Source organism: Bordetella bronchialis, from assembly GCF_001676705.1.
GTDB lineage: Bacteria > Pseudomonadota > Gammaproteobacteria > Burkholderiales > Burkholderiaceae_B > Bordetella_C > Bordetella_C bronchialis.
The window spans coordinates 1990684-2046996 of sequence record NZ_CP016170.1 but is presented as its reverse complement, the minus strand read 5'-3'; the positions used below and the strand labels follow the sequence as shown (position 1 = coordinate 2046996).

The following is a 56313-nucleotide window of genomic DNA, read 5'->3' as shown; positions in this document are numbered from 1 at the left end:
CGGGCGCCGGGGCTTCCGCGGCATCCGAGAGAAAACCGCTTTCCGGGTCGACGCGGGACGGATCCGCGTGCATGTCGGCGGCAGGCAAGGCCTCGTCGGCGGCAAGCACGGGCAAGGCGATACCGGCCGCCGTGGCCAACCGCCAGTGCCGCACGGCATCGTCCTGGCGGTCCAGGCGGTCGTAGAGGCTGCCCAGCAGCGCATGCGTGCGGGCGTCGGCGCGGCGGTCGACAGCACGCCGCAGATAGCGTTCCGCCTGGCCCCACAATTGCCCCGTCAGGCACAACATGCCCAGGGCACACAGCACATCCGGATCGGTAGGCCGCTGCTGCAGCCATTTTTCCGCGCGTTCCAGGCGCCGCGGCACCTGGGCTGCGTCGCAGCGCGAATAGGCATTGAGCAGCCGCGGATCGAAGCCCTGCGCGATGGCGGCTTCGAGCACGCGCGCCGCCTCGTCGGATTCCCCCGAGGCTTCGAACGCCGCGGCGCCGGCCAGCGCGATATCGGGCAATAGCCGCTCTTCGGCCTTGAGGTCCTTCCAGATATTGCGCCACTGGCCCTCGTCCAGCGCACCGCGCAAGCGCGCCGCGCCGGACACCCCGATGATGCGCACGGCCTCTTCGCGAGGCATCGCGCCACGCCGCAACAGCCCGCGCGCCAGCACGAAGACGCGCTCGTGGTGTCCCAGGGCGCGCTCCGCGCGCAGCAGCAGCCGCAAGGTATGCAGATGCCGCGCGCCGCCATCCTGCAGGGGCGCCAGCACTTCCAGCGCCCGGGTGGGTTGACCCTGTTCCAGCAGCAGGTCGGCGGTAACGGTGGCGACGGCCTCGATCAGGCCCGGCTCGCTGCCGGCGGCTTCCCGGGCGCGGTCCAGCATGAGGTCGCGGCGCACGAATTCGCCCAGGCCCTGGGCCGCGCGGGCGGCCGACAAGGCGGCCAGCACACGGCGGTTACGCGCCTTGGTTTGATCCAGCAATTTGGCGAGGTCTTTCTCGGCATGGGCGTAACGGCCTTCGAGCAGGCCGATCCAGCCGCGTTCCAGCAGTTCGTGATCGCGCGCCTGCGCGCGGCGCCCGCGCCACGCCCGCATGCGATCCGGAATGGCCAGCAGCCATGCCAGCACGCGCAGTCCGACATAGATCGCCACGAACAGCGCGATCAGCAACAGTACCGCCAGGGTCAGCGAAAGCTCCACGCGGAACGGCGAGACCAGCAGCACGACATTGCCGGGATGGGCCCGCAGCAGGACGGCCACGGCCACCGCGACCACCGCGAGCAAAAGCGTCCAGAACCAGGTGCGCATCGTTCAGTCCCGTCCTTTGACGGTACTCGCGCGATCGGCGCGCAGCGCCGCGACGGCGCTCAGGCTGTCGGACAGGTCCGGCACCGGCGTCGCCACCTGGACCTGCGATAGTTCGCGCGCCAGCGCGAGCGCCGCCAGGGTATCGGGAGAACGCCGGTCGTAATACGTGTCGAGGGTGCGCATGACGGTGTCCAGCTCGCTCTTCCAGATGGCAGGCTGTCGCATCAGCAGCGCGAGCTGTACGGTCAACAAACGCTGCCGCAAGGTGGAGCGCAACTGCTCGGCCTGCTCGGTGGAAAGCAACAGTGCCGCGGGTTCATCCACGCGCTGGATCCGCACGAGGTCGCCCAGTTCGTGCGACAGGGCATCGCCGGCACGGCCGGGCCAGGAGGCGATTTCGGCGCGCCAGCGCTGCCACCATGCGGCATCGGCCGGCACGTTGGCCGGACCGGGCGCCGTCGCGCCGGGCGCCGTCGCGCCGGGGGCCGCTGCGCCGCCGGTATGGTCCGGCGCCTTGGCGGCCGCCGCCGGATCGGTGCCAGACTGGCCGGCTGCCGGCGGATTGGCGCCCGGCTGGCCGGCGGCGGACTGCTCGGCGCGACCGGCGGCGCCATCGGCCTGGGCGACCCGGGCATCGGGCACCAGCAAGGGTGCCTTGCCGACCAGGCCGACCAGGCGCTCGATACGGCCGGCCTGGACCGGAATATCGATGGTGCGGACCGCGCGCAAGCGGTCCAGGTCGCCATTGATCGTCTGCTGCAGGCTGGCATAACGCGGCCGGCCCGCGCGCGCCAGGCGGGACTGCGCCGTTTCCATGGCGACGATGGCGTTGCTGACGTTGCCGCCCAGGCGCAGTTGTTGATCGGCGATGGTCAACAGGCGTTCAACGTCGTTGATCAGCACGTCGTCACTGACGTTGTCATTGAAGTCCTGCCAGGCCTGTTCCAGCGCGGTGTACTGGCTTTGTGTTTCCTGCAGGGTGGACTCCAGCGCCGCGACCTTGTCGCTCTGCACCTGGGCCAGCGCCAGTGCCTGGCGTGCCTCGGTGCGGGCCTGCCCCAAGGCGCTGTTGAGCGTGTCCAGCCGGGTGGCGACCTCGCGGCCCGCGGCCAGGAATTGCTGGCGCTGCATCCACAGCGCGGCGACCAGGACCAGCGCCAGCAGGACGACGACCACCAGCGTGGCCACCAGGGGAGAGGCGCCGCCCTTGCGGCCCGCGCCCGGCGAAAACTGACCCGGCGCGGCGCTCTTGGCGCCGGATGACTTGATCTCGGCCGATGCCGGACTGCTGGAGGCGACCGGCGCCGAGGCCGGATCGGAGGCTGGAATCTTTTCTGTCATGGGGCGATTGTATTCGGTACGAATGCGAAACGATGACTCAACCGGAAACAAAAGCATCAAAGATGGCATCGTCGGCGGGCGCGCATAGCCGCACCGCTTCCGCCTCCCGGCCAGCCGGCAATTCCAGCGGCTGCACCAGGCGCGGATGGGTCACGACGAAGCCGCAGGCCCCCCACCACTGCACCGATGCCGCCCGTTCCACGTTCGCGCGCACGGCATGGATGCTGGCGGCGCTGGTGAGCAGCCATGTGGGATGGTGGCCCTCCCGCGTCCAGGCTTGCAGCTGCGCCAGAACCGCGGCGTCCCAGTCCGCCGCCACGCGATGGTAGACCGCGTGCAGGTGAACCTGGGCGCCATGGTCGCGCAGCCGTTCGGCGAGCCAGTCGCGCCCTTCGGTACCCCGTACCAGCAGCACCCGGCGCGGAATCGGTCCGCGCATGGCGAGCAGCTCCCACAAGGCCTCGGAATCATGCCTGGGCGCGTCCGCGCCGGGATGCAGGACCAGACCGGGCGCCTCCAGGCCGCCGCGGTCGCGCAGGCGGGCCGCCGTACCGGGCCCTACCGCCGCCGCGACGCAGGAAGACGGCCACTGCGACTGCCCTATCGCCCGCAACTGGTCGAGGTACTGGGCCGCGGCATTGCCGCTGACGAATACCGCCAGATCGAAATTCCCCGGCAGGGGAATTTCGGCTGCCACGCACGACAAGGGTTCGATGCACAAGGCCGGCCAGGCGTGCACGCGCCAGCCGGCCTCCTGCAGGCGGGCCGCCAGGCCGTCATTGCGCCCGGCGGGACGGGTCAGGATGGCGGTCGGCGTCTCGCGGGATGTCACGCGCGCTCCGGAGACGGCTCAAGGGGATGCCAGGTCGGCCAGGATGGCATCGGCGCCCTTGTCCAGGAGTTCCCTGGCGGCGGCGGCACCTATGCGCTCGGCCTGCGCCGCCGGGCCGGAAGCCTCGGCGTGCACGACCTGCCGTCCATCCACGGACGCCACCAGCGCGCGCAATCGCAGCACATCGCCGTCGATCGTGGCATACGCCGCCAGCGGAACCTGGCAGGAACCGCCCAGCACCCGCGACACCGTCCGTTCGGCGGTCACGCAGGCAGTGGTGCGCGCCGAAGCGAGCGGCGCGAGCCATTCGCGCACATCGTGGCGGTCGGCGCGGATTTCTATGCCCAATGCACCCTGGCCTGCCGCGGGCAGGCTGGACTCGGGCTGCAGGATGGACCGGATGCGGCCGCCAAGACCCAGGCGCTCCAGCCCCACGACGGCCAGCACGATGGCGTCGTAGCCGCCGGCGTCCAGCTTGGCCAGCCGCGTATCCAGATTGCCGCGCAGGGGCTGCACGACCAACTTCGGATAGCGCGCGCGTATCTGCGACTCGCGCCGCAGGCTGGACGTCCCCACCACCGCCCCATCCGGCAGGTCTTGCAAACCGGCATAGCGATTGGAGACGAATGCGTCGCGTGGATCCGCGCGCTCCAGCATGGCGCACAATTCGAACGGCGCCTGCAGGTCGATGGGCACATCCTTCAGGGAGTGCACGGCCAGATCGGCGCGGCCATCCAGCAGCGCGTTCTCCAGCTCTTTCACGAACAGCCCTTTACCGCCCACTTTGGAAAGCGTGCGATCCAGGATCTGATCGCCACGCGTGGTGAGCGTCAGGAGCTCGACGGTACAGGAGGGATAAAGCGCCTGCAGCCGGCCGCGCACATGCTCGGCCTGCCACAGCGCCAACCGGCTTGCCCGGGTGGCGATCGTCAAACGACCAGGTTGGGACACAGCGGCGCGCTCAGCTGAAGTGGGCGGCCGCCACGGTCACGATGACACCCAGCACGGCAAGGATGAACAGGCCTTGGAGCAGGCTCAGGCCTGTTTCGGATTGCTGGGTTTTACCGGTTTTACGCAGACTCATGCAGTGATTCCTTGGAGACGACTTTGCGGCTTGCCAGCCACCGTCCCAAGAGAACGACCAGCAGCGCGCCGACGATTTCAGCGCCCAATTTAACCATAGCCGGCTGCGGCCCGAATTGACTTTCGACAACTACGTCCGTGACGATCATGCCGCCCGCGATCCAGCCCAGCAGTCCCGCGCCGAAGGTGACCACCAGCGGATAGCGGTCGATCAGCTTGAGCACCAGCGTGGAGCCCCAGATGATGATGGGCACGCTGACCAGCAGGCCGAACACGACCAGGCCGATCTGGTGATTGGGATCGGCGTTCTGCGCGGCGCCGGCGATGGCGATGACGTTGTCCAGGCTCATGACGAAATCGGCCACGATGATGGTCTTGACGGCCGAGGCGATGGACGCCCCGCCCTGGATCTTGTCGTGGCCATCGTGTTCGGGGAGCAGCAGCTTGACGCCGATCCACAGCAGCAACAGCCCGCCGACGACCTTCAGGAACGGGATGTTCAGCAGCGTCAGGGCAAAGGCGATCAGCACGACGCGCAGCAGGATGGCGCCAGCCGTACCCCACAGGATGCCCTGCATGCGTTGCTTGGGCGCAAGATTGCGGCAAGCCAGCGCAATGACCACCGCGTTATCGCCACCCAGCAGGATGTCGATCAGGATGATTTGGAAAACGGCCGCCCAACTGAGCGTCTGGAAGAATTCAAGCACGTCACAACCCCCACAACATGGTTTTGAATGCAGCCGATTTGAGCAAATGCCCTGCCCGCACGCCAGCGACTTGCGTGGCGGCGGGCCCTCGGCCTTGAGGGGGGATTGTAATTCAGCTTTACGTCAGATTTGCTGGGAGCGATTAAGATTTTTGTCAGGATTCTTGCGCGCAATCATCACCTTACCCAGGATGAGGACCAGCACGGCCCCGCACGCCCCTGCCATCAAGGCAAGATTATGCTCGGTCGTCCCCAGCGCCGTGTCGATGCGGACCACGGAATCGTGCAGGGCGGGATCGCCCACCATCAATTCCCCGGCGATGAAGCCCAGCAAGGCGGCGCCCACCCAGACGATAAGGGGGAAGCGCTCGATGACCTTCAACAGCAGGGTGCTGCCGAAGATGACCAGCGGGATGCTGATGGCCAGGCCCACGACCAGTAGCGTCGTATCGCCCATGGCGGCCGCGGCCACCGCCACCACGTTGTCCAGGCTCATGACCAGGTCGGCGATCATGATGGTGCGGATGGCCGACAGCAGGTTTCCGTGCGATTTGGCGTCGCCGTCGTCCTCGTCCTCGGGCATCAGCAGCGAGACGCCGATGTACACCAGCAGGATGGCGCCGATCAGCTTGAGCCAGGGCAGCAACAGGAGTTTGGCGGCTACCAGTGTCAGCACGATCCGCATGATGATCGCGGCGGCCGAGCCGATGACGATGGCTTTCTTCTGCTGGGCGGGCGGCAGCGCCCGGGCCGCCAGCGCGATGACCACGGCGTTATCCCCGGACAGCAGGATATTGACCCAGATGATTTGCAGAAGCGCCAGCCAGAAAGCAGCTTGTGTTAATTCCATACCCCTCGTTCCTCGATCCCTCAATGGTTTGAAATGCCGAACCCCATCCCCGCGCGGCGATGAAGGCATCGTTGGGCGCGCTGGGTTTATTTAGCGTGGGGAACGCTGGACATTATATCGACCGAAAACCAAAACGTTCAGCTGTTTGTTGGATTATCGAGGGAAAACCGCAGGTTTTTTGGCAGTTATATGACATTCGCCTGACGGCCTGGAATATCTCTTTCAATCACCTGTCTATTCGCTGACTAAATACTGAACGACACGGTCGCGCGAACAAATCGGCGGGCTTGGCGGCGCCCTGAGCGACGTCCCGCACGTCCTGGGCCTCAGCAGTGCGATCGCGCGCCAGGCCGTGCCAGCGCGCGCTAATCCGGGTTTGCCGGCCGCCTTGTCGCGCCGCCGCGATACACCCGTCCCGCTACAATTCTGAATTCAACCTGAATAATAACTGAGCATTAACTGAATTACTGCTTTCATTCATCCGCACCTGCGGGACTACCTTTGGATCGCATAATCTGAATAGAACCTGAATAGAATCCCATCTGGATAAGAATCGACCGTTTACTGAACGAAAATTGAATTTAAACTGAATATGGACTGAACATATTCTGAATAAAATCTGAACGCATGGAACGCATGCGCGCCTGATCGGGAAGCATCAAACTCCCGACTTTGCTCTCAGCCGAGAGATTTAGTTCAGCGACAGTACCGCAAGGCTTCACTTTCGGCCTGCCTGCCGTTCGGCACGGGCCGCCGTCGCGGTCCCGGCCGGCGTCACCTCGCCATCGCCAACTGCATCCGGCCGCGCTCACCACATGAGATGCGCGAGGGCGATGTGCCCAGACCTTGGCCACACTCGGGAGCCCGCCCACCTGCCAGGCGGCGCACCCTCCCGGCGCGCCAATGAAAAACCCGCCGGAATCGGCGGGTTTTCCATGGCATGGACGGGGCTGGCCTTGTCAGGCGCCCATTCCCGTTGGCTTGCTTACAGCACGGACTTCAGCAGCTTGCCCATTTCCGACGGGTTGCGCGTGGTGCGGATGCCGCAGGCTTCCATGACTTCCAGCTTGGCGTCCGCCGTATCGGCACCGCCGGAGATCAGCGCGCCGGCGTGGCCCATGCGCTTTCCGGGGGGCGCCGTCACGCCGGCGATGAAACCGACCACCGGCTTCTTCATGTTGTCCTTGGCCCACTGCGCGGCAGTGACTTCATCCGGACCGCCGATTTCGCCGATCATGATCACGGCATCGGTGTCGGGATCGTCGTTGAACAGCTTCAGCACGTCGATATGCTTCAGGCCGTTGATCGGGTCCCCGCCGATACCGACGGCGCTGGACTGGCCCAGACCCAGTTCGGTCACCTGGGCCACGGCTTCATAGGTAAGCGTGCCGGAACGGCTGACAATACCGACGCGGCCCTTGCGGTGGATGTGGCCGGGCATGATGCCGATTTTGATTTCGTCGGGCGTGATCAGGCCGGGGCAGTTGGGGCCCAGCAGCAGGGTCTTGCTCCCCTTCTGCTTCATGCGGTTGCGCACTTCCAGCATGTCGCGGACGGGGATGCCTTCCGTGATGCAGATGGCCAGGTCCAGTTCGGCTTCCACGGCTTCCCAGATGGCGGCGGCAGCGCCGGCCGGCGGCACGTAGATCACCGACACGGTGGCGCCGGTGGCCGCCTTGGCGTCCTTGACCGATGCGTAGATGGGGATGCCCTCGAAGTCCTCACCCGCCTTCTTCGGGTTCACGCCGGCCACGAAGGCGGCCTTGCCGTTGGCGTAGTCGCGGCACATGCGGGTATGGAATTGCCCCGTCTTGCCCGTGATGCCTTGGGTGATGACTTTAGTGTCCTTGTTGATCAAGATCGACATTTGTGAATCCTTGGCAATAACTTCTTATTTGACGGCGGCAACGACCTTGGTGGCCGCTTCGGCCATGGTGTCGGCGCTGATAATGGGCAGTCCGGACTCGGCCAGCATCTTCTTGCCGAGTTCTTCGTTGGTGCCCTTCATGCGGACGACCAGCGGGACGTTCAGGTTGACGGCCTTGCACGCGGTAATCACGCCTTCGGCGATGACGTCGCAGCGCATGATGCCGCCGAAGATGTTGACCAGGATGGCCTTCACGCTCTTGTTCTTGAGCATGATCTTGAAGGCTTCGGTCACTTTCTCGGCGGTCGCGCCGCCGCCGACGTCCAGGAAGTTGGCCGGCTCGCCGCCGAACAGCTTGATGGTGTCCATGGTGGCCATGGCCAGGCCGGCGCCGTTCACCAGGCAACCGATGTTGCCGTCCAGCTGGATGTAGGCCAGGTCGAACTTGCTGGCCTCGATTTCCGCGGGATCTTCCTCGTCCAGGTCGCGGTAGGCGACGATTTCCGGATGGCGGAACAAGGCATTCGAGTCGAAATTGAACTTGGCGTCCAGGGCGATGATGTTGCCCTTGCTATCGCGGTTCAAAGGATTGATCTCGACCAGGGAAGCGTCCGTTTCCATATAGCACTTGTAGAGCTTCTGGAACAGGTCCACCGTCTGCGCGGTCGAGTCCGCGGGCATGCCGATGGCGTCGGCCACTTTCTTGGCCTGCTCGGCGGTCAGGCCGGCCAGCGGATCGATGTATTCCGTGACGATCTTTTCCGGCGAGGAGTGGGCCACTTCCTCGATGTCCATGCCGCCTTCGCTCGATGCGATCAGGGCGACCTTCTGCGTGGCACGGTCGGTGACCAGCGACACGTAGTATTCCTTCTGGATGTCCGCGCCTTCTTCGATGTACAGGCGGTTGACCTTCTGGCCTTCCGGGCCGGTCTGGTGCGTGATCAGCTGCATGCCGAGGATTTCACCGGCCAGCTTGCGCACTTCCTCGAGGGAACGCGCCAGCTTCACGCCGCCGCCCTTGCCCCGGCCGCCGGCGTGGATCTGCGCCTTCACGACCCAGACAGGCCCTACCAGTTTTTCGGCCGCGCTCACGGCTTCGTCAACGGTGAAGGCGGGAATACCGCGCGGCACGGTCACGCCAAATTTCTTCAGCAGTTCCTTGCCTTGATACTCGTGGATTTTCATGTGTTACCTGTCAGGTCGTATGAGAAAAAAGAGAAGAATCAGAAGCGGCATCCTCGGCGGAAACTTCACCGGTATACCACTTGGGGTAGTACTGGAGGACCACGGGTCCGTCCGTACTGAGCGCATGGCAGCCATCCAGCTGGAATGGCCGCTTGCTGGGATCGGGGTTTTCGCGGCGCCGCCCGGCCATGGTCTGGACCGCGGCGGTCGGCAGCACCAGCGCCAGCTCGCTCATATGCGTACAGCCGGCGACGCGGCCGAACCGCGTCTTGACCTGCTGGCGAAAGCCCCGGACCAGGTTCATGCCCACCAGGTCCTGGTAGGCGGGCTCGATGCCGGTGCAGTGCTCGCCATAGGGCGCCGCATCGTAAACCGCCTGCGCGGCAACGATCGTATAGGCATCGTCGATCGTGATACGCAGGTGCATATGGTGCACCGGCTGCCCCGCGCGCAGGATATCGCCTTCGCTTCTGGCGAAATCGTAGGCCTTCACATCGATAAGCTCGGCCTCGATGTCCCACAGCCCGTCATCGCGCGCATAGCCCTGCACGCGGATCGAGCGCGTGTGCAGGGGTTTGCGGGGGACTTCCGAGGGCGGCAAAGGCATGCGTGTCAACCAAGGTTGCTGCAAGGCAACAAAACCTTCAAAGTATAGCGCACGGCCATTGTTCAAAAAACCAGGGCCGGTTCCCGGGAGACGGGAACCGGCCCTGCGGGCGACGGTTCAGGCGATCAGGACTGCGCGCGCAGCTGGCGCGCGGCGTCCACCATGCCGACCAACGCGGCTTCGGTCTCGGGCCAGGCGCGGGTCTTCAGGCCGCAGTCCGGATTGACCCACAGGCGTTCCTTGGGCAGGCGGCCGGCGGCCTTCCGCATGAGCTGGACCATCCAGCCCACATCCGGGACATTGGGCGAATGGATGTCGTACACGCCCGGCCCGATGTCGTTCGGATAGCGGAATTCCTCGAACGCCTCGAGCAGCTCCATATTGGAGCGCGACGTCTCGATCGTAATGACATCGGCGTCCATGGCGGCGATGGATTCGATGATGTCGTTGAACTCCGCGTAGCACATGTGGGTATGGATCTGCGTGTCCTCCCGGACTCCCGCGGTGGACAGGCGGAAGCAATCCACCGCCCAATCCAGGTAGGCCTGCCAGTCGGCCCGGCGCAGCGGCAAGCCTTCGCGTATGGCGGGTTCGTCGATCTGGATGACCCGGATGCCGGCCTTTTCCAGGTCGACCACTTCGTCGCGCAGGGCCAGGGCCAGCTGGCGGCAGGTCTGTTCACGCGGCTGGTCGTCCCGCACGAAGGACCATTGCAGGATGGTCACCGGCCCGGTCAGCATGCCCTTGACCGGCTTGTCCGTCAGGGACTGCGCGTACGAAGACCAGCCCACCGTCATGGGCGCGGGACGGGCGACGTCGCCGAAAATCACCGGCGGCTTGACGCAGCGCGAACCATAGCTCTGGACCCACCCGTTGCGGGTAAAGGCAAAGCCGGCCAGCAGCTCGCCGAAGTACTCCACCATATCGTTGCGTTCCGGCTCGCCGTGCACGAGCACGTCCAGGCCGACTTTCTCCTGGAACCGGATGACCGATTCGATCTCCTTGCGGATGGCGGCCTCATAGGCGGAATCGCTGATCGCGCCGGCCTTCCAGTCACGCCGCAAGGCGCGGATTTCCGCCGTCTGCGGGAAGGAGCCGATGGTGGTGGTGGGAAACGCGGGCAGGCGCAGCTTTTCCTGCTGCTGGCCGATACGCTGGGGGAATGGTGCGCGGTCGCGCCGCACTTCGGCGGCCGCCGCCATGCGTCGCGCCACGGCCGGGTTGTGGATGCGCGGCGATTGCGCGCGGTTGGCCAGCGCGGCCCGCTGCGCGGCCAGGGTTTCCCGCAGGGCGGGTTCCTGGCTGCCGTCCAGGGCGCGCGCCAGGGTGCGGACCTCGTCCAGCTTCTGCACGGCGAACGAAAGCCAGCTCTTGAGTTCGTCGTCCAGATCCGTCTCATGCGCCAGGTCCACCGGCACGTGTAGCAGGGAGCACGAAGGGGCGATCCACAGGCGGTCGCCCAGCGCCGCCCGCGCGGGAGCCAGGGCGCGCAGCGCGGCGTCCAGATCGGTGCGCCAGATATTGCGGCCGTTGACGATACCGGCCGACAGCACCTTGGTGCCGATGGCCCGCAGCGTGGGAGCCAGCTGTTCCGGCGCCCGCACCAGGTCGACGTGCAGACCGGCTACCGGCAAGGCGGCGGCCGTCGCCAGATTGTCCTGCAAGCCGTCGAAATACGTCGCCAGCAGCACCTTCACCGGCGCGGCGGACAGGGCCGCGTAGGTGCTCGCGTAGGCGTCGCGCCACGCGGCGGGCAGGTCCAGCGCCAGGATGGGCTCGTCGATCTGCACCCATTCGACGCCCAGCGCGGCGATGCGGCGCAGCACTTCCGCATAGACCGGGATCAAGCCGGCCAGCAGTTCCAGTTTGGCGGCATCGCCGGGCCCGGCGTAGGCATCGCCCTTGCCCAGCCACAGCCAGGTCAAGGGACCCGGGATCACGGGCTTCACCCGGTAGCCGGCTTCAGAGGCCTCGCGGATCTGCTCGAACAGCGATTCCCGCGCGATGCGGAACGTCTGCGCAGGCGTCAGCTCGGGGACGATGTAGTGGTAATTGGTATCGAACCACTTGGTCATCTCGCAAGCGGCGGCCGGCGTGCCCGTGGGCGCACGCCCGCGCCCCATCCGGAAGAGAGTATCCAGGCTGACGGGTCCGTCGGCAGGCTGCCCGAAGCGGGCCGGCACGGCGCCCAGCAGCGTCGTCCATTCCAGGACATGGTCGTACCAGGCGAAATCGCCCACGGGCATCAGGTCCACGCCGGCATCGGCCTGGATCTGCCAGTGCCGGGCGCGCAGTTCCCGTCCCGTTTCTTCCAGTTCGGCCAGGGACGTCTTGCCGGCCCAATAAGACTCCACCGCACGCTTCAACTCGCGCTGCGCGCCGATGCGGGGGAAACCAAGATTATGAATTGTTGTCATGGAAATCCGGAATCCAACAAAGTTTGTTCAAGTTCACGCATTGTGCGCGCGTTTAACCTTGAGTCAAAATCAATGTGTGCAACGATTCCATGAATAGGTCTCATATAATCGGGCAAACCTGTGCGGCATCCGGCCGCGCGCCGTCCGCATCGCCGGTCCCCGAAGGCGTCCCATGCTCGAAATCCGTCACTTGGAAACCCTTGCCGCCATCCGCGATGGCGGCAGCCTGCAGGAAGCCGCAGAGCGGCTGCACCTAACCCAGTCCGCGCTGTCCCATCAGTTGCGCGACCTCGAATCGCGCCTGGGCACTCCATTGCTGAACCGGCGCACCCGCCCCGCCCGCCTGACCACGGCCGGGCTGCGCGTCCTGGCCCTGGCGGACGACATCCTGCCGCGATTGCGCGCGACGGAACGGGAACTGCAGCGTCTGGCCGCCGGCCGCACCGGACGGCTGCACCTGGCCATCGAATGCCATTCGTGCTTTCAGTGGTTGATGCCGGCGCTGGATGCATTCCGCGCGCAGTGGCCCGAAGTGGCGCTGGACCTGTCGGCGGCCTTTTCTTTCGCCCCCTTTCCCGCGCTGCTGCGGGGAGACCTGGACTTGGTCATCACGTCCGACCCGCAGGCGCTGGAAGCCATCGAGTACGTGCCCTTGTTCGGCTATGAGCTGGTGCTGGCCGTATCCGAGGCCAACCCCCTGGCCGCGCAGCGCTATATCCAGCCCGAGCAGCTGGCGGACCAGACGCTGATCACCTATCCGGTCGACCGCCAGCGCCTGGATGTTTTCACGGCCTTCCTGGACCCGGCGGATGTCGAGCCCGCCGTCGTGCGCAAGGCTGAACTGACACCCATCATTGCGCAGTTGATCGCCAGCAACCGTGGCGTGGCCGCCCTGCCCAATTGGGCGTTGACGGAATACCTGGGACAAGGATGGCTGAAGGTCTGCCACCTTGGCCCGCAAGGCGTATGGCGCACGCTCTACGCGGCCATTCGCCACGAAGATGCCGACGCACCCTTCATCAAGGATTTCCTGACCATTGCCAGGGACGTGAGCTTCAGGACGCTGACCGGCATCAAGGCCGCCGGCGCATGGCCGGGCACACCGCCAGGCGGTTGAACGGCTCAGTCTTCACCGTCATCGCCCAGGACGCGCCGGATCACGTCATGGGCAAAACCGCGCGACGCCAGGAATCGCGCCTGCTTGGCATAGGCGGCGCGGTCCGTCGGACGTTCACCGTAGCGCTTGTTCCAGACCGCCACGGCGCGATCGTATTCCGTCGCGCGCAGCGTATCGCGCAATTCGCCTATCTGGCTTTCGTCCACACCATGCTGGCGCAATTCCTGCACGATGCGGGCCGCGCCCTGGCGTTCCGCGCGCCGGTGCACCAGGCTTTCCGCGAAACGCCGCGTGGAGAGCCAGCCTTCTCGTTCCAGGTCGTCCAGCAAGGCATCCAGAACGGCGGGATCGTCGGCGTGAGGCGCGAGCTTGCGCGCCAGTTCGCTGCGCGCGTATTCACGCCGGGACAGGTAGCCGACGGCACGGGCCTTCAGACTGGGGCCGCGCTTTTCCCCGCCCCGCTCGCCATGGCCGAAGGCGTCGTCTTGTGCATCCTTGGCGGGACGCGTTGCCGGTCCCGTGCCACGGCGGCCGGAGATCATGGCCTGTCAGCCTCCTGGCGATCCTGGACTTTGGTCAGTCTTCTTCTGCCTCGCTTGCGGCGAAGGTATTGGCGCGGCTCACGATGCCCTGGTTTTCGCGTATGCGGTTCTCGATTTCCAGGGCCATGTCGCGGTGTTCCTTCAGGTACTCCCGCACATTGTCCTTGCCCTGCCCGATGCGGTCGCCCTTGTAGCTGTACCAGGCGCCGGATTTGTCGACGATGCCCGCCTGCACGCCCAGATCGATGATTTCGCCTTCGCGCGAAATACCGCTGCCGTACATGATGTCGAATTCGGCCTGTTTGAAAGGCGGCGACACCTTGTTCTTGACCACCTTGACGCGCGTTTCGTTGCCGATGACTTCTTCGCCCTTCTTGATGGAGCCGATGCGGCGGATATCCAGGCGCACCGACGAATAGAACTTGAGCGCATTGCCGCCGGTGGTGGTTTCCGGATTGCCGAACATGACGCCGATCTTCATCCGGATCTGGTTGATGAAGATGACCATGCAATTGGTGCGCTTGATCGTGGCGGTGAGCTTGCGCAGCGCCTGGCTCATCAGGCGGGCCTGCAGGCCGGGCAGCGAGTCGCCCATTTCGCCTTCGATTTCGGCCTTGGGCACCAGTGCGGCCACGGAGTCGATGACGATCAGGTCCACCGAACCGGAACGCACCAGCGCGTCCGTGATTTCCAGCGCCTGTTCGCCCGTGTCCGGTTGGGAGATAAGCAGATCGGTCAGGTTCACGCCCAGCTTGGCGGCATATTGCACGTCCAGCGCGTGCTCGGCGTCGACGAAGGCGCAGGTGCCGCCCAGTTTCTGCATTTCGGCGATGACCTGCAGCGTGAGCGTGGTCTTGCCCGAGGATTCCGGACCGTAGATTTCAACGACGCGGCCACGCGGCAGCCCGCCGACGCCCAGTGCGATATCCAGGCCCAGCGAGCCGGTGGAGACCACCTGGATGTCATGCTCGACCTCGTTATCGCCATACCGCATGATCGAACCCTTGCCGAACTGCTTTTCGATCTGCGATAGGGCCGCGGCGAGCGCCTTGGCTTTTTCCGAGGCGGCTGCCTTGCTGGTTTTGTCGTCCATGAAGTGTCCTGTCTGGCGTTTTCTAGCGATGGGTATGGCGATCGATACGGGGGCGGGATCGGATCGGCGACCCGCTTGGGAACCGCATTGGGAACCCGGGTCGCCCCCTGCAATCTCGGCGGGATTATGGCACTGGATTATACTGTACAAAAAAACAGTATGACAAATTTTTCCGTGTTATCCCGTGTGGGCAAGCCGCAAGCGGCGTGACAGAATCGGCCCAGGAGAGCGAGACAGTCCGGAGACAATCCGGTCCCATACCAAGAAATCCCACGGCCGGATCCGGCACGTGCGGAAGACCCGCTCAGCTCCGTAAACCATAACGATCCACGAGAGCCTGGTCACATGCGCATACTTATCGCTGAAGACGACAGCATCCTTGCCGACGGCCTGTCCCGTTCGCTGCGACACAACGGCTATGCCGTCGACGCCGTGCGCGACGGCATGGCGGCCGACCTGGCACTGACCGCGCAGGCCTTCGACCTGTTGATCCTGGACCTGGGGCTGCCCCAGTTGGCGGGACTGGAAGTCCTGCGGCGCCTGCGAGCCCGCAACCCGCAATTGCCGGTTCTCATTTTAACCGCGGCCGACAGCATAGAGCAGCGCGTGAAGGGCCTGGACCTGGGCGCGGACGACTATATGGCCAAGCCGTTCGCGCTGTCCGAACTCGAAGCGCGCGTGCGCGCGCTGACGCGCCGCGGCGCGGGCGGGGGCGCGAGCCTGATCCGCCACGGCCGGCTGGTATTCGACCAGGCCGGACGCGTGGCATCGGTGGATGACCAGCCCCTGGACCTGTCGGCCCGCGAAGTCGGCCTGCTTGAAATCCTGCTCATGCGCAGCGGCCGCATGGTCAGCAAGAACCAGCTGGTGGACCACCTGTGCGAATGGGGCGACGAAGTCAGCACCAACGCCATCGAAGTCTATGTGCACCGCCTGCGCAAGAAGCTGGAACCGACAGGCGTCCGGATCATGACCGTGCGAGGCCTGGGCTACTGCCTGGAACGGGATCATGGCACGGGCGAACTCGCACACTGAAAACCCGCGGGTCGCGCCGCTCAACCAGGAAGCCCTGGACATCCTGCGCAACGGCACGCGCGGCCCCTCGTTCGCGCTGCCGCGCCGATCCCTGCTGGGCGAGATCCTGGACTGGATGCTGGCCCCCCTGTTCCTGCTATGGCCCATGAGCGTGGCCATCACCTATGTCGTCGCGCAGAACATCGCCGACGTGCCCTACGACCGCGCGCTGGCCAACCATCTGCGCGTCCTGGCGCGCCAGGTCCAGACCGTGGACGGCCGCGCGGCCCTGCAGATGAGCGAGCCCGTGCGCAGCCTGTTGCGCGCCAACGAAACCGATAGTGTGTTCTGGCTGGTGCTGGGCGGCCGCGGCCAGTACCTGGGCGGCGACCGCGAACTGCCGCTACCGAAGGGCGCCGACCTGGCGGTTCCCGGTACCGTGCGCTATGAAGACAGTACGCTGCGCGGCTTCGCCATCCGCCTGGCCTACACCCGCGTGCCGCCCGGCGCCGCGGGCGAAATGCCAGCCGTGGTCATCGTCGCCGAAACGACCGAACGCCGCGCGCAACTGGCCAACGACATCATCAAGGGCGTCATCATCCCGCAGTTCGTGGTCCTTCCCATCGCGGTCCTGCTGGTGTGGTTCGGCCTGTCGCGCGGCGTCGCCCCCTTGAACGCCCTGCAGCAGCGGCTGCGCGCCCGCCGACCCGACGATCTGTCGCCCATAGACGAACGGGCGACGCCCAGCGAAATCGCGCCGCTGGTGGCCGCCATCAATGACCTGCTGGAACGCCTGTCCGCCACCGTCCAGACGCAGCGGCGCTTCGTCGCGGACGCCGCGCATCAATTGAAGACGCCCCTGGCCGGCCTGCGCACCCAGGCCGAACTGGCGCTGCGCGACGCCAGCGCGGACGAGATGCAGGCCAGCCTGCGACAGCTGGTCGCGGGATCCGAACGCGCCACCCGGCTGGTGAATCAATTGCTGTTGCTCGCCCGCGCAGAAAACCCGGCCACCGTGGGCATGGCGTCGCTGGACCTGAATGGCCTGGCTTGCGAACAAACCACGCTATGGGCGCCCCAGGCACTGGCGATAGGCATCGACCTGGGTTTCGAGGAAGCGGGGCGGCCGGCCACCATCGTCGGCAATGCCATCCTGCTGGCTGAGCTGCTGAACAACCTCGTGGATAACGCGCTGCGCTACACCCCTCGCGGGGGCCGGGTAACCGTGCGCGTGCGCGCCCTGCCGGACGCCGCCTTGCTCGAGGTGGAGGACTCGGGGCCCGGCATCCCGCCGCACGAGCGCGAACGCGTGTTCGACCGCTTCTATCGCGTATTGGGTACATCGGCGGAGGGCAGCGGCCTGGGCCTGGCCATCGTGCGCGAGATCGCCCAGAAGCACGACGCCCTCGTCGAACTGGGGGATAACCCCGCACCGGGCGCGACGCAGGCCGGCCTGAAGGTATCCGTTCGGTTTCCGCTTTCTTACAATTAGAAACACAAAATCGGGCCGGTTCAGGGAATCGTCAGACCCCCGTCAGCCTTCTTGCCTACCGTGGCGGTCAGCCTCCCCGCATCCGCGGGGCGTCTGCACATACCGAGCATGGCGGAGCAACCGCCAGCCATCCCGTGAGGAGACATCATGAGCACAGCTTCCATGCCGCGCCCGGGCGCCATCTCGGCCCCCGCTCCCATGACCCGCAATGAACGCAAAGTCATTTTTGCGTCGTCGCTGGGCACTGTTTTCGAGTGGTATGACTTCTATCTGTACGGGTCGCTGGCGCCGATCATCGCCCTGCACTTCTTTTCCGGCGTCAACCCGACCGCGGGCTTCATTTTCGCCCTGCTCGCCTTCGCCGCGGGCTTCGCGGTGCGGCCATTCGGCGCCCTGGTCTTCGGCCGCCTGGGCGACCTGGTAGGCCGCAAGTACACCTTCCTGGTCACCATCGTGATCATGGGCCTGTCCACCTTCCTGGTCGGCATCCTGCCCACATACAGCTCCATCGGCATCGCCGCGCCGGCCCTGCTCATCATCCTGCGCCTGTTGCAAGGCCTGGCGCTGGGCGGCGAGTACGGCGGCGCGGCCACCTATGTGGCGGAACACGCGCCCATGGGACGCCGCGGGTTCTACACCAGCTGGATCCAGACCACGGCAACGCTGGGCCTGTTCCTGTCGCTGCTCGTCATCCTGGGCGTGCGTTCCTATTCGGGCGAAGAGGCCTTCCGCGATTCGTGGGGCTGGTGGCGCGCACCCTTCCTGCTGTCCTTCGTGCTGCTGGCCATCTCCGTCTGGATCCGGCTGCAGCTCAGCGAATCGCCGACCTTCCAGCGCATGAAGGAAGAAGGCAAGGGATCCAAGGCGCCGATCAGCGAATCCTTCGGCCAATGGAAGAACCTGAAGATCGTGATCCTGGCCCTGCTCGGCCTGACGGCCGGACAAGCGGTGGTGTGGTACACGGGGCAGTTCTATGCGCTGTTCTTCCTGACGCAGACGCTGAAGGTGGACGCCAATTCGGCCAACATCATGATCGCGGTGGCCCTGCTGATCGGCACGCCGTTCTTCGTAGTGTTCGGCGCGCTGTCCGACCGCATCGGCCGCAAGCCCATCATCATGGCGGGCTGCCTGATCGCGGCGGTCACGTACTTCCCCATCTTCCAGGGCCTGACGCACTTCGCCAACCCGGCATTGGAAAAAGCCCAGGCCACCGCCCCTGTCACCGTGATCGCCGATCCGGCCACCTGCTCCTTCCAGTTCAACCCGGTAGGCACGGCGTCGTTCACCAGCAGCTGCGACATCATCAAGTCCTTCCTGGCGCGCAACTCGGTGAACTACAAGAACGAAGCGGCGCCCGCCGGCTCGGTGGCCAAGGTGCGCATCGGCACCGATGAATTCCAGTCCTTCGACGGCGCCGCCCTGCCGCCCGCGGATTTCAAGGCGCGCAGCGCGGAACTGGACAAGTCGCTGACCGCCGCCATCCGTGGCCACGGCTATCCGGCCAAGGCCGACCCGGCGCAATCCAACAACGTCATGGTGGTGGTGCTGCTGACCATACTCGTGATCTACGTCACCATGGTGTACGGCCCCATCGCCGCAATGCTGGTGGAGATGTTCCCCACGCGCATACGCTACACGTCGATGAGCCTGCCGTACCACATCGGCAACGGCTGGTTCGGCGGTTTCCTTCCGCCCCTGGCCTTCGCCATCGTCGCGGCCACCGGCAATATCTATGACGGCCTCTGGTACCCGATCATCATCGCCGTGATGACGCTGGTGATCGGCACGCTGTTCGTACGCGAGACCAAGGACGTCGATCTGAACAAGGACTAGGCGTCCGTCCGGCCCCTGCCGGCCGGGACGCTGCACCCGACCGGCCTTTCACAAAGCTCCCGTAACGGGGAGCTTTTTTTTCGCATGCCGGAGGGCACACGACAGCCGGTGTACCCGGCGGGGCACGACTGACCATCGCGGGCGTGCACGTATCATGATAGCCAGCGGTGGCCTGCTCAACAAAGCCGGGTGCCACCGCTATGCCGCGCGTCGATTCAGGACGATGTCAGAGCCCGGGCACTAGACTGAGGGCTCAGATCACGGCCTTGCGCATTGGTCTCCGGACGATCGATCCCCCTGTCCGGCGATTGCAGGGTCGCATTCTGACACCGGTGCCGCGCTCCCCGCGAGCCTTAAACAGCGCGACATCGTGTGCTCCCGTACCGGCCCGACCTCCACAGTCGGGCCTTTTTTTTGCCGTATTGTCGCCGCGATCCGGCTTCAGCGGTTGCGCATGGCGGCGGTCAGCCCTTTGCGCGCGCTCTCGTACTCCGCCCAGGGATCGTCGCGCCAGGCGCGGGCGCGCGCCAGCGCGTTGTTCACGTTGAAGGCAACGCCGCGCGGGTCTTCCGCATCGTCCAGCAGTTCCCATGGCACGGGAACGGATACCGGCGCGCCCGGCCGGGCGCGGGCAGAGAAGGCAGCGATGGCCGTGGCGCCATCGCTGTTGCGAAGGTAGTCCACGAAGATATGGTTGCGCCGTTTGGCCTTGGACATATTCGCGATGAAGACATCGGGGTGCATGTCCTCCAGCTGCTGCGCGATGCCTTTGCAGAAACGCCGCACATCGTCCCATCCCAGGGTGGCCCGCACCGGCACCACCACGTGCAGCCCCTTGCCTCCGGTGGTCTTTAGGAAAGGCCGCAGGCCGATTTCCACCAGCAGGTCGCGAACGACCCGCGTGGCTTGCGCCATTTCAGGCCAGGGGGTGCGCGGGTCCGGGTCCAGGTCGAAGGTCAAGCGATCGGGCTTATCGGAGCCCGGCGCCTTGGCGCCCCAGGTATGGAATTCGATGACGCCGCGCTGCACCAGTCCTATCACGCCGACGATATCGCGGATAACCAGCATATCGCCATCGGGCTCCACGCCCGCGGGCAGATGTTCGCCCATGTGCTTCTGAAAAAAGCATTCCCCCACCGCGCCATCGGGGCAACGCAACAGCGCGACGCGCCGGTCGGCCAGATGCGGCATGATCAGGTCCGCCACCGACTCGTAGTAGCGGGCCAGCCCCAGCTTGGTGACGGCCGGCTCGATGAACAACTGGCGATCCGGGTGCGTGATGGCGATGCCGTGCACCCGGGTATCGGCCCCGTCCTGGCCAGTGCGCGACGCGCGCTTTTTGGCCGGCTGCGCCTGCGCGGCGCGTTTCGCCGGATGCGATCGACCGGAAGCAGTCCCGGATGCGGTCTGCGCCATTGGCAACTCCCTGAGCATGAGAACCGCCGATATTCGCAAACCGCATGCCTGTCCCCTGTGGGACGGCGCGTAATCAGCGGCGCATGCCCAGGCCGATCGCGACCACGCCGACCACGATGGCGCCGATACCGGCCCATTGCGGAATGGGCACCGACTTGGTGGTCTCGGCAGTGGCCTTGACCGACCCGATTTGCACGATGGTGTCCTCGGACTTGTAGCTGAACCCCTGATACACCAGGGCCACCACGCCCAGCACGATCAAGATAGCCCCGATAAAGATGGTCGGCTTCATGGCTTCCCCCATACCGTTGCGCCGCGAAATGCGGCCGTTTGTACCGGCCGGAAAGATACTCCAGAGCACGGGCGGTGTCGGTGACAGAACGTGACCCGGCGGCGCGGTGGGGGCATGGCCCGGTGGGCGATAACGCATGCCCCCGGCTACTTGGACCGCGCTCCCATAAATTCGGAGGCCAGGGATTTGGTCACGACCGCGAGCGGGATCGCCGCCACCCGCACCGCCGTGCCCTGAACGCTGGCCGCTTCAAACACCCCGCGGCAGGGTCGGCGGTTCGTCCCGCACTCCGCGGTGAAAAGAAACCTGGCCGACGGCGATACCGAGACCACCCCGATTGCTTTCGCATCCGGGTTCACCTCCGTGTAGGTAATGCGCAAAGTGACGTGTTTACCCAGGTACATCATGGAGAACTCCCAAGTAATGAAGAAGCTGGTGTCGCCGCAGGGGGATGAGATCTTTACCGGGTACTCCGGATGCTCGCCGGCGGGCACTTTGAGCCAGGACTTTCCAGCATCGATGACGCACTCGGACTTGTCCTTCATGTTTATGTAGTAATCCGTCTTCATGGGATTCACCCACATCACGCTGCCCTCCCTGCTTCCGGCATATGCGACAGGCGCGCAAAGCGCGGCGGCAAGTGCCGCCAGAGTCAAAAACGTCCCATACAACGCGGCAGCCATGCATGCGCTTCTCATACGCCCTCCCATGCCCACGTCCTGCCTTCGGGCGGGTGGAAATTCGATCGACTCGACACCGCCCCGCCTTCAGCCGTGCGCGGCGGATGACACGCGCACCAGGATATCGGAGGATGGAACGAGACCGCGGTAATCTCTTGTTGGCAAATAAGTCTCGGCCGTCGCGACGGGCGTCCGACATACGTCGTATAGAATTCCGGCTTTTGCCCGACGCCATGTGGTTCAAGAATCTGAAGATTTACCGCCTTTCCCCGTCCTGGGCCATGAAGGACGAGCAGCTCGAAGAGGCGCTGGCCAAATTCGCCTTCCAGGGCGGCAATACGCTGGAAATGCAAAGCCTGGGCTGGATCCCGACGCGTGAGAACGGCGGCCTGGTGCACACGGTCAACGGGCAGATGCTGCTGACCTTGCGCGCGGAAAAAAAGCTATTGCCCGCCACCGTGATCAATCAGGTGGCAAAGGCGCGCGCACAGGAAATCGAAGAGCAACAAGGCTACAAGCCCGGCCGCAAGCAGATGAAGGAAATCAAGGAGCGCGTCACCGACGAACTGCTGCCCAAGGCCTTCAGTATCTACCGCGACACACGCGTGTGGATCGATCCGGTCAACCGCTGGCTGGTGGTCGATGCGGCCGCCTCCGCCAAGGCCGATGAAGTCCTGGGCCTGCTGGCCAAGTCGATAGACCCTTTCCCGCTCGAAAGCCTGTACGTTGCCCAATCGCCGGCCGCTGCCATGACCGGCTGGCTGGCGGAAGACGAGGCACCGGCGAATTTCAGTATCGACCAGGACACGGAGCTGCGCGCCTCCGGCGAAAGCCGGGCGGCGATCCGCTATGTCAAGCACACCATCGATGCAGATGACGTACGGCGCCATATCCAATCCGGCAAGCAGTGCACGCGCCTGGCGATGACCTGGGCCGACCGCATTTCCTTCGTGCTGACCGAATCGCTGGACGTCAAGCGCATCGCGCCGCTGGACGTACTGAAGGAAAACAGCGACGCCATGGCGCAGAACGACGACGAAAAGTTCGACGGCGATATGGCGCTGATGACGGGCGAGCTGGCCAAGCTGATGGCCGAACTGGTGGAAGCCCTGGGCGGCGAAAAGCGCGATTGACGCGGCCTGCCGCCGGGGCCGTTTCCCCGGCGGCCGGTTCCCCAGCGGCCGGGACGTCAGTCCAACCCGTGGAAGGCCGAATCGTCCGGTCCGATATGCGAGGGATGGCGCCACGTGACGTCGCGCATGGAGTGCTGCACGAGTCCTTCCACGCCCAACAGCACCGCGAATATCGCCATGCGGATGGGGATCCCGTTGTCGGTCTGGCGGAAGATGGCCAGCCGCGGGTCGTGGTTGAGATCGACGCTTAGATCGTTGGCGCCGGGCCGGCTGTCGCGCGGCAGCGGGTGCATCACGATGGTGTCCGGCCCGCAATAGGCATCGATGATGGCGCGATTGATCTGGAAGTCGGGCGTATAGCCTTCCTGTGCTTCGTCGGCGAAGCGCTCTTTCTGCACACGGGTCGCATAAATGACGTCCGCGCCGGGCAGGCCTTCGGCCAGCGACTGCTTTTGCTCGATGACGTTATCGTGCTTGGCCGCCTGTTCGACGATATAGCCGGGCATTTCCAGGCCCGGCGGCGAGATCAGCGTGAACTTGACGCCGCGGTACAGGGCCAGCAGCTTGATCAGCGAATGCACCGTACGGCCGTATTTCAGGTCGCCCACCATGGCGATATGCGCGCCGTCCAGCAATTTGCCCAGGCGCGAGAACTCGGTCAGGATGGTGTACAGGTCCAGCAGGGCCTGGCTGGGATGTTCGCCCGGGCCATCGCCGCCGTTGACCACCGGGATATTCGTGGCCCGCGCGAACTCCGCCACGGAGCCTTTCTCCGGATGGCGGATGACCATGGCGTCCACATAGCCGCTCATCACCCGGCTGGTGTCGTAGATCGATTCGCCCTTCGCCATGGACGAAAAGGTAAAACCGGTGGTGTCGCATACGGAACCGCCCAGGCGGCAGAACGCCGAGCCGAAACTTACGCGCGTGCGCGTGCTCGCCTCGAAGAAGAGATTGCCCAGCACGGCCCCTTCCAGCACGCGCGACACCTTCTGGCGGCGCGCGATGGGCTGCATCATGTCGGCGACGCGAAAGAGGTCCTCCACCGATTCCCGCGTGAACTGGTCCACCGACAGCAGCTGGTGCTTGCCTTCAACGCTGATGCGATCGCGCAGCGGACCATTCTGGGCGCTTTGCATATACTTTTCGCGCAGGTCGCCGTTTTGCACGATCTCGGTGACGAAGCGTTCGACCACCTCGGGCATCGCCCGGAATTCCTGCGAGCCTTCCGGCAGCAGCCAGGTATCCAGGGCACGCCGCTTTACGCCTATCCTGGCCGCGAAAACGTCCCGAGTCAGGTTGAGCCGACGCATGGCGTCGCGCAGGAAAGCTTGCTGGGAAATGGACATGGCGACCTCTCATGTATACGCTTTGCGTATATTATCAGCTAGGTCCGCCACATCCAATTCATTTTGCGTACATCAGGCCGAAGCCATGGCCGCAACAGGCTTGGCCTTGCGTATCTGCAACGCAATGACCGCCGCGACGATCCCGGTGGCGCCGGAAATCAGGAACGCCAGGAAGTAGCTGCCTTGAGCCTGGCGCAGCGCGCCGGCCATGAAGGCGGCGCTGGCCGCGCCCAGCTGGTGCCCGGCGACAATCCAGCCGAAGACGATGGGCGCATCGCGCTCGCCGAAGCTTTCCACCGCCAGCTTCAGGGTGGGCGGCACGGTGGCGATCCAGTCCAGCCCATAGAACACCGCGAAGATGCCCAGGCTGTATATCGAGAAGTCCGAGAACGGCAGGAAGATCAACGAGGCGCCGCGCAGACCGTAGTACATGAACAGCAGCTTGCGCGGATCATAGCGGTCCGTCAGCCAGCCCGACGCGGTCGTACCGACCAGATCGAACAGCCCCATCATCGCCAGCAGGCCTGCTGCCCGCACTTCCGCGATGCCCTGGTCGCTGCACAGGGCGATGAAGTGGGTTCCGATCAAGCCATTGGTCGTGAAACCGCAGATGAAGAAAGTCGCGAACAGGAACCAGAAATTGCGCGAGCCGACCGCGCGTCCCAGGGCGCCGAAGGCGGCCTTCAGCGGATTGGCATGCACCGGAGCCGGCGGCACATGGCCGGGTTCCGCCCCATAGGGCACCAGCCCGATATCGGAGGGGCGTTCCGGCATCAGGAGCCAGGCCAGCGGCACCAGGGCCAGGCATACCACCGAAATCGTGATCACCACGGGACGCCAGCCGCCTGCTTCGCTCAGCGCCGCCATGCCGGGAAGGAAGATCAGTGTGCCGGTAGCGGTGCTGGCCGTCAGGATGCCCATCATCAGCCCACGATGCTTGACGAACCATCGATTGATGACGGTGGCGCCGAATACCACCGCCACGCATCCGGTGGCCAGGCCGGACAAGACCCCCCAGGACAGGACCAGATGCCAGGGCTCCGTCATCCAGACGCTGGCCCCGGCGGCCACCGACATCAGCGCCAGTGCCCCGATCAGGGTGCGGCGCACGCCGAAGCTCTGCATCAGCGCGGCCGCGAAAGGACCCACCAGCCCATAGAGAAAAATCCCGATGGCCGCCGACAAGGAGGTAACATCGCGCCCCCAGCCGAATGCCTGTTCCAGCGGCACGATGAGCACACCGGGGGCCGCGCGCTGGCCGGCGCCCACCAGCAGGGCGATGAATGCAATGGCCACGACGACGAAGGCATACTTCTGTCCAAACGGCCTGGAACGGGTTATAGTCATGTTACTTACCGGTACGTTGCTGTGCGCCGAATAGTACGTACCGCTCGGTAACATTGTCAAGCAGATTCACGATGAACCGCACTTCCCCCTTCTCCCCCTTCCCCGATGAACCCGCGGCCGGCAGACCGGCGCGGGCGGCCGAGCGCATACGGCGCACGGCGCGCGAGCTGTTCTACCGGGACGGCATACGGGCGGTCGGGGTGGACGAAATCGTCACCCGGGCCGGTGCCACCAAGCCGACGCTTTATCGCAGTTTCGGCTCCAAGGACGAGTTGGCGGCCTCTTATCTGAAGGACTACGACGCCGCGTTCTTCCAACGCTTCGACGACGCGATCCGTCCCCATGCGGGCGATCCACGCGCGCAACTGGTGGCGTATTTCCGCCACGTGGCCCAGCGCGTCAGCATCCCCGGTTATCGGGGATGCGCCCTGACCAATGCCGTCGTGGAGTATCCCGGGGAAACCGACGTACATCCGGGACGCGCCATCGCGGAAGCCAACAAGCGCGTCCTGCGCGCACGCTTGCGGGAATTGGCCGCGGCGGCCGGCGCGGCGAACGCCGATACGCTGGGCGATGCGCTATTGCTGCTGCTCGAAGGATGCTTCGTGTCGGCGCAGATCTTCAGCGGCGACCCGGAGGGACCGGCGCGCAGCGTCGCCGATGCGGCAGAGAAACTGATCGCCGCCTACCTGCCGGCATAAGCCGGCGCGGGCGCCGCGTGCCCCCGCAAGGGCAAGGACGGCCAATGGAGCGCCGCATCGGCGCGATAGGAGACGTCGTTCTGCGGCGCATCGGCGGCCGCGCCGGCAGCCCCCCAGCACCCCACAACGAAAGCGGCGACGCTGGCGAAATACGCGGCCGCGGCCAAGACCATCGGCAGCCAATGCCCCTTGCCCGCCCGCCCCGCGGCGATCTGGCGGAACACACTGAAATGCGCCAGATAGGAAAACAGTACGCCCACCGCGCAAGCGGCCAGGCCTAGCGCATACGCCGCGATCGGTTGCCGCAGATCCGGGGGGTCCACGTCGCCCCCCACCACGCCCAGGGAAAACGCCAGCAGCATCAGGGCGGCAATGCCATTGATCCATGCCAGGAAGCGGAAGCCCGACAGGGCATGGGAAGTGAGCGCCTGATAGGCGTTGGAAGAACGGGGGTGATCGGTGTGATCCATGGTTCCTACGGGTAAGCGGCGGCAGTCGCAAGCATAGCGGGGATTGGCATCGACGGGAACGCGCCTTGCAGCCCGGCACTGCACATCAACAGGAGCGCAACATGAATAAGCCATCCCCACGCGGCGGGACCGGCGGCGCCGGCAAGCGGCGCGTGGAAGCCGGCACCCAGGGCAGGGTTTTTCCGCCGGACTCGCCGGTCGATGTTCCCAATCTGCCCCGGCCGCCCCAGGAAGGTACGCCCGACGAAGCCCGCGACGCCAGCCAGCCCCAGGCGGAAACGCGCGGCGATGGCAGCTGGGCGGACAACACCAAGCCCGCGCCGTACAAAAAGCACGTGCGCGATTCCAATATTTTCTGAACGCCGCGCTGCAAATTCTGCCGCCTGTGCAAGCAAAGTTTGCACCGTTCACGCCATGCAGGAGAACCCCATGCCCGAAGAGAAAGCCCCGGCAGGCGCCGGCACCCAGCCATCGGCGTCCCAGGCCAAGGAGGCCTCCCGCCTGGGGACCCGGATCCTTCCCGAGCCGGACAAGTCCCCCACCGTCGCCGGCATGCCGCGCCAGGGGCGCGCCCTGTCGGACCCGGGCGACCCCGGCATCCCGAAGCCGGAAGACGACGTCTATGCGAACGATCCGGCCGATTTGTCAGAAACCAAGCCGAAGGAGGCGTCGCGATAAGAGGACGCCAGGCGGTTCAACCCTGGCTGTCGCGGCAGACCGGCGTGGCGCTCTGGATGGACCGCCGCGCCGCCGCGAGTTCGCGGGAGTCCCACATGCCCTTGCCCAGCACGGTGACCGTTACGGTGGCGTCCATCTTGCCCTTGGGTTTGATTTCCATGGTTTCCAGATGGACGGTGGGCTCGGGCACCTTGAAGATGGCGATACGGCCGACGGCGAACTGCTCGTCCAGCTTCTGGCTGTCCCTGTACTGAACCCCATAGGGGTATTCGCGCTCGGTATGGCATACCCGCACGAACTCGCCGGCGCGGCGGAAGGCCGCGTCATAGGGCGTGCTGACGTCGAAAGTATCGCTGGGGAAATTGCCGCCGGATTCGATGCCCGAGGCACATCCGCCCAGGCACACCAGCACGGCAAGCAGTAATGGACGGCATCCAGGCATTACCTACTCCACGTTTTAAAGCTCAGCCGTGGATTATGCACCAGACGCCGTGGCGCTCAGGGCCGCGGCGGCTCCCGATAGGATCCCAGCGCCGCCGCGCCGGGCCGCGTGACAGTGGCTTTGCCGTCGCGATCCTCGATATAGTTCATCGCTTCCAGCTGCCCGCGGACGGGCTGCGGGATGTCGAAGCCGACCAGCGAGGCGCGCGAGCGCAGCTCTTTGAGCCAGCGGAATTGGTCCGGAGTCAGCGAGGGCGTGGTTCTGAACATTGTTATCGCCTCCAATGGCCTTCATGTGACAGGAAACGCGGCGCCGGGGCGCCCCCCTTTGGGCGCCGCCGGTCGCGGGACATCAGTTGTTATGCCTGTCCGCGGCACCCTGGATCTTTTCCCCTCCGCGCTCGATATCCTTGCCGGCGCCGGACACAGTATTGCAACCGGCCGACAAAGCGGCGATGGCGAGAAGGACGGCGAGAATGGCTTTGCTTTTCATCGGTCTTTCCTTTTTTGGGTCGGATGAATGGAAAAATTCCGGTTCCTGGAGGGATCTTTACGCCCCATCCAGACGGCGCCGCTTTTCGCAAGCCGCGTGCCCGGCTTTTATCCGCACGGCTATCCCACCGTGGCACGCGCAGGCTCCGACCCGGCCGCCAGGGTGCGGGCGGGCTCCTGGCAACGGGGCGGCCCGCCGCATGGCGAGCTCATGCAGGTACGGCGCTTGCCGCCCTATGGTTCCTTTGAACACTGGGGGATCGCCATGTCCATCGCACCCAATACCCTGAATCCGCGCTCGCCAAGCTCCGCCAATGTGGCCGAAGACCTCCTGGAGCAGGCACACGATGCGCAACATCGCGAGCCTGCCCCCGGGGAACCGCCCCTGCCCGGCGACCCGCCGACGCCCGGAGACCCACCCGACTCGCCCCCATCGCCGAAGGCCGGCATGGCGCCTTGGGAGTAAGCGGCGGACGGGAGTCCGGCCGCTTGCTAAACTGCCGCTTGCGGGCCCCGCCGGGTACCCGCGGCTATGCGCCATAAGCGGCGCCGGACTCCCACCATGCTACGTATCTCCGAAGTCAAGCTGCCGCTCGACCATCCCGAAGCGGCGCTATCCCAGGCCATTGCCACGCGCCTGGCGATTCCCCCGACCGACCTGGTCTCCTTCCACATCCACCGGCGCGGCTACGATGCCCGCAAGCGGGACTACATCCAGCTGGTGTACACGCTGGACGTCGAGCTGCGCGACGAAGCGGCCGTAAGGAAACGCTTTGCCAACGATCCCCACATCGGCCCGACGCCTGATATGCAATACAGATTCGTGGCGGATGCGAGCATGGCGCCGAATGCCGCGCGTCCGGTCGTGGTCGGGATGGGTCCGTGCGGCCTGTTCGCCGGACTGATCCTGGCGCAGATGGGCTTTCGCCCCATCATCCTGGAACGCGGCAAGGCGGTACGGGAGCGCACCAAGGATACGTTCGGCCTATGGCGCAAACAGGTGCTGGATCCTGAATCCAACGTGCAGTTCGGCGAAGGCGGCGCCGGCACGTTCTCCGACGGCAAGCTCTATAGCCAGATCAAGGACCCACGCCATCTGGGCCGCAAAGTGCTGGAGGAATTCGTCCTGGCGGGTGCGCCCGAGGAAATCCTCTACGTCAGCAAGCCCCACATCGGTACCTTCCGGCTGGTCAGCATGGTCGAGAAAATGCGCGCGACCATCGAGTCGCTGGGCGGCGAGATCCGTTTCCAGAGCCGCCTGGAAGACGTCGACCTGGACCATGGCCGCGTGCGCGGCCTCAAACTGGCCAATGGCGATTATCTGCCCTGTACCCACCTGGTGCTGGCCGTCGGGCACAGCGCACGAGACACCTTCCAGATGCTGCATGACCGCGGCATCTATGTGGAAGCCAAGCCTTTTTCCATCGGGTTTCGCATCGAGCACCCGCAGAGCCTTATCGACCGGGACCGCTTCGGCAAGCACGTCCGGCATCCGGTGCTGGGCGCGGCCGACTACAAACTGGTGCATCACTGCGCCAACGGACGCGCCGTCTACAGCTTCTGCATGTGCCCGGGTGGGACGGTCGTGGCGGCAACGTCCGAACCCAACCGGGTCGTCACCAATGGCATGAGCCAGTATTCGCGCGCCGAACGCAATGCCAATGCCGGAATTGTCGTCGGCATCACGCCAGCGGACTATCCCGGTGGCCCGCTGGCCGGTATCGATTTCCAGCGGCGATGGGAATCCAGGGCCTACGAACTGGGCGGCGGCGGCTACCTGGCCCCGGCCCAGCGGGTAGAAGACTTCCTGGCGCGCCGGCCCTCGACGTCCCTGGGCAAGGTGCAGCCTTCGTACACGCCGGGCGTAACGCCCACCGACCTGTCGACGGCGTTGCCCGACTATGCCATCGAAGCCATCCGCGAAGCCCTGCCCGCCTTCGACCGCAAGATCAAGGGGTACGCAATGGGCGACGCCATCTTGACCGGCGTCGAAACGCGCACGTCGTCGCCGCTGCGCATCAAGCGCCGCGACGACAACTTGCAGAGTATCAACACCGTGGGGCTATATCCCGCGGGCGAAGGCGCCGGATACGCCGGGGGCATTTATTCCGCCGCCATCGATGGCATCGAGGTCGCCGAAGCCGTCGCCCGCGATATCGTCGCCGGCCACGCGTCGCGAGCCGCATGAAGCGGGCCGCATGAAGTGCGGTCCCATGAAGCGGGTCCCGTGAAGCGGGCCGCGCCACCCGCGGCTCGCTCCGCGCGATATCATGCGCCGTGCAGCCGCCTGCTCAAATCCGCGACCGCATGCTGCAGCGCCTTGGCCATACGGCCGCAGCGGGCGCGCCACGCGGCGAAGTACGGCTGGGGCGGCAGCACGCGGACATTCGCACACTGAGTCGCCCGGATCAATACCTGGCCGCCATATGCCAGGACGTGCGTCTCGCCGCAGCGCACGGGGATACAAAGACTGAAACTGGCCTCGCCCAGGCCTTGCACCTGTTCCACGACAGTGACATTGCCTTTCACGCCCAGAATGAGCGCCCGCGGTGGCATATAAACCACGCGTGTTTCACCGCATGAAAGCGACAAATCCCAGGCCGACCGATCCATTCTCACAAGTTTTCTCCACACGTGGATGACGAACGTTGTGCAGCATAGGCCGGCACTCCTGGGTCTCCCAGGCACAGCGGAGCGGTTTGTACAGGAGGGCAGTTGATACCAGGGATTTCTGTTACCGTCGGATTCCAGCCCAACTGTGCCTATTCCGTCGCGACCGGCATACGCAATGATTGCGCAATGGAACAACCCCTGTATCAGCGTTTGGCCGAACATTACCGGCAAGCCATTTATTCCGGCGTCCTTGCGCCCGCCACCCGCATGCCTTCGGTGCGTACGCTGGTCCGGCTCCACCAAGTCAGTATCAGCACGGCGCTACAGGCTTGCCGCAGCCTGGAAGACGACGGTTTGATCGAAGCCCGTCCGCGATCCGGCTATTTCGTGTTGAAGAACCAGCGCAGCAAACTCCTGCCCGTGGGCGAGCCGGATACGCGCCAGGTGCTGGATGCGGCCTCTTACGTCGGGATCCACGATCGCGTGTCCGACTTCATCGCCAAGAGCGCCATGCATCCACCCCGCATCGACCTGGCGAATTCGGTAGCGCCACCCGATGCCTACCCCGTGGATGCATTGAAGCAAGCCATGCTGCGCGCGGTGCGCCGCTACCCGGAATCCCTGACGCGCGCGGCCCCGCACCAGGGCCATCCCTATCTTCGCGCCACGCTGGCCCGCCGCGCGCTGGACGCGGGTATCAGCGCCAGCCCCGATGACATCCTGATCACACATGGCTGCATAGAGGCCCTGAACATCGCGCTGCGCGCGGTCGCGGGTCCGGGCGACACCATCGCGGTGGAGTCCCCGGCCTACTTCGGTCTCCTGCAGGTAATCGGCAGCCTGGGGATGCGCGCGCTGGAAATTCCCACCAGTCCGCAACGCGGCTTGTCCATCGAGGCGCTGGACCTGGCTTTCCAGACGCACGCCGACATCAAGGCGGTCGTGGTGGTACCCAACCTGCACAATCCGCTGGGCAGCATCATGCCGGACGAAGACAAGGCCCGCCTGGTGGCCTTGTGCGAGCGGCAGGCCATTCCGCTGATCGAGGACGACACCTATGGCGCGCTCGCCGATGGCGACGAGCCGCTGCGCGCGGCCAAGGCATGGGACCGCGACGGCAATGTCATCTACTGCGCCTCCATGCAGAAAACCTTGGCGCCCGGGTCGCGCCTGGGCTGGATGATAGGCGGCCGCTGGAAGGCACGCCTGGCGATGCTGAAGTTCGTGCAGAGCCGTCCGAACGCCGCCACGCCGCAGATCGCCATCGCGGAGGTCCTGCAATCCAAGGGCTATGACCGCCACCTGATGCGTCTGCGCCGGCGCCTGAAGACGCAGCGCGAAGGCATGGCTCGCGCCATCGCGGAACACTTCCCGCGCGGTACGCGCCTGAGCGTGCCCAGTGGCGGCATGCTGCTGTGGGTCGAAATGCCGGACGAGCGTGCATCGAAAGACGTATTCGAACACGCGTTGGATGAGGGCATACGCGTAGCGCCAGGCCGGATGTTCTCGAACTCGGACCGCTACGAGCATTTCCTGCGTATCAGCTGCGCGCTGCCCATGAGCGGCGACGTCCAGACGGCGGTAAGAACGCTGGGCCGGATCGTCGGCGGCAAGCACTGACGGTACGAACCGCCGGCGCGGCGCCGCGGAGAATCAGCGCCCGTGGCGCCCCTCGTCGGGGAAGTCGGACTGTCCCAGCATCACCGGTAGCGGATGGCTATCCAGGAACTTGCGCTGGGCCAAGGCGTGCAGCATGCGGCTATTGCCCCGGTAGGCGATCAGCAGGTCTTCTTCGTCCGTGCCGGCGCCGAAGCGCGCCCGCAAGACTTCCCAGGACACGCCTGCCTTGATCCGGCGCGCACCCGCGGAAGTTTCGAACCAAATTACATGCGCGGCCCGATCGTTGATAGCGCTGTTATCGAATGTCATGTCGATCTCCGTGCGATGTCTGACTTATCGTATCGAAGCCGCATATGTCAGTGTGTAACGCATATGGCGTAGCGACGTATTTGGGCAACACCGTGCGTACGGATGATTTGCAATTTGGGAAGTTAGTGGTTAAGCCGCCCTGCCGACGTAGCGCGTCCGGGCTGCTTCATTGGTACGGGTCCGCTTTTTGCTCCTTGCCCAACCGTGGTGACATCGCGCACCGCCAAGCGGGCCGGTTGGCCGCAACCGCGATAAGGAGAATCACATGACCCTTGGAACCATATTGTTGATCGTTCTGATCCTGCTGTTGATCGGCGCGCTGCCGACCTGGCCTCACAGCCGGGCATGGGGCTACTACCCCAGTGGCGGCCTGGGCCTGGTTTTGATCATCGTCATTATTCTTTTGCTGGTCGGCGCCATATAGACCCGTCCACGGAAACGCCGGCCCGCCAGGCCGGCGTTTTTCTTGGGCACTACGGCCCGGAACGGCCCACGCGCTTCTTCCCGACCGCCCCGCCGCCGCGGCTGCCCGTTTCAGCCCGCGTCGCGCTGCTGCGCCGCCTTGAAGTTTTCCTCCAGCACCGCCAGGACCTCGTGGCAGACGCGGATCTGCTCCGCGGTCAGGCCATGCATGGCCCGGTCGAAGAACGCCGCGCGGCGTGGCAGCGCTTCGGCCACGACGCGCTTGCCTTGCGTCGTGAGCACGGCATTGATCAGGCGGTTGTCCTGCTCGTCTATCGTGCGGCTGATCCAGCCCAGGCTTTCCATGGCCTGCAGCTGGCGCGTCAGCGATGCCGGATCCAGCCGGCAGCGCTCCGCCAGGACTTTCTGCGACAGGGAGCCCCCCTCGTGCAGCGCCAGCAGGATGCGCCAGCGAGGCAGGGCATGGCCCACATTGGCGTCGAAGGCCGCCATCATGGCACGATAGGCCTGGCCCAGCATCTGCACGGTATGCAGGCCTTGTTGCTCCTTCGGCATGATTACTCCGCGGGCGCGCTGGCGACTTTGCTGCGGCGGGTCAGCCGGATGGGCGGGACCTTGCGTACGAACCACAGCGACAGAATCGCGATGGCCAGCACGATGATCTGCCCGTCATGAATGGCGCCGACGAGCGAGACCCGCGCCGCTTCCAGATAGGACGCGCCATCGCGCCCCACCGCCGCCACCTGCTGCATGAATGACGCCTGCGCGGAGGGATTCACGAGTATCTGCGGATCGTCCAGGCTGTCCAGCCAGCGCAGCGCCTGGCCGCTCTCCAGCGACGCGCGTACGCCGCTGATATAGCTGTGGTTGACCATGGTGCCCACCACGGCCGTGCCGACCATGCCGCCCACCATGCGCAGCGATTGCAGCAGCGCCGTGGCAATGCCCAGATGCGCGCGGCCGGCGGTCTCCTGCGCGAACACGGTCAGATTGGGCATGATGAAGCCCAACCCCAGGCCTGCCGCCAGCATGTAAGTGGCGATCAGCCAGCGCGGCGTGTAGTTATGGGTGGAGATGATCCCCGCGGTGGCCAGGCACATCAGCAGGAAGCCCACGTAAAGCATGTTGTTCGGATTCTTGATACGCGTCACGATGCGGCCATTGGTGATACTGCCCACGGTAATGCACACCACCATGGGCGTGATCAGCAGGCCGGCATCCTTCGGCGAGAGGCCGAAGCCGCCCTGCAGCAGCAGCGGCGCGTAGAACAACAGCGAGAACATGGATACCCCGACCAGCAGCGCCAGCATGAACAGCGGCGCCAGGCTGGCGTTGCGGAACATCTCGAAGGGCAGCAGCGGTTGTTCGCAGCGCCTTTCCCACCAATACAGCAAGGCGAAGGCCACCACGCTGCCCACCGCGAGGGCCGCGGTCAGGCTGTCGAAGCCCTGGCCCGGCAGCAGTTCGACCAGCAGTTGCAGGCCACCCAGCGCCAGGGCGATGAGCAGCGCGCCGGGCCAGTCCAGGCGGATCTTGCGCGAAGGATCGCTATGGCGCAGATGCGGCAAGTGGCGCGAGACGAACCACAAGCCGAGCAGGCCCACCGGAATGTTGACGTAGAAAACCGAGCGCCAGCCATAGTATTCCGTCAACACTCCCCCCAGCGAGGGCCCGACGGCATTGGCGATGCCGAAGGCCGAACTGAACATGACCTGCCAGCGCAGGCGCACATAGGAGTCGGGAAACAGGTCCGGGATGCAGGCGAAAGCCGTGCCCACCAGCATGCCGCCCCCTATGCCCTGCAGCGCGCGGGCGATGACCAGGAACAGCATGCTGTCGGCCGCGCCGCACAGGGCGGACGCCGCCGTGAAGACGATGATGGCGGACACCACGAAAGGCTTGCGCCCGTAGTAATCGCCCAGGCGGCCGAAGATGGGCACGGTGATGACGGAGGTCAGCAGGTAGGAGGTCGCCACCCAGGCATAGAGGTCGAAGCCTTTCAGCTCCGCGACGACGGTGGGCAGGGCCGTGCCGACGACCGTCTGGTCGATAGCCACCATCATCACCACGAAACACATGCCCAGCATCGCCATCAGAGACTGGCGAAACGGCAACACCTGTCCGGCGGAATGCGGCGTGGCGGGAGCGCGGGGAGCCATTTTATGGATCCATCAATAATTGATCTATCAACGATTCTAGCGCAGCCGACGCGAAACGTCGAATATCCGCCTACGACGGCCGCCGGCCGGACGTGTGTGGCCCACGCAGTGCTACAGTAGGGCAGCCATGCACGGCATATTGCCGCCCCTCCCATGCAAGAATCCCTGGATGACCTGGACCTTCGCCTGATTGCGCTGCTGCGCGACAACGGCCGGCTGAGCACCGCCACGCTGGCGAAAAAGCTGTCGGTGTCGCGCGGCACCATACACAACCGGATCGAGCGCCTGCTGCGCGGCGGGACCATCCTGGGTTTCACCGTCCGCCTGCGCAGCGAAGCCGAAGACCAGGGCATCCGCGCCATGACCCTGATCGAAGTGCGCGGAAACGAGACCGACGCCGTCTTGTCGGCGTTGCGCCGCCTGCCCGAGGTCGTGCAGGTCCACTCGACCAGCGGGCGTTGGGACCTGGTGGCGGAGGTCCGCGTGCAGGACCTGCCCACCTTCGACCGCGTCCTGCGCGACCTGCGCCGCATCAAGGGCATCGCCAATTCGGAGACCAATCTCCTGCTGGCGGTCTACAAGTAGCGCCGCCGGGATGCGGCCGCCCCGCGCCTAGGCTGCCTCGCGCAGCGTGGCGCCATCCTTGCCCAGCGCGACCGCATAAAGGTCCTTGGGATCGCACCCGGTCGCGATCAGGGGCAGTTCGGCGCCGATGCCATGCTTTTCCGCCAGCTCCTCGACCAGGCACAGGACGGAATAGTCTTCCAGGGCAAAACCCACCGAGTCGAACACGGTGACTTGCCGCGGCGATTCGCGTCCGGGCTCGCGGCCGGCCAGCACCTGCCAAAGCTCGACGACGGGAAAGTCGGCCGGCAACTGCTGTATGTCGCCTTCGATGCGGGACTGCGGTTCGTATTCCACGACGATCCGTGCCTGGCGCAGGACAGCCGGATGGATTTCCGTCTTGCCCGGGCAGTCGCCTCCAACGGCGTTCAGGTGCATGCCGGCTTCGATCATGTCGGGGGTCACGATGGTCGCATAGGCCTTGTCCGCCGTCACCGTGGTGACGATGTCCGCGCCGCGCACGGCGGCCGCCGTACTCTCGGCCACGACGGTACGCAGTGTCGGCGCCGCATGCGCCAGGTTGCGCAATAGCTTGGCGGTGGCCTGCCTGTCCACGTCGAACAAGCGCACTTCTTCTATCCCCAGCATGTCGTGGAACGCGAGGGCCTGGAACTCGCTTTGCGCCCCGTTGCCGATCAGGGCCATGGATGTCGCGCCCGGACGGGCAAGCGCGGCGGCGGCGACGACGGACGTCGCGGCGGTGCGCATGGCGGTGGTCAGCGTGAGCTCGGACATCAGGCGCGGATAGCCGGTGGCGACATCGGCCAATACGCCGAAGGCCATGACGGTGGGCAGTCCCAGGACCGTATTGCCCGGATGGCCATTGACGTACTTGAACGCATAGCGCGCCGCATCGGCGACCGGCATGAGCTCGATGACGCCGATGGGCGAATGAGACGCCAGCCGCGCGGATTTCTCGAACGCCGGCCAGCGGAGGTAGTCGGCGCGTATGCGTGCCGCCAACTCGCGCATGAAAGGCGCGACACCGACCTGCCGCAGCAGCGCCGCCATCCCGGGAACATCGACCAACCTCGTCATGATTCTCTCGCTTATGTCTGGACAGACAGGAATCATGATCGGGACGCCGGCCAACCGAAAGCCGGCAAGGTGTGCAGGGGCCCAGGATGGGCTGACGATATGGCAGCGATTCCTGCCATATCGCCAATCGGGCGGTAGCGTCAGGCCGGCGGTTTTTCGTTCATCAGGCCGTATACCCACAGGCGCATGCTGTCCCACCCGCGGGCCAGCACGCCCGCCTGTTCGACCGGCTGCAAGGCCACGATGGGATAGCTGCGGATGGTGCGCCCGTCGATCTGCAGATCGGCCGTGCCGACCTGGGCATTCAGGGCCAGCGGCGCCATCAGCGGGCCTTGGCGGCTGATAACCTTTTGCAGGCGCGGCACCCACGCACGAGGCACCGTGGCGTAAATGTCCTGGTCGAAGCCCACCAGCACCTGCGACTGCTGGCCTTTCCAGACGGTGGCATTGCCTACCGACTGGCCCTTGGCGTAGAGCTTGACCGTCTCGTAATTCTGGAAACCCCAGTTCAGCAACATGCCGGTGGTCTGCGTGCGGACCTTGTCGGACGGCGTGCCCATGACCACGGCGATCAGCCGCCGGGGACCGGTGGCCCCCGGACGCACCGCGGACGCGATCATGCAGTATCCCGCGGCCTCGGTGTGGCCGGTCTTGCCGCCGTCGACGGACGGATCGCTCCATAGCAGCCGATTGCGATTGGGCTGCGTGATGTTGTTGAAGCGAAAGGACTTCACGTGGTCGTAGCGCACGTACATGTCCGGAAAATCGCGGATGACGCGTGCCGTAAGCGTGGCCAGGTCGCGTGCCGTGGAATAGGTCTGCGGATCCGGCAGGCCGTGCGGACTATTGAAGTGCGTGGACTTCAGCCCCAGGCGTTCGGCCGTTTCGTTCATGCGCTGCACGAACGCGGATTCCGAGCCCGCGGCGGCCTCGGCCAGCGCCACGGCCGCGTCGTTGCCGGACTGGATAAGCAGGCCCGACAGCAGATCGTCGATGCTGACACGCATGCCAGGCTCCAGGAACATCTTGGAGCTGCCCGGCGCAACCTTCCACGCGTTGGTCGAAATGGTGACCTGCTGATTCAGTTCCAGCGTCTTGTCGCGCAAGGCCTGGAAGATCAGATAGGACGTCATGATCTTGGTCAGCGAGGCCGGCTCCACCCGCTGGTCCGCATTGTTCGACGCGATGACCTGGCCGCTGGTCGCGTCCAGCAGCAGCCATGCCTTGGCGTCCGGTGTCGGCGCTTCCGGGGCCGGCGGCGTGGCGGTGGCGGGCTGCGCGCCCGCGGGCGAGGCCGCGGCGGGCTGGGTCGCCGAAGGCGCGGCGGCGGGCGCGGCGGCCAGCGCGGCCTGGGCCATGCACACGGCCGAGACGGACAACAAAACGGCAATAAGCTTCTTTTGCATAACTTCCATGGAGGTCGAGACGGGAACCGGCGTGAGCCTTAGTCCTTAGGACGCGGATAAGGTTCAGTCGCGCATCGGCCGCCGGCCATGCCCTGGGCCTTGCGGGGTATGGCATACGCACGATCGTGCGGCTGCCGTAGTACGTCCATCTGATACCCGCCAGGGATGGTGCTGCCTAGACTGGAAACGGATTACCGGATAGCCCATATGCCTTCGGCCGGATGCGTGCGGGCCCAATGTTAACCCCTTGATTTCGGGAGGATGCGATGGGGGGGATTTGGGAGATATCGATGGTCGACGACGGCGCCCTGCTTTGGCTGGAAACCGGCCATCGATACGTGGCGTGCCGCTGTACCGCGGATGTGCTGCGGCGGGTCGAACGCGACACCGGCCTGACCGGTGTCGCCGCCCTGCGCGCGGCCGAGAGCGAACTGGTGGAAGAGGCCAACCGCAGGCTGGCCGACCGCGAAGCCCTGCCCTTGCACCTGGCCTACCACGATTAGCGCGGCACGCCGACCCCGGCCAGCACGCGCCGCAGGAACAGCCACGCAACGGCCAGGAACACGGCCAGGCCCAGCCACGACGCCGCGGTAGCGAAATCCGGCCCGGCGATAGCCAAGGGCGCTTCCCTGCCGCTGGCGCCGATGATCGCGGCCATGACGACACCCACCAGGCTTTCGCCCACGATCAGACCCGATGCGATGAGGACGCCGCGGCGGTCGGCGCGCTCGACGGCCGCGCGATCGGCCTGCCCCGCCGCGACACGGCGCTGCAAGGCACGCGCGGCCAGCCAGGACAGCACGGCGCCCAGCACCAGCGGCGCGCTGACGGTGGGCGGCAGATAGATGCCGATGCCGACCGCGAGCACCGGCATGCGCGCCACCTTGCAAGTGCGTTTGAGGATCTGGTCCACGACGATCAGCGCGACGCCAACGCCCATGCCGATCAGGATCATCGCCCAATTGAGCTGATGGGTGAATATCCCGCGCACGATGGCCAGCATCAGCGTGGCCTGCGGCGCCGACAATACCTGCGACGGATCCATGCCGGCACGCGGCAGCGCATCCGCGAAACCGTAGGCCTTGTACAGCAATTCCAGGATCGGGGAGATCACCACCGCGCCGGCCACGCAGCCTATCAGCAGGGCCACCTGCTGGCGCCAGGGCGTGGCGCCCACCAGCCAACCGGTCTTCAGGTCTTGCAGGTTGTCGTTGGAGATGGACGCCACGGCGATCACCGCCGATGTCGTGAAAATCGCCACCGCGATGGCCAGTTGCCGGCCGGCCTCCGTGGCGAGCAAGCCGTTGCCATCGCCGATGGCCAGTATCAGCAGCGATACGAGCACGATGGCGACGATGCCCACGCCGGAGATGGGGCTGGTGGACGAGCCCACCAGGCCCGCCATATAGCCGCAGGCAGCCGCGACCAGCAGGCCGAACACGAACGCGAATACCACGGCATAGATCACCAGTTGCCAGGACAGGCTGGCCGCGAGCGGCGCGCCGGCCAGGAAGGCATGGAAGGTCCATACCAGCACCGCCACCATCGCCAGGCTGACCGCCGCGATCCAGAATCCCGGCATATCGCGGTCCGTGCGGGGCACCTGCCCGCCGCCCTGGCCGCCGCGCGCGCCCATCGCGGAGAAGGTGGTCTTCAAGCCGCGGGCCATGGGCGCGGCCAGCGTGGCGAGCGTCCAGATCGCCCCCACGCCGATCACCCCGGCGCCGATGAAGCGCACTTGCGAGGACCACAGGCTGGTGGCGTGGCTCGCCACTGAAGCGCCTGCCGGCAACGGGTGCATCGCCGTCAGTACCGGCACCGAAATCCCCCAGGCGATGACCAGCCCCGTCAACATCGCCAGCCCGGCGACGATGCCGATCAGATACCCCGCGCCCAGCAGCGCCAGCGAGAACCCCATGGGCAGGCGGAAGATCGCCGCGCCGGCGGAGAACCAGATGCTGACCCCATCGCCCAGCACCCGCAGGCCGCTGCTGGCGAAGCTGACCGCCGCGGCAATCGCGCCGCCCGTGGCGATATCGGCCAGGCCCGTGCCGCCTTCGCGGCCCTTGGCCCCGGAACCCGTGGCTTCCGCGCCGGCTGGGCGCTGGCCAGCGGTGCCCACGCGGAGGATTTCCGCCGCCGCGACGCCCTCCGGATAGGGCAACTCGCTTTGCACCACCATCACGCGCCGCAGCGGAATCGTGAACATCACGCCCAGCATGCCGCCCGCGGCGCAGACCGCCAGGGTGAGCCAGAAGGGAAAGCCTTGCCAATGCCCCATCATGACCAGGGCCGGCAGAATGAATATCACGGAAGACAACGTGCCCGCGGCCGAGGCCTGCGTCTGGACCATATTGTTTTCCAGGATGTTGGCATCGCGGAACAGGCGCAGCACCGACATGGAAATCACCGCTGCCGGAATGGCCGAGGAAAACGTCAGGCCTACCTTCAATCCCAGGTAGACATTGGACGCGGTGAACACCACCGTAATGAGCGCACCCAGGATGATGCCGCGCAGAGTCAACTCTGGCAGCGAGACATGATCGGGAACGCGGGCGCTGTCTGTCATGGCGTTTTGTTCTGGTATGGGAATGGTGGAGGGAAAACCGGCGATTTTATTCCCTGTGCCATGCCGCCCGTGACGGCCTCCCCATAACAATATTCGACGGCGTGCAACGGCCGGCCCCTTGGAGGCACGGCGGGCCGCCCATCGTATTCAGCCCCTGGTCAGCCGTCGCGCGGCCGTATCGTCGAATGGCGAGAACCCCGATTGACTATTGCGGACAAACGCTCCATGCTGTGCTGCGCTGTACGACTGTATGACTGGATCCATTCATACAAGCTGTTCCTATTCGCTGACCGGCAAGAACGCGCACCGGGCTCCAGGACAGACTGTGGCTGTCATGGTTCCGGCCCGCCTCGCGCCAAGTGATGGCCAGCCGCGCTGGCCGGGGGTTGCACAAGGTGTCTCAGGCAGCAAACGCCGTCGGGCTCATCCCGGACGGGTATCGTCTCCGCCTTCCCGGCCCGACCTTTGTCCCGGCGCGCATCCGGCAGGCGACCGCGCGGCTGATCGTCAATCATCGCGGACCCGAATTCCGCGCCATGCTGGCCGATGCCGAAGAGCGCCTCAAGCCCATCTTCGGCACGCGCAACCGCATCCTGTTCTTCGCCGCCTCCGGCAGCGGAATGATGGAAGCCGCAGTCGTCAACATCGCCAGTCCGGATACCGAACTGCTGTTCGTTACGCACGGGCAGTTCGGCGAACGCTTCGCCTCCATCGCGGCGGCGGTGGGCGCGCGATACGACAGGCTGGACATGCCCTGGGGCAGCGACATCGATATCGACGCCGTGGCGGGGCGCCTGCGCGAAAAGACTTATCGCGCCGTATTCGTCATCCACAACGAAAGCTCGACCGCCATCGTGGCCGATCTGGCGCGCCTGGGCGCGCTGCTGCGCGACACGTCCACCCTGCTGGTCACCGACTCCGTCAGCGGCCTGGCGGGCATCGAGATGAAGCAGGACGAATGGGGCGTCGACGTGGTGGTGTCGGCCTCGCAGAAAGCGCTGATGTGCCCGCCGGGATTGGGGCTGGCCAGCGTCAGCGCCAAGGCGTGGGAAGTCATCGAACGCGGCGACCATATTCCCGCCTTCTACTGGGACTTCAAGCGCGTCCTGGCGTCCCTGGAGAAAGGCGAAACCCCTTTCACGCCGGCCGTTCCGATCGTCTACGGCCTGATCGAGGCCCTGGACATGATCCACGCGGAAGGACTGCCACGGGTCCTGGCACGCCACCGCCGCCTGTCCGCCGCGTTGCGCGACGGCGCCGCGGCGATCGGCCTTCCCGTGTTCGGAACGGGGAGCAATCTGTCCAGCACGGTGGTCGCCTTGTCGGTACCGCGCGAGATGGATGGCGCCGCCATCGTCAAGGCGCTGTACCAGCGCCATCGCACCGTGATCGCCGGCTCGCGCAATAAGCTGTCCGGCCGCGTAATCCGCATCGGCACGATGGGCGACTTCGACGAGGACACCATCCTGACCGACCTGGCCCATCTGGAGAACGTCCTGCCGGACCTGGGCCATGCTTTCACGCCGGGCGCGGGCATTGCCGCCGCCCGCGCCAGCCTTGCTGGCTCCGCTCGATCATAACCAAGGGGAAAACATGAAACGCCTGTCCGCCTGCCTTGCCTTGCTGGCCGTGACCGCCATCGGCCCGGCGCTGCCCGCCGTCGCGGCTTCCGACCACGTGGTGCTGTATTCGGCCAACGACGACACCGTCAACAAGCTGATATCCGATGGGTTCAAGCAGGCCACCGGCATCACGGTGAACGTGATTTCCTCGGGCTCGGGCGTGCTGTTCCGCCGCATCGCCTCCGAACAGGGCAACCCGCAGGCCGACGTGGTTTGGGGCGTGAGCGCGGCGCTGCTCAAGCAGAACGTCAAGTATTTCCAGGCCTATGCGGTCCAGGGAAGCGATACCGTGCCCGCCCCCTATCGCGATCCCGGCAACCTTTGGATAGGCACCAACATCCAGGTGGTGACCATCAACCGCAACAGCAAAGCCATCCCCGACGCCGAGGCGCCGCAGCGCTGGGAAGACCTGTTCAATGCCAAGTGGAAAGGCCGTATCGCCTACACCGATCCGGCCAATTCCGGGTTCTCCTACGCGGCCGCCACCGCGCTGCTGCAGGCCTGGGGCGACAACGACGCCGCCTGGGAAAAGTTCGGCAAGCTGGTGGGCAATACCAAGGTGCTGAACCGGTCCACGCTGGTGTTCGATGGCAATGGCAGTGGCGAATATCCGCTGGGCATTTCGCTGGAATATGCCGGCTATCTTTGGGCGCACAACGGCGCGCCCGTGAAAGTCGGCTATCCGGCCGACGGTACGGTGGCGCTGGCCGAGGGCGCCGCCTTGATCAAGGGCGGCCCGGATCCGGAGAACGCCCGGAAACTGATCGATTACCTGGCGAGCAAACCCACCCAGGAAATGCTGCTGAAGGCCACGTTCCGCCGCCCCGCCCGCCAGGACGTCGACCTGGGCGCGGCCGGCAGCATGCCGGCATTCGGCACGATCAAGGTACTGCCCTACGACGATGCCAAGTGGGAGGCCGCGCGCGCCGATACGCTGCGCCGCCTGAAGACCACCATCCAGGAAACGCGCTGACGGCCCCTTGCTGCTTCCATGACGACCATACGCATTCAGGACCTGGTCTGCAGCTATGGCGCGGCGCGGGCGGTGGACGGCATTTCCCTGACCGTGGGCGAAGGGGAACTGTTCACGCTGCTGGGCCCCTCCGGCTGCGGCAAGACCACGCTGCTGCGCAGCATCGCGGGCTTCACCGATATCGCCTCCGGCAGCATCCTGCTGGGCGACACGCGCATCGACAGCCTGCCGGCGCACCGCCGCAATATCGCGATGGTGTTCCAGAACTACGCCATCTTTCCCAACCTGACCGTGGCGGGCAATGTGGCCTATGGCCTGCGGGCGCGCAAGGTGCCGCCCGCGGCCATCGAGACGCGCGTGCGCAAGGCGCTCGAACGCGTGCGCCTGGCCGACTACGGCCCACGCTGGCCGCACCAGCTGTCGGGCGGGCAGCTGCAGCGGGTGGCCATCGCCCGAGCCCTGGTAATCGAGCCGGCCGTGCTGCTGTTCGATGAGCCCTTATCGAATCTGGACGCCCAGCTGCGCACCGAAATGCGCGTGGAAATCCGCCAGTTGCAGAAGTCGCTGGGACTGACGGCGGTCTATGTCACGCACGACCAGGAAGAGGCGCTGGCCATTTCCGATCGCATCGCCGTGCTGCGCAACGGACGCATCGAGCAGGTCGGGACGCCCGAGTCGATCTACCAGCGGCCCCGGACGGCCTTCGTGGCGGAATTCCTGGGCGGTACCAACATACTGCCGGGCATCGCCGGCGCCTTCGACGGGCAGACCAGCGAGGTCAGCGCCGGTGGCACGACGATATCGGTGGACGGCAAGGTGGCCGAGCCAGGCGGCCAGGTCCTGCTTTCGATCCGGCCGGAAGCCTTGCGCCTGGTGGACCAGGCCGCGGGCCCGCTGTTGCGCGCCCGGCTGGTGCTACGTGAGTTCCTGGGCCAGATACAGCGCCTGCACGCGGCCCTGCCCGACGGCACGCAGATCCGCATCTCGGCGCTGGGTGCGTCATCCGCGGGCCTGGCGGAGGGCGCGCCTTTGACGCTGGCCTACGATCCCGCGCACATCATCGCGTTTCCCGCCTCATGAAGGGCTTTCGCTACGCCGTTTCGATCGGCGCACTGGTCCTGCTCGCCCTGTTCCTGCTCTATCCGCTCGCGCTGGTATTGAATGCCAGCCTGCGTGTGGACGGTACGGGCGATTTCACGCTGGCCAACTATGCGGGCATCTTCCGCAGCGGCTATTACGTCAAGAGCGTAAGCAACAGCCTGATCGCGGCGGCCTGCGCCACCGTGGGCGCCACCCTGATCGGCGTGCCGCTGGCCTTCTGCATGGCGCGTGTCGATCTGCCCGGCAAGCCCCTGCTGTTCACGCTGGCCTCGCTGCCGCTGGTCCTGCCATCCTTCGTGGCCGCCTATGCCCTGGTTCTGCTGTTCGGGCACGCCGGCGTGGTAACGAGCGCGCTGCGCGATATCGGCATCCCCGTGGGTCCGATCTATGGATTGCCGGGCATCATCGCGGTGTTCTCGCTGACGCTGTATCCCTATGTCCTGATGCCCACCATGGCCGGCTTCAAGGCGATCGATATCTCGGTGGAGGAAGCGGCCCGCAACCTGGGAGGCTCGCGCTGGCACGTGTTCCGCAGCGTCCTGCTGCCCGTGGTGATGCCCGCGGTACTCGCGGGTGCATTGCTGGTCTTCATCGAAACCCTGGAGAACTTCGGCGTGCCCTCGGTGCTGGCGGAGGATCGCCCCTTCCTGGCCGTCGACATCTTCAAGCTGTTCGCCGGCGAGGCCGACAACAATCCCGCGGCGGCCGGCGCATTGAGCGTACTGCTCATCGCCTGCACGGCGCTGGGCTTGCTGGCGCAGCGCCATTACCTGGCGAAGCGCCGCTTCACGACCAATGCGCGCAGCGCGCCGCCGCTCTTGCCGCTGTCGCGCGGCTGGCGCGCGGCCGCGACCGTATACAGCTGGGGCGTCGTGCTGCTGTCGCTGATGCCCTTCCTGGCGGTGCTTTGCATTTCCTTCCTGCGCTTTCGCGGTCCGGTACTGACCTGGGAGCCGGGATTGAGCAACTATGCCGGCTTGCTGGCGGGCTCTTTCGAGCCGCTCTACAACACGCTGATTCTGGCGACGGTGGCGGCCGTGGTCGCCACGGTAGTCGGCGCCCCCATCGGTTATATCGTCACGCGCCACCGGGGCCGATTGTCCGCGACGCTGGATACCATAGGGATGGTGCCCTTCGCCGTATCCGGCACCGTGATGGGCGTGGGCCTGATCCTGGCCTTCAATAACCAGCCGCTGGTGCTGACCGGCGGCTGGCTGATCCTGGTCATCGCCTATGTGGTGCGCAAATTGCCGTTCAGCGTGCGCTCGGCGGCCGCCATCGTGCACCAGCTCGAACCCAGCCTGGAGGAAGCGTCCATCAATCTGGGGGTGTCGCCCTTCCGGACTTTCCTGCGCTTGATCGTGCCCTTGATGGCGGGTGGCCTGGTGGGCGGCATGGTGCTGGTGTGGATCACCGTGGCATCGGAATTGAGTTCGACCATTGTGCTGTACACCAGCCGCTGGTCCACCATGACGGTGCGCATGTTCCAGCTGCTGGAAGGCACCGGCGCGGGACTGGCCGCCGCGGCGGCATCGATCCTGATATTTTTCACCGCCGTCCCGCTATTGCTGCTGCAGCGGCACTCGCGCCGGCGCGACAGCGCCTTGATGTAGGGGGCGCGGCATGGCCTGGAGCTCAAGGTGAACACGCTTCCTCGCAGCATCACGCTGAACTTTCGCAGCGACAACGTCGGCACGGTCAGCCCGGAAATCCTGCGCGCCGTGGAGGCGGCGAACCGGGATCCCGCCGCATCCTATGGCGACGACCAATACAGCGCCGCGGTGAATCGCGCATTCTCGACCCTGTTCGAGACCGAGGTGGCGGTCTTTCCCGTCGCCACGGGCACCGCGGCCAACGCCCTGTCGTTATCCTGCTGCGCGCGGCCCTGGGGCGCCATCTATTGCCACCAGGAGGCGCACGTACACACGTCCGAGGCCGGCGCCACGGAGTTCTATAGCGGCGGCGCCAAACTGCTGGCCTTGCCGGGCGCGGATTACCAGCTGGATCCCGCGACGTTGCGCGAGACCCTGGCCACGGCCGAACGCGGCATACGCAACCGCTCGCAGCCCGACGCCGTCACCATCACACAGGCCACCGAATACGGCACGGTGTATCGCCTCGACGGCATCGCCGCCATCGGCGCCATCGCCCGCGATGCCGGCCTGCGCTTTCACATGGACGGGGCGCGTTTCGCCAATGCGCTGGCGAAACTCGATTGCACCCCGGCCGATATGACATGGCGCCGCGGCGTCGATATCCTGTCGTTCGGAGCCACCAAGAACGGCGGAATGAATGCCGACGCCATCGTCGTCTTCGACCCGGACCTGGTCGAGCCCCTGTCCTATCGGCTGCGGCGCGCCGGCCAGACCTGGTCCAAGATGCGCTTCGCCGCCGCGCAGTTGCTGGCCTATGTCGAAGATGGCCTGTACCTGCGGCTGGCCCGGCGCGCGAACGCGCTTGCCGCGCGCATCGGCCGCGAACTGGGCGCCCTGCCCGGCGTCGAGCTGGTGGCGCCGGTCGACGCCAATATGTTGTTCGTGCGCATGCCGGACCGCGCCATCGAGGCCATCGCCGCCGCCGGCGCCCGCTACGGCCGCCGCCGGGGCGGCGTGATCCGGCTCGTCACCCGCTTCGACATGGACGAGGCGGAAGCGGAAATCCTGCTGGAACTGGTACGCGGCGCGCTGGATTGATCCCTGCCACGCATGACATCGCCCTGCGCGGACGCGGGGCGTCCGGCGCGGCGCGCGCCCAGGATGCCGCCGCAGGTGGCCGGGACGGCATCGAAATGCCCGATCGCCGGCCGGACGGGTCATGGCGCCTCTATACTGAAAGCCCGTCGGACCGCCATCCAAGTCGCCCGTGGCCTTGCCTGGGGGTACGCGCAGATGGCTTTCGAATTCCTCCATTCGGCGGTTGAGACCGCGAAACTGGTCCAACCTGTTGCAACGTTGTATCGAAGCGTATGTCTGGATCCGGGGCCCTGCCGGCGCCCCTTTGCGCCACCCCAGTATTGGCAGGACTTTGCATCGCTGAGGATACAAGATTGCAAGGTGCATTAAGTTACAGTGGTGTCTTCATACCCGCCCTTGTATGGAAGGCCACTTTGGTACTGTTGCGCGTCGCTTTTGAACGGTAACGCAGCACCGTAATAGCGAACGTAGCGCACCTGTCGCCACGGCCTCGGCCGTGGCTTTTTTTTGCCCGCCGTACCCGCGTTCTGGCGCGGCTACGGGACCTTCCGCACCTCCGTAGCGCCCGGCAAAAGCACACTGCCGTCCTGCGCCTTTGGCGCCATGCGCGGCACCGGCTTTCCGGTGCCTTTGTCGATAAGCGTCGAATGGGGCTCGCCACGCGCGAATAGGTGCTGCTCCCCCCATTGCCGCAATGCCACCACGATAGGAAAAAGGCTTTGCCCCTTGGGGGTCAGCACGTACTCCTGATAGGCGGTGCCATCCGAGGCGGGCTGTGTCTCCAGGATGCCGGCGTCGACCAGCTTGCGCAGCCGATTGGAAAGGATGTTGCGCGCCACCCCCAGGCTGCGCTGGAAATCGCCGAAGCGGCGCATACCGTCGAAGGCATCACGCACGATAAGAAGCGACCAGTGATCTCCTATCACATCGACGGCGCGTGCGACCGGACAAGGCTGGTCGGTCAGGTGCTTGCGGGATGGCATGGCATCTCCTGGCGAACTCGCATAGGCGCAGCAACGGCAATAGCTCATCGGCATCGGCACAAGATGGCTGCACCGTGGTTGGCTTGATCTCGCCATTCCAGTTGCAGTTTAAAACTACATGCCATAGCATTCAAGGAGTTTTGTTTTGAAACCAGAATGGATAGCAATCGGGCATGAACGCTTCATCGATTCCCAAGGCATTGCCGCGCAGTCTGGTGTGGCTGTTCGCCACCGCCAGCGCCTTGAGCGTGGCGAACGTCTATTACGCCCAACCTTTGCTGGACGCGTTGGCGCGGGACTTCGGCATCGGCCAAGCGGCAATCGGCGGCGTGGTCACCGCCACGCAGGTGGGCTGCGCGCTCGCATTGCTGCTGCTCGTGCCACTGGGCGACCTGGTGGACCGGCGGCGCCTGATGGCGGTGCAGTTGGTGGCGCTCGCGGCTGCGCTGGCGGCCGTCGGCATGGCACGGTCCGCGCCTGCCCTGCTGGCAGGCATGATGGCGGTGGGCCTGCTGGGCACCGCCATGACCCAGGGGCTGATCGCCTATGCGGCCAGTGCCGCCGCGCCGCATGAACAAGGTCGTGTCGTCGGCGCGGCGCAAGGCGGCGTGTTCATCGGCCTGCTGCTCGCACGGGTATTCGCGGGAGGTGTCAGCGATCTGACGGGCTGGCGAGGCGTCTATTTCTGTGCCGCCGTATCGATGCTCGGCATCGCCTTGCCGCTGTGGTGGCGGCTACCTAGCCTTACGACGACGCCGCGCAAGCCCGGTTATCCGCGCCTGATCGCCTCGATGGCATCGCTGCTGCGGCAGGAAAAGGTGCTGCAAGTGCGCGGCATGCTGGCGCTGTTCATGTTCGCCGCATTCAATATCTTCTGGAGCGCGCTGGTCCTGCCGCTGAGCGCGCCGCCCTATGGCTACTCGCGCACGGCCATCGGCGCCTTCGGGTTGGCTGGCGCGGCGGGCGCGCTCCTCGCCACGCACGCGGGGCGGTGGGCCGACCAAGGACACGCCCAGCGCACCAGCGCGGCGGCGCTCTTGGCGCTCGTCCTGGCCTGGTGGCCGCTATCGCTCATGGACCGGTCGCTCGGCGCGCTGGTCGTCGGCATCGTGCTGCTCGACCTGGGCGGACAAGCCTTGCACGTCACCAATCAAAGCCTGATCTTCAGGACCCGACCTGAAGCGCATGGCCGGCTGGTCGGCCTTTATATGCTGTTCTATGCGCTCGGCAGCGGGCTGGGCGGTATCGCTTCCACAATCGCCTACGCTCACGCTGCCTGGGATGGCGTGTGCGCGCTGGGCGCGACAGTCAGTCTGCTGGCCCTGCTGTTCTGGTACATGACCCGGCATTCCGGCGACATCCAAGCAAATCCAAAACGATCCCGCCGCATTTGAAAGGTACCGATTGTCGGCGTTCCTTTAGGCTATCGCCCCATCGGGCGCGGGTGGCAATGGAAGGCGGAGCGCGTCCGGGGATGTACCGCGCGCCATCGCCTGTCCCGTACGGAGACGGTCAGCAGACGATAGCGATCGCCATATAGGTAGCAGCCCCGGAAGTAATACTGATCCCATGGGGGTCAGTCTTCAGTCGGCGTCGACACCGCGTGCCCTGTCACACGAGATTACGCCGCGCTTTTGGCAAAGCCCTCGAAAATGATCGGACCATGCGACGGGCCGACCGGTCGTGTCGCGGATACCGATGCCGATGATGGACCATCGTCCATGAACAAGGATCATCTCGTTTCCACGGCCAGGCGCGAGGATCAGGGTGCGACTGCGCCGGCAGCATCCCTTCGTTACGCTGGCGAAATGTTCGACCCGGTCGCCGCCGGCTACAGCCTGGGCAACGGCTATCGACTGCTCCTGCCCCCGTTGATGCGCTTCTGCGCACCGGATGCCCTTAGCCCTTTCGCCTGGGGAGGCATCAACCCATACGCGTACGGCAAAGACGACCCGATCGATCGGGCCGACCCGACGGGACATATTGCGGTAGAAGCGCTGGACAGGGTCATACCGACCCTTGAGAGCCTGGCGGCAAGGACGGCGGTCCAGGCGCTCAAAGGCACAGGCAAACAGACATCCACATCGTTACCTGCGATCGAGGAAGACCTGGCGCGAGAAGGGCCGATCTTCAAGCAGGTACAACATGCGGTATGGCAATCTCCCATGCAGCGGGAGCCGTTGAACATAAGACGTTTGTCCTGGACCATTCAAGGCAAGCGTGCCGAGATCTATTTCTTCGAGAACGATTTCGGCAGGTATGGGCGCCAGGCAAACCTGCTTTTCCATGGAATCAGCATGGGCGACGAGACCCTCGCCCGCTTCGCTGACTTCATGCTGGTGGGACCGGACGCACTAGCGGGACAAGCCGGAGATCTTTCCCGGTACGATGTCGTGCGGCTGCTCGCCTGCAATACCGCCAACGGAACCGTCCCATTCGCACAAAGCTTTGCGCGCGCCGTCGACCGGCCGGTCATCGGCTTCAAGGGGTCCGTGGGCACGACCTTTCCCCTGCCGGAACACATATCCGACATATATGGAAAGTGGGAGAAACTTGCCAAGGAATACGATCTGCCGGGATACCCGGACCAGCTATTGCAGTCGCAATTCAAGGGACGGGTTTTTAAGAACTACCCATCTTTGCATTATCCACAACTGTTCTTTCCGGATTGAGAAGCTCGCTGCCCTTGAAGCGACGTAGCGGCGCCCAATGAAAAACACCCCAGAGGTCGGATCGGTATCCGACTTCCGGGGTGCGGTTCGCCACGAGTGGCGTCTACGTGCGCATGAAGTGTTGGTAGGCCCCCCGAGAGTCGAACTCGGCACCAACGGATTATGAGTCCGCTGCTCTAACCAGGCATGAGCTAGAGGCCCTTATTGATCTTTCATCCTGTGCGCAGGCGCGTGCTTACTGGCCTTCGAGGAAGCTCTTGAGCTTGTCGGCACGGCTGGGATGACGCAGCTTGCGCAAGGCCTTGGCTTCGATCTGGCGGATCCGCTCGCGGGTGACGTCGAACTGCTTGCCGACTTCTTCCAGCGTCTGATCGGTGCTCATCTCGATGCCGAAGCGCATACGCAAGACCTTCGCCTCGCGCGGAGTCAGAGAGTCTAGCACTTCCTTGACCACATCGCGCATGGAACCGTGCAATGCCGCATCCGAAGGCGCCAGCGTGGCCGTGTCTTCGATGAAATCGCCCAGGTGCGAATCGTCGTCGTCGCCGATGGGCGTTTCCATGGAGATCGGTTCCTTGGCGATCTTCAGGATCTTGCGGATCTTGTCCTCCGGCATGTCCATCTTCTGCGCCAGCGTCGCGGGATCGGGCTCGGCGCCCGTTTCCTGCAGGATCTGGCGGCTGATCCGGTTCATCTTGTTGATCGTTTCGATCATGTGGACCGGAATACGGATGGTGCGCGCCTGATCCGCGATCGAACGCGTGATGGCCTGGCGGATCCACCACGTGGCGTACGTGGAGAACTTGTAGCCGCGCCGGTATTCGAACTTGTCCACCGCCTTCATCAGGCCGATATTGCCTTCCTGGATCAGATCCAGGAATTGCAAGCCACGGTTGGTGTACTTCTTGGCGATGGAAATCACCAGACGCAGGTTGGCCTCGGTCATTTCGCGCTTGGCCTTGCGGGCCTTGGCCTCGCCGGTGGCCATGCGCTTGTTGACCTCCTTCAGGTCCTTCAAGGGCAGCACGACACGCGCTTGCAGATCGATCAGCTTCTGCTGCAGTTCCTGCACGGCCGGCACCTGGCGCTCCAGGGTTTCGGCGTAGGGATGCCCCGCCGCGACTTCGTCCACCACCCACTGGAGGTTGGTTTCGTTGCCGGGGAATACCTTGATGAAGTGCGAACGCGGCATGCCGGCGCGGTCCACGCAGGTATGCAGCACGGCACGCTCGAGCTGCCGCACTTCCTCGACCTGGTTGCGCAGGGTGTCCGCCAGGCGTTCCACCATCTTGGCTGTGAAGCGTATGCCCATCAACTCGTTCTGGATGGCTTCCTGGGCCTTCAGGTAGGCGCCGGAACGGTAGCCGTCCTGCTCGTAGGCCGCGCGCATCCTCTCGAACTGCTTGGCGACTTCGTCGAACTTGGCCAGCGCCTTGACACGCAGGTCTTCCAGCTGCTTGCTGCTCATGCCGCCGGCGGGACCGTCGTCGTTTTCGTCTTCTTCGGCGGTCACCCCGGCGCCGGCGTATTCCTCGCCGTCTTCCGGATCGACCAGGCCGTCGACGACTTCGTCGATCTGCGACTGGCCCTCGCGCACGCGGGTGACGTGCGCCAGGATTTCATTGATGGTGGTCGGGCAGGCGGAGATCGCCATGACCATGTGCTTCAGGCCGTCTTCGATACGCTTGGCGATTTCGATTTCGCCCTCGCGCGTCAGCAGTTCGACCGAGCCCATTTCACGCATATACATGCGCACCGGGTCCGTCGTGCGGCCGAAATCGGAATCCACCGTGGTCAGCGCGGCCTCGGCTTCGTCCTCGACATCATCGTCGTTGGACGCGACCGGCGCGTTTTCGCTCATCAGCAGGGTTTCGGCGTCGGGAGCCTGGTCATAGACCGCGATGCCCATGTCGCTGAAGGTGCTGATGATGCCATCGATGGCCTCGGCGTCGACCAGATCGTCGGGCAGATGGTCGTTGATTTCGCCGTACGTGAGATAGCCGCGGTCCTTGCCCAGCTTGATCAGCTGCTTCAGGCGGTTGCGGCGCGCTTCGTATTCTTCCGGGCTGACGGGGCCGCGGGCGATCAGATCCTTGGGATCGCCCTTGCCACGCTTGCCGCCGCGCTTGACGGGCTTCAGTTCGGGCAGGACTTCGCCTTCGCCATCGCCGGCATCGTCGAAATCGGCGTTGTCGTTGTTCTGGTTCTTGGCGGGCCGGCCAGGACGGCGGCCGCTGGGCACGGACGCGGGACGGCCGACCAGTTCGGCCAGCTTGTCTTCGGCTTTCTTCGCCTTGGCAGCCTTGTCGGGCGTATCCGCCTTGGCGGCTTTCTTCACGGCGGAAGTCTTCACGGCAGCGGACTTGGGCGCAACCTTGACGGCCGCTTTGGCCGAAGTCTTTTCCGCCGCCTTGCTGGCAGCGCGCCTGGCCGTTTTGGCTTCTTCGGCCATTTCAACTGCAGAGGAGGTTTTGCCGATGGATTTCGTCATAGTCGCTTCCGTGGTCGTTGCAGGCCGGAGCCCGCCGCACCGCTATCGACGGTCCGGGCGTAAGCCCCGACCGGGTCAAGACGCGTACTTAAAAACTAATAACAGTGCCTGGCGATCGGCCGGTACGTCACGCCCCATGCGCGAAGATTGCAGAAAGCCCTGGACGGGCGACGCTGCTGGCCGGATCGTGGCCCTGTGCAGCACTCGGTCTTGCAACCTTCCGGCACATGTGCCGGGACTTTCCTTCCGACCCCCGGACCAGCCACGCAAGACCCGCGTAATTTCTGTCTTGCGCCTGCCGGCCGATTGGGCCCTGCTCTTCCTGATTTCTGGTACCTTGGGTAAAGTCGTGTCAATGCTTTGTTACGTTGCCTTCGGTAGAATGAACGCAGTCGTCAAGGACATCCGCCGGCCGGGACCAGCACCCGGCACGACGCCCACTTCCGCAAACCGGTCATCGCCGGGCCTATTGCCCGCGGTGCCCGGCTTGGCACACGTACATTAGACAGGGTCGGAACCCGGTGGTTCTGGGCTGGTGGTGCTGGACACGTGGTTCTGGACCCGTGTTGTGGACCCGTGGTTGTGGACACGTCCTTCCGGGCCCGTGGTTGCGGGCATTGCATGCCCATCTGCCCCACATCTCCCCCACATCACCAGATCGATTACCGTTGTCCCGGACCGCCCTCCAGACACCGCTTCAGACACACTACCGGATAAAACCGGCGCCAAGATTCCTGCCGCTATCAGGAAAACCCTTGATTTTACCCCATTGAGCTGCTTCCAGCATCCTTAATTGCTTGCAAGCGCCTCGAAAGTTCCTGATACCGGTCGCGATCCTGATCCGTTTGCAGGCCTGACCGCGCCAACTCATCGATCTCGGCACGGATCGCCGCGAACTCTATCCGGTGCAAGGCATCGTCCCATTCCGCCTGCGGATTGGGCAGCTCTTCCTCGCCGAGCAGGTCGGCGCTCATGCTGCGCAGCACCAATTCGATGTCGGATTCCGGTTCCGCGGCTTCCAGCAAGGCACCCAGGTGGCGGGCCCCGCTGCGCTGCGCCAGCACCACCAGATCGCGCACCATACCAAGGTGGGGCCCGCGGTCCAATACTTCAAGTTGCTGATCCCCCATGCCGTCCACCAATTCGGGGTGGGACAACAGCAGGCGCAGCAGGCGGCGCGCCAGCGTGGGCACCGGCCGCCGAGGCTCGATGACACCGCCGACCTTGTCCTTGTCGTCGCGGCGTGACCACTTGCCGCCCTGGTTGGCGTTGAAGCCGCGTGTGTACCGCCCTTTCTTCCCGCGGCCACCCTGGCCGGCGGGCATATCCATGCCATCCGGGATGGGCTCGTACGAGAAATCGGGCGGGGGTTCATCGCCATCCGCCATATCGAAAGGCACGTCATGCCCTGCCGGCGGGCTCGCAGCCGTACCGCCTGTCCCTTGCGCCGGGGCGCCATGCGCCCCGGTGGGACCGGACGGCTGGGCCAGGGCCTGGGCGACCTCTTCCGGCGTCAGTTGGACCAGCTTGCCCAGCTCGCGCTCGATCTGCGTTTTCAGCCCACAGGCGGGAATGGCCGCAAGCAGCGGACGCGCCTCGTGCATGCAGGCGGCGCGGCCTTCCGCCTCGCCCAGATTGTGCCGGGATGCCAGCTCATCCAGCAGGAACCGGGACAGCGCGACCGCTTCCCCCAGGCTGGCGCGAAAGGCTTCCTCTCCGAACTCGCGGATGTAGGAGTCGGGATCGTGCTCGGCCGGCAGGAAAAGAAAGCGCAGGTTGATATCGTCGCGCAAAGCGGGCAAACAGGCTTGCAGCGCGCGCCAGGCGGCGCGCCGGCCCGCCTTATCGCCGTCGAAGCTGAACACCACGCGATCGCTGGCCCGCAGCAGCTTCTTCACGTGGTCCGGCGTGGTGGAGGTGCCCAGCGTGGCCACCGCGTTGCCCACCCCGAGCTGGGCCAGCCCGACCACGTCCATATAGCCCTCGACCACGATCACCTGGCCTTCGGTGCGGATGGCCTGACGCGCCTCCCACAGGCCATACAGCTCCTGGCCTTTGGAGAAGATGGGTGTTTCCGGTGAGTTCAGGTACTTGGGCTCGCCCTTGCCGATGATCCGCCCGCCGAACCCGATCAGCACGCCGCGGGCGTTCCGTATGGGAAACATCACACGCTCGCGGAAGCGGTCGTAGCGGCGGCCGTCCTCGGCCTCGATGACCAGGCCCGCCTCCACCAGCACGGGGTCGTCGTAACGGCTGAAGACTTGCGCCAGCCCCTGGCGATCGCTGCCCGACCAGCCCAAGCCGAACTGTCGGGCGATCTCGCCGGTCAGGCCACGCTGTTTTAGATAGCGAATGGCCGGCGCCGAGGCGCGCAGCTGCTTCAGGTAGAAAGCCTGGGCGGCTTCCAGCACCTGCGTATGACGGGAGACTTCTTCCTTGCGCCGGGCGGATTCCGCGCGTTGGCGCGGACTGCGGTCTTCTTCCGGAACCGCCATGCCGGCGGAGCCCGCCAGGCTGCGCACCGCTTCCGGGAAGCTGGCGCCGGTGTGTTCCATCAGGAAGGTGATGGCGCTGCCATGTGCGCCGCACCCGAAGCAGTGATAGAACTGCTTCGTGGGACTTACCGTGAAGGAGGGACTTTTTTCGTTATGAAAGGGGCACAGGCCAAGCAGATTGGCCCCACCCTTGCGCAACTGCACATATCGCCCGACCACATCGACCACGTCGACTCGGGCA

Annotated in this window: 52 protein-coding genes and 1 tRNA gene (2 of these 53 cut by a window edge); 20 read left to right on the top strand and 33 right to left on the bottom strand. The window is 65.3% G+C overall.

What is annotated here, in order from left to right; translation table 11 throughout:
• From BAU06_RS09115 to metE, 11 genes are all read right to left on the bottom strand, one after another.
• On the bottom strand, positions 1-1303 hold the 5' portion of the coding sequence (locus BAU06_RS09115) for a heme biosynthesis HemY N-terminal domain-containing protein (protein WP_066347449.1). It extends 308 nt beyond the left edge of the window; 1303 of the gene's 1611 nt are visible here — the first part of the coding sequence; the start codon lies at positions 1301-1303; its stop codon lies beyond the left edge, outside the window.
• 3 nt (positions 1304-1306) lie between these two features.
• Positions 1307-2644, bottom strand: coding sequence for a uroporphyrinogen-III C-methyltransferase (locus BAU06_RS09110; RefSeq protein ID WP_082993586.1), 1338 nt, complete (start codon positions 2642-2644; stop codon positions 1307-1309).
• 37 nt (positions 2645-2681) lie between these two features.
• The gene (locus BAU06_RS09105; RefSeq protein ID WP_066347442.1) at positions 2682-3476 is read right to left on the bottom strand and encodes a uroporphyrinogen-III synthase; all 795 of its coding nucleotides are present in this window, start codon (positions 3474-3476) and stop codon (positions 2682-2684) included.
• 18 nt (positions 3477-3494) lie between these two features.
• The gene (gene hemC, locus BAU06_RS09100; RefSeq protein ID WP_066347438.1) at positions 3495-4427 is read right to left on the bottom strand and encodes a hydroxymethylbilane synthase; all 933 of its coding nucleotides are present in this window, start codon (positions 4425-4427) and stop codon (positions 3495-3497) included.
• Positions 4428-4437: 10 nt separating this feature from the next.
• A complete protein-coding gene (locus BAU06_RS27210) occupies positions 4438-4560 on the bottom strand; it encodes a hypothetical protein (RefSeq protein ID WP_257737729.1) in 123 nt (40 codons plus the stop codon).
• Positions 4547-5266 carry a TerC family protein gene (locus BAU06_RS09095; protein ID WP_066347435.1) on the bottom strand — a complete coding sequence of 240 codons (720 nt, stop codon included), beginning with the start codon at positions 5264-5266 and terminating at the stop codon, positions 4547-4549. Before BAU06_RS09095 ends, BAU06_RS27210 begins: the two co-directional genes overlap by 14 nt.
• Before the next feature lie 123 nt (positions 5267-5389).
• On the bottom strand, positions 5390-6115 hold the full coding sequence (locus tag BAU06_RS09090; RefSeq protein ID WP_066347433.1) for a TerC family protein: 726 nt from the start codon (positions 6113-6115) through the stop codon (positions 5390-5392).
• A gap of 985 nt (positions 6116-7100) precedes the next feature.
• Positions 7101-7982 (bottom strand): succinate--CoA ligase subunit alpha, encoded by an 882-nt coding sequence (gene sucD / locus BAU06_RS09085; RefSeq protein ID WP_066347430.1) that lies wholly within the window; start codon positions 7980-7982, stop codon positions 7101-7103.
• A gap of 24 nt (positions 7983-8006) precedes the next feature.
• The gene (gene sucC / locus BAU06_RS09080; protein WP_066347429.1) at positions 8007-9167 is read right to left on the bottom strand and encodes an ADP-forming succinate--CoA ligase subunit beta; all 1161 of its coding nucleotides are present in this window, start codon (positions 9165-9167) and stop codon (positions 8007-8009) included.
• A gap of 10 nt (positions 9168-9177) precedes the next feature.
• Positions 9178-9774, bottom strand: coding sequence for a DUF2889 domain-containing protein (locus tag BAU06_RS09075; protein WP_066347426.1), 597 nt, complete (start codon positions 9772-9774; stop codon positions 9178-9180).
• Between the two features lie 125 nt (positions 9775-9899).
• Entirely contained in the window at positions 9900-12191 is a 2292-nt protein-coding gene (gene metE, locus BAU06_RS09070) for a 5-methyltetrahydropteroyltriglutamate--homocysteine S-methyltransferase (RefSeq protein ID WP_066347423.1), read from the bottom strand.
• A gap of 172 nt (positions 12192-12363) precedes the next feature.
• Here metE and BAU06_RS09065 point away from each other — a divergent pair, with 172 nt between their 5' ends.
• A complete protein-coding gene (locus BAU06_RS09065; protein WP_066347420.1) occupies positions 12364-13308 on the top strand; it encodes a LysR family transcriptional regulator in 945 nt (314 codons plus the stop codon).
• Between the two features lie 5 nt (positions 13309-13313).
• Here the strand turns inward: BAU06_RS09065 and recX are convergent, their stop codons facing one another.
• Entirely contained in the window at positions 13314-13850 is a 537-nt protein-coding gene (gene recX / locus BAU06_RS09060; protein WP_066347409.1) for a recombination regulator RecX, read from the bottom strand.
• A 34-nt stretch (positions 13851-13884) separates the two neighbouring features.
• Positions 13885-14943 (bottom strand): recombinase RecA, encoded by a 1059-nt coding sequence (gene recA, locus BAU06_RS09055; RefSeq protein WP_066347404.1) that lies wholly within the window; start codon positions 14941-14943, stop codon positions 13885-13887.
• A gap of 345 nt (positions 14944-15288) precedes the next feature.
• Between recA and BAU06_RS09050 the strand changes: the two genes are divergently transcribed.
• The 3 genes from BAU06_RS09050 to BAU06_RS09040 all read left to right on the top strand — a co-directional run bounded on the left by BAU06_RS09050 (position 15289) and on the right by BAU06_RS09040 (position 19282).
• The gene (locus BAU06_RS09050; RefSeq protein ID WP_066347400.1) at positions 15289-15978 is read left to right on the top strand and encodes a response regulator; all 690 of its coding nucleotides are present in this window, start codon (positions 15289-15291) and stop codon (positions 15976-15978) included.
• Between the two features lie 115 nt (positions 15979-16093).
• Positions 16094-17449 carry a sensor histidine kinase gene (locus tag BAU06_RS09045; RefSeq protein WP_156770375.1) on the top strand — a complete coding sequence of 452 codons (1356 nt, stop codon included), beginning with the start codon at positions 16094-16096 and terminating at the stop codon, positions 17447-17449.
• 147 nt (positions 17450-17596) lie between these two features.
• Positions 17597-19282, top strand: a complete 1686-nt coding sequence (locus tag BAU06_RS09040) for an MFS transporter (RefSeq protein ID WP_156770186.1) — start codon at positions 17597-17599, stop codon at positions 19280-19282.
• Between the two features lie 441 nt (positions 19283-19723).
• On the opposite strand, the gene ligD is transcribed toward BAU06_RS09040, so the two are convergent.
• The 3 genes from ligD to BAU06_RS09025 form a co-directional block, all read right to left on the bottom strand.
• Positions 19724-20698, bottom strand: coding sequence for a non-homologous end-joining DNA ligase (ligD, locus tag BAU06_RS09035; RefSeq protein WP_066347391.1), 975 nt, complete (start codon positions 20696-20698; stop codon positions 19724-19726).
• Between the two features lie 73 nt (positions 20699-20771).
• Entirely contained in the window at positions 20772-20990 is a 219-nt protein-coding gene (locus tag BAU06_RS09030; protein ID WP_066358528.1) for a hypothetical protein, read from the bottom strand.
• Positions 20991-21136: 146 nt separating this feature from the next.
• A complete protein-coding gene (locus BAU06_RS09025; protein ID WP_066347383.1) occupies positions 21137-21673 on the bottom strand; it encodes a hypothetical protein in 537 nt (178 codons plus the stop codon).
• A gap of 230 nt (positions 21674-21903) precedes the next feature.
• Here BAU06_RS09025 and BAU06_RS09020 point away from each other — a divergent pair, with 230 nt between their 5' ends.
• Positions 21904-22803, top strand: coding sequence for a recombination-associated protein RdgC (locus BAU06_RS09020; RefSeq protein WP_066347380.1), 900 nt, complete (start codon positions 21904-21906; stop codon positions 22801-22803).
• 56 nt (positions 22804-22859) lie between these two features.
• Here the strand turns inward: BAU06_RS09020 and BAU06_RS09015 are convergent, their stop codons facing one another.
• Positions 22860-24152: an aspartate carbamoyltransferase gene (locus BAU06_RS09015; protein WP_066347377.1), complete on the bottom strand. Its 1293-nt coding sequence runs from the start codon at positions 24150-24152 to the stop codon at positions 22860-22862.
• Between the two features lie 72 nt (positions 24153-24224).
• Positions 24225-25499, bottom strand: a complete 1275-nt coding sequence (locus BAU06_RS09010) for an MFS transporter (RefSeq protein ID WP_066347375.1) — start codon at positions 25497-25499, stop codon at positions 24225-24227.
• Positions 25500-25570: 71 nt separating this feature from the next.
• Here BAU06_RS09010 and BAU06_RS09005 point away from each other — a divergent pair, with 71 nt between their 5' ends.
• Positions 25571-26200, top strand: a complete 630-nt coding sequence (locus BAU06_RS09005) for a TetR/AcrR family transcriptional regulator (RefSeq protein ID WP_066347373.1) — start codon at positions 25571-25573, stop codon at positions 26198-26200.
• Here the strand turns inward: BAU06_RS09005 and BAU06_RS09000 are convergent.
• Complete coding sequence (locus BAU06_RS09000; RefSeq protein ID WP_066347369.1) at positions 26185-26670, bottom strand: YidH family protein; 486 nt, start codon at positions 26668-26670, stop codon at positions 26185-26187. The genes BAU06_RS09005 and BAU06_RS09000 overlap by 16 nt on opposite strands.
• Before the next feature lie 101 nt (positions 26671-26771).
• On the opposite strand from BAU06_RS09000, the gene BAU06_RS08995 reads away from it, so the two are divergent.
• Both BAU06_RS08995 and BAU06_RS08990 read left to right on the top strand, forming a co-directional pair.
• Positions 26772-27029, top strand: coding sequence for a hypothetical protein (locus BAU06_RS08995; protein WP_082988085.1), 258 nt, complete (start codon positions 26772-26774; stop codon positions 27027-27029).
• 70 nt (positions 27030-27099) lie between these two features.
• A complete protein-coding gene (locus BAU06_RS08990; protein ID WP_156770185.1) occupies positions 27100-27348 on the top strand; it encodes a hypothetical protein in 249 nt (82 codons plus the stop codon).
• A 16-nt stretch (positions 27349-27364) separates the two neighbouring features.
• On the opposite strand, the gene BAU06_RS08985 is transcribed toward BAU06_RS08990, so the two are convergent.
• The 3 genes from BAU06_RS08985 to BAU06_RS08975 all read right to left on the bottom strand — a co-directional run bounded on the left by BAU06_RS08985 (position 27365) and on the right by BAU06_RS08975 (position 28282).
• Positions 27365-27790, bottom strand: coding sequence for a BPTD_2524 family lipoprotein (locus tag BAU06_RS08985; RefSeq protein ID WP_066347368.1), 426 nt, complete (start codon positions 27788-27790; stop codon positions 27365-27367).
• Between the two features lie 56 nt (positions 27791-27846).
• Positions 27847-28059 (bottom strand): hypothetical protein, encoded by a 213-nt coding sequence (locus BAU06_RS08980; protein ID WP_066347365.1) that lies wholly within the window; start codon positions 28057-28059, stop codon positions 27847-27849.
• A gap of 82 nt (positions 28060-28141) precedes the next feature.
• Positions 28142-28282, bottom strand: a complete 141-nt coding sequence (locus BAU06_RS08975) for an entericidin A/B family lipoprotein (RefSeq protein ID WP_066347362.1) — start codon at positions 28280-28282, stop codon at positions 28142-28144.
• A gap of 561 nt (positions 28283-28843) precedes the next feature.
• Here BAU06_RS08975 and BAU06_RS08965 point away from each other — a divergent pair.
• Positions 28844-30469: an NAD(P)/FAD-dependent oxidoreductase gene (locus BAU06_RS08965; protein ID WP_066347357.1), complete on the top strand. Its 1626-nt coding sequence runs from the start codon at positions 28844-28846 to the stop codon at positions 30467-30469.
• An 80-nt stretch (positions 30470-30549) separates the two neighbouring features.
• Here BAU06_RS08965 and BAU06_RS08960 read toward each other — a convergent pair whose 3' ends face one another.
• Positions 30550-30894 (bottom strand): hypothetical protein, encoded by a 345-nt coding sequence (locus tag BAU06_RS08960; RefSeq protein ID WP_066347355.1) that lies wholly within the window; start codon positions 30892-30894, stop codon positions 30550-30552.
• Positions 30895-31080: 186 nt separating this feature from the next.
• On the opposite strand from BAU06_RS08960, the gene BAU06_RS08955 reads away from it, so the two are divergent.
• Positions 31081-32514, top strand: a complete 1434-nt coding sequence (locus BAU06_RS08955; RefSeq protein WP_066347353.1) for an aminotransferase-like domain-containing protein — start codon at positions 31081-31083, stop codon at positions 32512-32514.
• Positions 32515-32547: 33 nt separating this feature from the next.
• Here BAU06_RS08955 and BAU06_RS08950 read toward each other — a convergent pair whose 3' ends face one another.
• Positions 32548-32823 carry a DUF1488 family protein gene (locus BAU06_RS08950; protein WP_066347348.1) on the bottom strand — a complete coding sequence of 92 codons (276 nt, stop codon included), beginning with the start codon at positions 32821-32823 and terminating at the stop codon, positions 32548-32550.
• Between the two features lie 265 nt (positions 32824-33088).
• On the opposite strand from BAU06_RS08950, the gene BAU06_RS08945 reads away from it, so the two are divergent.
• Positions 33089-33247 carry a DUF3309 family protein gene (locus BAU06_RS08945; protein WP_066347345.1) on the top strand — a complete coding sequence of 53 codons (159 nt, stop codon included), beginning with the start codon at positions 33089-33091 and terminating at the stop codon, positions 33245-33247.
• 110 nt (positions 33248-33357) lie between these two features.
• Here the strand turns inward: BAU06_RS08945 and BAU06_RS08940 are convergent, their stop codons facing one another.
• Positions 33358-33801, bottom strand: coding sequence for a MarR family winged helix-turn-helix transcriptional regulator (locus BAU06_RS08940; protein ID WP_066347342.1), 444 nt, complete (start codon positions 33799-33801; stop codon positions 33358-33360).
• Positions 33802-33803: 2 nt separating this feature from the next.
• The gene (locus BAU06_RS08935; RefSeq protein WP_066347338.1) at positions 33804-35405 is read right to left on the bottom strand and encodes an MDR family MFS transporter; all 1602 of its coding nucleotides are present in this window, start codon (positions 35403-35405) and stop codon (positions 33804-33806) included.
• Positions 35406-35558: 153 nt separating this feature from the next.
• On the opposite strand from BAU06_RS08935, the gene BAU06_RS08930 reads away from it, so the two are divergent.
• The gene (locus BAU06_RS08930; protein ID WP_066347336.1) at positions 35559-35990 is read left to right on the top strand and encodes an Lrp/AsnC family transcriptional regulator; all 432 of its coding nucleotides are present in this window, start codon (positions 35559-35561) and stop codon (positions 35988-35990) included.
• Between the two features lie 27 nt (positions 35991-36017).
• Here the strand turns inward: BAU06_RS08930 and BAU06_RS08925 are convergent, their stop codons facing one another.
• Together BAU06_RS08925 and BAU06_RS08920 are read right to left on the bottom strand one after the other, a co-directional pair.
• A complete protein-coding gene (locus BAU06_RS08925; protein ID WP_066347334.1) occupies positions 36018-37067 on the bottom strand; it encodes an ornithine cyclodeaminase in 1050 nt (349 codons plus the stop codon).
• A gap of 140 nt (positions 37068-37207) precedes the next feature.
• Entirely contained in the window at positions 37208-38473 is a 1266-nt protein-coding gene (locus tag BAU06_RS08920; protein ID WP_231934023.1) for a D-alanyl-D-alanine carboxypeptidase family protein, read from the bottom strand.
• A 290-nt stretch (positions 38474-38763) separates the two neighbouring features.
• Here BAU06_RS08920 and BAU06_RS08915 point away from each other — a divergent pair, with 290 nt between their 5' ends.
• Complete coding sequence (locus tag BAU06_RS08915) at positions 38764-38976, top strand: hypothetical protein (RefSeq protein ID WP_066347332.1); 213 nt, start codon at positions 38764-38766, stop codon at positions 38974-38976.
• Here the strand turns inward: BAU06_RS08915 and BAU06_RS08910 are convergent.
• A complete protein-coding gene (locus BAU06_RS08910; protein WP_066347322.1) occupies positions 38973-41042 on the bottom strand; it encodes an OPT family oligopeptide transporter in 2070 nt (689 codons plus the stop codon). The two genes, BAU06_RS08915 and BAU06_RS08910, sit on opposite strands and share 4 nt — an antisense overlap.
• 395 nt (positions 41043-41437) lie before the next feature.
• Here BAU06_RS08910 and BAU06_RS08905 point away from each other — a divergent pair, with 395 nt between their 5' ends.
• From BAU06_RS08905 to BAU06_RS08885, 5 genes are read left to right on the top strand one after another with little or no spacing between them, the layout of a single operon-like run.
• Positions 41438-42622 (top strand): pyridoxal-phosphate-dependent aminotransferase family protein, encoded by a 1185-nt coding sequence (locus tag BAU06_RS08905; protein WP_197509472.1) that lies wholly within the window; start codon positions 41438-41440, stop codon positions 42620-42622.
• 13 nt (positions 42623-42635) lie between these two features.
• A complete protein-coding gene (locus BAU06_RS08900) occupies positions 42636-43637 on the top strand; it encodes an extracellular solute-binding protein (RefSeq protein ID WP_066347318.1) in 1002 nt (333 codons plus the stop codon).
• Between the two features lie 18 nt (positions 43638-43655).
• Positions 43656-44717 (top strand): ABC transporter ATP-binding protein, encoded by a 1062-nt coding sequence (locus BAU06_RS08895; RefSeq protein WP_066347315.1) that lies wholly within the window; start codon positions 43656-43658, stop codon positions 44715-44717.
• Positions 44714-46351, top strand: coding sequence for an ABC transporter permease (locus BAU06_RS08890; protein WP_066347312.1), 1638 nt, complete (start codon positions 44714-44716; stop codon positions 46349-46351). Before BAU06_RS08895 ends, BAU06_RS08890 begins: the two co-directional genes overlap by 4 nt.
• A gap of 27 nt (positions 46352-46378) precedes the next feature.
• Complete coding sequence (locus tag BAU06_RS08885; protein WP_066347309.1) at positions 46379-47431, top strand: threonine aldolase family protein; 1053 nt, start codon at positions 46379-46381, stop codon at positions 47429-47431.
• 536 nt (positions 47432-47967) lie between these two features.
• On the opposite strand, the gene BAU06_RS08880 is transcribed toward BAU06_RS08885, so the two are convergent.
• A complete protein-coding gene (locus BAU06_RS08880; RefSeq protein WP_066347305.1) occupies positions 47968-48414 on the bottom strand; it encodes a winged helix-turn-helix transcriptional regulator in 447 nt (148 codons plus the stop codon).
• A 173-nt stretch (positions 48415-48587) separates the two neighbouring features.
• Here BAU06_RS08880 and BAU06_RS08875 point away from each other — a divergent pair, with 173 nt between their 5' ends.
• Positions 48588-49808, top strand: a complete 1221-nt coding sequence (locus tag BAU06_RS08875; RefSeq protein WP_066347303.1) for an MFS transporter — start codon at positions 48588-48590, stop codon at positions 49806-49808.
• 327 nt (positions 49809-50135) lie between these two features.
• Positions 50136-51086, top strand: coding sequence for an RHS repeat-associated core domain-containing protein (locus BAU06_RS08870; protein ID WP_066347300.1), 951 nt, complete (start codon positions 50136-50138; stop codon positions 51084-51086).
• Positions 51087-51208: 122 nt separating this feature from the next.
• Here BAU06_RS08870 and BAU06_RS08865 read toward each other — a convergent pair.
• From BAU06_RS08865 to dnaG, 3 genes are all read right to left on the bottom strand, one after another.
• Positions 51209-51287: transfer RNA gene (locus BAU06_RS08865), tRNA-Ile, on the bottom strand.
• A gap of 34 nt (positions 51288-51321) precedes the next feature.
• Complete coding sequence (gene rpoD / locus BAU06_RS08860) at positions 51322-53577, bottom strand: RNA polymerase sigma factor RpoD (protein WP_066347285.1); 2256 nt, start codon at positions 53575-53577, stop codon at positions 51322-51324.
• Between the two features lie 761 nt (positions 53578-54338).
• Positions 54339-56313 carry the 3' portion of a DNA primase gene (gene dnaG / locus BAU06_RS08855; protein ID WP_066347283.1) on the bottom strand. It continues 32 nt past the right edge of the window, so 1975 of the gene's 2007 nt are visible here — the last part of the coding sequence; its start codon lies off the right edge, out of view; the stop codon is at positions 54339-54341.

What these genes read in the sequence shown, in the direction of transcription:
- BAU06_RS09015 (WP_066347377.1), bottom strand. Translation starts at nt 24,152, where the DNA reads ATGTCCATTTCCCAGCAAGCTTTCCTGCGCGACGCCATGCGTCGGCTC.
- BAU06_RS09040 (WP_156770186.1), top strand. Translation starts at nt 17,597, where the DNA reads ATGAGCACAGCTTCCATGCCGCGCCCGGGCGCCATCTCGGCCCCCGCT.
- sucC (WP_066347429.1), bottom strand. Translation starts at nt 9,167, where the DNA reads ATGAAAATCCACGAGTATCAAGGCAAGGAACTGCTGAAGAAATTTGGC.
- BAU06_RS08945 (WP_066347345.1), top strand. Translation starts at nt 33,089, where the DNA reads ATGACCCTTGGAACCATATTGTTGATCGTTCTGATCCTGCTGTTGATC.
- BAU06_RS08995 (WP_082988085.1), top strand. Translation starts at nt 26,772, where the DNA reads ATGAATAAGCCATCCCCACGCGGCGGGACCGGCGGCGCCGGCAAGCGG.
- BAU06_RS08965 (WP_066347357.1), top strand. Translation starts at nt 28,844, where the DNA reads ATGCTACGTATCTCCGAAGTCAAGCTGCCGCTCGACCATCCCGAAGCG.
- BAU06_RS09050 (WP_066347400.1), top strand. Translation starts at nt 15,289, where the DNA reads ATGCGCATACTTATCGCTGAAGACGACAGCATCCTTGCCGACGGCCTG.
- BAU06_RS09025 (WP_066347383.1), bottom strand. Translation starts at nt 21,673, where the DNA reads ATGGCTGCCGCGTTGTATGGGACGTTTTTGACTCTGGCGGCACTTGCC.
- BAU06_RS08920 (WP_231934023.1), bottom strand. Translation starts at nt 38,473, where the DNA reads ATGCAAAAGAAGCTTATTGCCGTTTTGTTGTCCGTCTCGGCCGTGTGC.
- BAU06_RS09020 (WP_066347380.1), top strand. Translation starts at nt 21,904, where the DNA reads ATGTGGTTCAAGAATCTGAAGATTTACCGCCTTTCCCCGTCCTGGGCC.
- BAU06_RS08950 (WP_066347348.1), bottom strand. Translation starts at nt 32,823, where the DNA reads ATGACATTCGATAACAGCGCTATCAACGATCGGGCCGCGCATGTAATT.
- metE (WP_066347423.1), bottom strand. Translation starts at nt 12,191, where the DNA reads ATGACAACAATTCATAATCTTGGTTTCCCCCGCATCGGCGCGCAGCGC.
- BAU06_RS27210 (WP_257737729.1), bottom strand. Translation starts at nt 4,560, where the DNA reads ATGAGTCTGCGTAAAACCGGTAAAACCCAGCAATCCGAAACAGGCCTG.
- BAU06_RS09065 (WP_066347420.1), top strand. Translation starts at nt 12,364, where the DNA reads ATGCTCGAAATCCGTCACTTGGAAACCCTTGCCGCCATCCGCGATGGC.
- BAU06_RS09005 (WP_066347373.1), top strand. Translation starts at nt 25,571, where the DNA reads ATGAACCGCACTTCCCCCTTCTCCCCCTTCCCCGATGAACCCGCGGCC.
- BAU06_RS08930 (WP_066347336.1), top strand. Translation starts at nt 35,559, where the DNA reads ATGCAAGAATCCCTGGATGACCTGGACCTTCGCCTGATTGCGCTGCTG.
- sucD (WP_066347430.1), bottom strand. Translation starts at nt 7,982, where the DNA reads ATGTCGATCTTGATCAACAAGGACACTAAAGTCATCACCCAAGGCATC.
- BAU06_RS09045 (WP_156770375.1), top strand. Translation starts at nt 16,094, where the DNA reads ATGCTGGCCCCCCTGTTCCTGCTATGGCCCATGAGCGTGGCCATCACC.
- BAU06_RS08980 (WP_066347365.1), bottom strand. Translation starts at nt 28,059, where the DNA reads ATGTTCAGAACCACGCCCTCGCTGACTCCGGACCAATTCCGCTGGCTC.
- BAU06_RS08915 (WP_066347332.1), top strand. Translation starts at nt 38,764, where the DNA reads ATGGTCGACGACGGCGCCCTGCTTTGGCTGGAAACCGGCCATCGATAC.
- BAU06_RS08935 (WP_066347338.1), bottom strand. Translation starts at nt 35,405, where the DNA reads ATGGCTCCCCGCGCTCCCGCCACGCCGCATTCCGCCGGACAGGTGTTG.
- BAU06_RS08955 (WP_066347353.1), top strand. Translation starts at nt 31,081, where the DNA reads ATGGAACAACCCCTGTATCAGCGTTTGGCCGAACATTACCGGCAAGCC.
- ligD (WP_066347391.1), bottom strand. Translation starts at nt 20,698, where the DNA reads ATGGCGCAGACCGCATCCGGGACTGCTTCCGGTCGATCGCATCCGGCG.
- BAU06_RS08975 (WP_066347362.1), bottom strand. Translation starts at nt 28,282, where the DNA reads ATGAAAAGCAAAGCCATTCTCGCCGTCCTTCTCGCCATCGCCGCTTTG.
- recX (WP_066347409.1), bottom strand. Translation starts at nt 13,850, where the DNA reads ATGATCTCCGGCCGCCGTGGCACGGGACCGGCAACGCGTCCCGCCAAG.
- BAU06_RS08990 (WP_156770185.1), top strand. Translation starts at nt 27,100, where the DNA reads ATGCCCGAAGAGAAAGCCCCGGCAGGCGCCGGCACCCAGCCATCGGCG.
- BAU06_RS09075 (WP_066347426.1), bottom strand. Translation starts at nt 9,774, where the DNA reads ATGCCTTTGCCGCCCTCGGAAGTCCCCCGCAAACCCCTGCACACGCGC.
- BAU06_RS08910 (WP_066347322.1), bottom strand. Translation starts at nt 41,042, where the DNA reads ATGACAGACAGCGCCCGCGTTCCCGATCATGTCTCGCTGCCAGAGTTG.
- BAU06_RS09010 (WP_066347375.1), bottom strand. Translation starts at nt 25,499, where the DNA reads ATGACTATAACCCGTTCCAGGCCGTTTGGACAGAAGTATGCCTTCGTC.
- BAU06_RS08940 (WP_066347342.1), bottom strand. Translation starts at nt 33,801, where the DNA reads ATGCCGAAGGAGCAACAAGGCCTGCATACCGTGCAGATGCTGGGCCAG.
- BAU06_RS08875 (WP_066347303.1), top strand. Translation starts at nt 48,588, where the DNA reads ATGAACGCTTCATCGATTCCCAAGGCATTGCCGCGCAGTCTGGTGTGG.
- BAU06_RS09090 (WP_066347433.1), bottom strand. Translation starts at nt 6,115, where the DNA reads ATGGAATTAACACAAGCTGCTTTCTGGCTGGCGCTTCTGCAAATCATC.
- BAU06_RS08890 (WP_066347312.1), top strand. Translation starts at nt 44,714, where the DNA reads ATGAAGGGCTTTCGCTACGCCGTTTCGATCGGCGCACTGGTCCTGCTC.
- BAU06_RS09000 (WP_066347369.1), bottom strand. Translation starts at nt 26,670, where the DNA reads ATGGATCACACCGATCACCCCCGTTCTTCCAACGCCTATCAGGCGCTC.
- BAU06_RS08895 (WP_066347315.1), top strand. Translation starts at nt 43,656, where the DNA reads ATGACGACCATACGCATTCAGGACCTGGTCTGCAGCTATGGCGCGGCG.
- BAU06_RS08870 (WP_066347300.1), top strand. Translation starts at nt 50,136, where the DNA reads ATGAACAAGGATCATCTCGTTTCCACGGCCAGGCGCGAGGATCAGGGT.
- BAU06_RS08985 (WP_066347368.1), bottom strand. Translation starts at nt 27,790, where the DNA reads ATGCCTGGATGCCGTCCATTACTGCTTGCCGTGCTGGTGTGCCTGGGC.
- BAU06_RS09030 (WP_066358528.1), bottom strand. Translation starts at nt 20,990, where the DNA reads ATGAAGCCGACCATCTTTATCGGGGCTATCTTGATCGTGCTGGGCGTG.
- BAU06_RS09110 (WP_082993586.1), bottom strand. Translation starts at nt 2,644, where the DNA reads ATGACAGAAAAGATTCCAGCCTCCGATCCGGCCTCGGCGCCGGTCGCC.
- BAU06_RS08960 (WP_066347355.1), bottom strand. Translation starts at nt 30,894, where the DNA reads ATGGATCGGTCGGCCTGGGATTTGTCGCTTTCATGCGGTGAAACACGC.
- recA (WP_066347404.1), bottom strand. Translation starts at nt 14,943, where the DNA reads ATGGACGACAAAACCAGCAAGGCAGCCGCCTCGGAAAAAGCCAAGGCG.
- BAU06_RS08880 (WP_066347305.1), bottom strand. Translation starts at nt 48,414, where the DNA reads ATGCCATCCCGCAAGCACCTGACCGACCAGCCTTGTCCGGTCGCACGC.
- BAU06_RS08900 (WP_066347318.1), top strand. Translation starts at nt 42,636, where the DNA reads ATGAAACGCCTGTCCGCCTGCCTTGCCTTGCTGGCCGTGACCGCCATC.
- BAU06_RS08925 (WP_066347334.1), bottom strand. Translation starts at nt 37,067, where the DNA reads ATGACGAGGTTGGTCGATGTTCCCGGGATGGCGGCGCTGCTGCGGCAG.
- rpoD (WP_066347285.1), bottom strand. Translation starts at nt 53,577, where the DNA reads ATGACGAAATCCATCGGCAAAACCTCCTCTGCAGTTGAAATGGCCGAA.